Origin of the sequence: Candidatus Cybelea sp. (assembly GCA_036489315.1) — a bacterium.
Classification (GTDB): Bacteria; Vulcanimicrobiota; Vulcanimicrobiia; order Vulcanimicrobiales; family Vulcanimicrobiaceae; genus Cybelea.
This window is the reverse complement of sequence record DASXFZ010000063.1, coordinates 1-55,294: the sequence shown is the minus strand read 5'-3', so window position 1 is coordinate 55,294 and position 55,294 is coordinate 1. Positions and strand designations below refer to the sequence as shown.

The window sequence follows — 55,294 nt, the reverse complement described above, 5'->3', positions numbered from 1 at the left end:
GCTGGGCCGCCGGGCGGATACCCGTTCTGGCCGTTCCCGGCGACGTCGATCGCAAGCACGTCCAAGGCTGCCTAGGGTTGATTCGCGACGGCGCCACGCTCGCACGCGGGCCGGCCGACGTGCTCGAGGCTTTGGGGCGGCTGCACCTCACCCCGGCACCGCAAACCACGCTCCGAGCGCTCGATCCGGCAAGCACGGCCGTACTGCAGGCGCTCGAGGAGGGGCCGGCCGATCTCGACACGATCGTCGCCGCTGCGCACCTGCCCGCGCACGCCGCGCTCTCGGTCCTTAGCGTGCTCGAGCTCGACGGCTCGATCGAATCGCGAGGCGGCGGCACCTACGCGCGGGTTGGAGTTCTACCAAACGGCGAAGAGCATGCGCGATGAAGTCTTCGACGGACGCCGCGGCCGCCACCATGCTCGACGATGCGCTTCGCGCGTTCGGGCACGCCGTCGACGCGGCCGTCGAGCGACGCTACCCCGGCGCCGGCGTCAAGGTGGGGTTCGAGGCCCCACGCCGTCCCGAGTTTGGCGACTTTGCGACCAACGTCGCCTTTTCGCTGGCAAAGACGGCGCGCCGCTCTCCGCAGGACGTGGCGTCGCTGCTGGTCGCCGACGTCGCCGAAGACTCGCCCGCGCTTGGCGATCTCTTTACGCAAATCGAACCGGTCGCCGGGTTCGTCAACCTGCGGCTCGCTCCGCGCGTGTGGCACGGCGAGCTGGCTCGAATGCTGCGCGAAAAAGAGCGCTTCGGCGAATTGCCGAGCAACGGCGTGCGGGTCTCTATCGAATTCGGCAGCGCCAATCCGACCGGGCCGCTGGTAGTCGTTCAAGGCCGGTCGATGTCGATCGGCGCGACGCTGGTCAACGCGATGCGGTACTGCGGTTACGAGGTTTTCGTCGAATGGATCATCAACGATGCGGGAGGGCAGCTCGACGCGCTCGGCAGATCGATCTACGCCCGGTATCGTCAACGCTACGATCCGGAGTTTGCCTTTCCCGAGGACGGCTACCCCGGTTCCTATCTGATTCCGATCGCCGAGGCTATCGCACAACGCGACGGCGACCGTTGGATTGCTGCGCCCGAGCCGGAGTGGCTCCCGTACTTTGCTTCAACCGGCCGCGACCAGCTCGTGGCCGAACACAAGGAGACGGCGCGGCGCTTCGGCGTGGAGTACGACCGTTGGCAGAGCGAGCGCGAGCTGCACGAAGCGGGCAAAGTGCGCGAAGGCATCGATCGGCTGCGCGAGCTCGGACTGACGTACGAACGCGACGGTGCGCTTTTCTTTCGGGCAACGCAGTTCGCCGACGACAAAGATCGGGTGCTGCTGCGAAGCGATGGCCGGCCCACGTACTTCTCGATGGACGTCGCCTATCATTACCAAAAACTCAAAGCGAGCGACCGCGTCGTCGACATCCTCGGACCCGATCATCACGGGTACATCGAGCGCCTGCGCGGTCTGGCCGACGCGCTGGAGTTTCCGGGTCGTCTCGAGGTACTCATCGCGCAGCAGATCACGCTCATGCGCGGCAGCGAGCAGGTAGCCATGAGCAAACGCGCGGGAGAGATCGTGACGCTCGACGAGATCGTCGACGAAGTCGGCCTCGATGCGGCGCGCTTCTTCTTCATCATGCCCGCCGCGGAATCGCCGCTGACCTTCGACCTCAAGCTGGCCGTCGAGAAAGACAACGAAAACCCGGTCTATTACGTGCAGTACGGGCACGCGCGCATCGCCTCCGTACTCCGCCGCGCGGTGCCGCAGGAGGTTGAGGCCGCTCCGGCCGCAGCGCTCGAACTTCTCGTGCACCCGGCCGAACTCTCGCTGACTGCACGCCTAGCCGAGTTTCCCCGCGTTGTGGCCGGAGTCGTCGAACGCCTCGCGCCGCATAGACTCGCGCGCTACGCTCGCGACGTCGCCTCGGACTTCCACCACTTCTACACGGAGTGCAAGATCCTCACCGAGGATCGCGACCTGCGGCTCGCCCGGCTCGCGCTCTGCTTGGCAGCGAAGAACGTCCTCGCCCGCGCGCTGTCGCTAGCCGGCGTCAGCGCGCCGGACACAATGTAAGCCCCGTCGCCGTTCGTGTCGCAAGTTCTCGCCGCGCTTTGGCTGCTTGGGCTCTACGCGGCTGCCCCGGCGCTGCGGCAAAGCACGCAGTACGATTTCCCCGACCGGCTGCGCGATGCGTTGATCTTGGGCGTGGCGATCCCGCTTGCGCTGGGCGCAGTCGGCATGCTGTACCCCGCCGCGTGTTTCGGGGCACTGCTGCTCGCTATCGCGATCGCCGACATTCGCCGGCGCGAGCCGCGCTTCGCAAAACAAACGCTGCCGCCCGATCCGCCGTACATTCTGATTGCAGCTCTGCTGCTCGTTGGGTGGCCGCAGTTGATGCGGCCGCTGCTCGACGGCGACTCGCTCTCCTATCACCTGCCCAACGCCGCTTCATGGGTGCAAGCGCATTCGATCTGGACGTCGGCGACGCGCTACTGGTGGTATCCGCCGGCATCGGAACTCTTTGCCGCTGCGCTCTACGCGGCCGGCGGTCCGTTTGCATTGCCGTACAGTGGGCTCTGTGCCTTGGCCTTGCTCGGCTTTCGCTGCGCAACGTGGGCACGTGAGTTCGGCGCGTCGCCGCTGCTCGCCGACGCGCTCGCCGCCGCGATCGTCACCGCCTACCCGCTGGCGATTCAAGGGGGCACGCTGCAGAACGACGTCTGGCTCGCAGCGTTTTGGCTCGAGACGCTTTGGGCGTTGCGCCCCGGAGGCGGCGGCGCTGCGGCCGCGCGATCGGCCGCGCTTACCGCGTTGATCAAACCGCAGGGGTGGCTCTTTACGCTGATTGCACTGCTCGCCGGACGCGCACGCTTTCGGGTTTGGCGCGCCGCGGCGGCGGCGCTGTGTGCGTGGGTGCTGCGCGATGCGCTGCTCGCAAAAGGCGCGGCGATCTCGCCCCCGGCCGCGGCTTCGTTCGCGCACCCGTACGCGTCGACGATCCTCGCGCACGGCGCGGCCGCGCTCTGGCTGCTCGTGATCGTCGCCGCACGCCTCTCTCCTTTTGCGCTTCTGGCGATCTGCGCGGCGGCTGCGGGTCCGCTGATCGCCCGCGACCGGCGAAGTCTCGGCTGGGCGGCGCTCGCGGCGGTCGTCGTATTCTCGGCGCTGCCGTTCGGCTACGAGACGGCAGTTGCCCAGCTCGCGACCGGAGCCTCGTTGCGGTTTGCCGCGCCGGCGATCGTCCTCGGAGCCTTGCTGCTAACGCCCGGCTTGCGGCGAGCCGCGATCGCTTCGACGGTTGTGCTGCTCTGCTCGACGGTCTTCGGCGCCTGGTACGTCTTGGCAATCTTCTGGAACGACGGATCGACGCACGTTGCACTGCTCGCAGCCGCCCTAGGTGCGGCCGTTGCAGCCGCGACGCGCGCGCCTTCCTTGCGCGGTCTTCGACCGCTGGCGGTCGGTCTGGCGGTGATCTTCACGATCCATTATGCGGGCCGCCATCCAATCGACTATTACGACGACGCGCTGCGCGTTGGCGATACGAGGCCCGGAGTCTATCGTTGGATCGCGTCGACGCATCCCGCCCGCATCGGCGGTGACGGGTTGCGTCTCGGCGTCGTCAACGTACTCTCGCCGTCAACCCAAACGCGCGATCTGCCCGACGACCGGCCGTGCGCGTACGCCCGGCGTGCTCGCGTGCTGCTCGTCGCGGTCGCGCAGAACGACCTCACCCCGAGCGCGAATTCACAACGGCTCGGCGCGGCCCATGCCTGCGGACACGTCGTCTACGCCGATCCGATCGGCGTCGTCGCAACGCCGCCGAAGGAGCCGCTGCGCTTTTCTAGTTCTTTTCGAGCTGCGCGGTTATCCACGGCGCCATGAAATAGCGCCAGAGGATCTTGAGCAGCGCCGCTGCGGGAATCCCGAGAATGAGCCCGGGAATTCCAAAGAGCTCGCCGCCGGCAAAGACTGCGAACATCGCGCCGATCGGCGACACGCCGACCGATTGGCCCATAATTTTTGGAACGAGCACGTTGTCGCTGACTCGCGCCATGCCGAACATCACGATCTGCACCCAAACGACCATCCCGAGACCCTGCGGCAGTGAAAGCGGCACCGCGATCAGCTCGGCGATTAGCATGCCGATGATCGGAATAGCGTAGGCAACGGCCGAGATCAGGCCGATGATCAGCGAGAACTTAAAACCGAGGATCGCGGTCAGTATCGCGATGACCGCTCCGGTGATGGCGCTGACGATCACCTGGCCCGAGATGTAGTTGCCGAATACTTCGGTCACCTCGGCCGCGAGCTTGCGCGCGGTCTCTCGTCGGCGAGGCGGAAAGAGCGCGGCAAAGCCTTCCGCGATCTGCGTGTCGTTGAGCAGGAAGAATACGGAGAGAATGATCGACGAGAACGCGATGAAGAAGGCCGTCGCAGTATTGAGCGCAATCGCACCGAGCGAAGCGACCGCATCGCTTACAAAGCTCGAGATCTGTGCGGTGCCGATCCGCCCGATGTTGAAGCCGGGCGGAAGCTTCACCGCAGGAAGATAGCGATCGAGTGCATCCTGGGCCGAGAGCAGCCAGGTTTGGATGGTTGACGCATACGCTGGGATATTTGCGACCAGGACTTGCGTTTGGGCGATCGTCAGCGGCACCACGATCACCAAAAAGACGACCACCAGAACGAGCAGACCGAGAAAGACGATGCCGACGGCAACGGGCTTGGGCATCCGGCGCTCCAAGCGCACGGAGAGCGGCTGGACCCCGAACGCGATGAAGGCCGCGATCACGAAGATCGAGATCGTTCGCGGTATGCGGGCCGCGAGCCAAATCGCGCCGGCGACGACGGCGACGGCGCCGGTGATCCAGCCGATTCGCCGCCAAAGCTCGGCGCTCACAGCGGCTTAGACAAGAGCCGGCGTTCGGTGCGATACCCGGCGCGCTCGTAGAGAACGCGGGCGGCCTCGTTCTCTTCGGTGACCATCAAGGCGACGTGCGGCAAACCGCGCTTTCTTGCCTCTTCTTCGGCGGCCGCGAGAAGCGCGGTTCCGACTCCGTTCCGGCGAACGTCAGGCTCGACGGCCATGAAGGCAACGAACCCCTGGTCGAGCAGCGTAACCTCATCGGGAAGCTGGTCGAGCAAGAGCAGAAAACCGACGCGGCGCTCCCGATCCTGGGCGATCAGCGTAACGTGCGACTGAGCGCCGACGAGATCGACGAGGCGGTCGAAGGCAGTAATCGCAGCGCTCTCCGCCGCCGGCCGCAAGCCGCCGACGCTTGACATCACACAACGGCGCCCAAGGGCTTTGATGAAATCCTGGTCCTGCAGCGCCGCAAGACCGGCGCGCGCCCCCAGACGAACCTCGATCTTCACCGGCGGCGGGATCCCGGATCGGTGATCGCTTCGCCCGAGCGGCACTGCGGGCAGTCCGCGGCGTCGTACGAGACAATCGGCAGGTGCAGCAGCGCGCTCGCGGGTGCGTCGAAGTCCATTTCGGTCCGCGCGACGATCACCCCGATGCCGACGACGGCAGCGCCCGACGAACGAACGACGCCGACCACTTCGCGAACGGAGAGCCCGGTCGTCACGACGTCTTCGACCACCAGTACGCGGTCCGAGGCGTCCAGCGCGAAGCCGCGGCGGAGTACCGGGACGCCGTTCTCTTTCTCGACGAAGATCGCTTTGGTTCCGAGTTGCCGCGCAACTTCGTAGCCGAGCAGTATGCCGCCCACCGCTGCCCCGACGACAATCGTCGGCCGCGCCTCGCGGAAGCGCGCAGCGATCTGCACGGCGACCGCTTCGAGAAGTTGCGGATCCTCGAGGATGCGAAACTTTTGTACGAATCGGTCGCTGTGACGCCCCGAACTCAGCCGAAAGTGTCCTTCCAGTAATGCCCCGCGCCGCGCCAGCTGCGCGGGAAGGTCGAGCGGCGCGCTCACGCGCTGACGCTCATTTCCTCCAAGATCGCCTTTGCCGCCGCCAGCGGATCCGCTGCCTCGACGATCGGACGGCCAACGACGATGTAGTCGGTACCGCAAGCCGCCGCCTCGGCCGGAGTCGTGACGCGCTTTTGATCGCCGTGCGCGTTGCCTGCGGGGCGTATGCCGGGGGTCAGTGTGAGGAAGTCCTCACCGAAGAAGCGTTTGAGATCGCGCACCTCGTGCGCGCTGCAGACGACGCCGGCGCACCCGGCATCGCGCGCCAACGCTGCTAGGCGAATCGCGTTCTCGCCCGGACCGCCTTGCAGGCCCAGCTCGTTCAGATCCTCGGGCGCGATGCTGGTCAGCAGCGTGACGGCAAAGACCTGCGGCGCGCTGCGGCCGAGCTCTGCCGCTCGCTCGGCGGCGACGTCAACCGCGGTGCGCATCATCTCCAGGCCCCCGAGCGCGTGAACGTTGACGATTTGCACCGTCGGACGCACGAGCTGCGCCATCGCCGCGCCCACCGTTCGCGGGATGTCGTGCAGCTTGGCGTCGACGAACGTTCGCACGTCGCGTGCCTCGCAGTATGAAAAGATGCGCTCCGGATAACCGCAGAGCGCTTCGAGACCGATCTTGAGGATCACATCGAGCTCGTAGAGTCGATCGACGAGCTGCTCCGCGTCCTGTGCGCGGGGCACGTCGAGGGCGACGATCAGCTGCGGCGCCATGATTTCAACCTTCATCCCCTTCGTACTGATAAGCGGTGCTTATTCCGACGTTCGCCCGTCCGACAATCTCGGAAATCGAGCCGAGGTTGCGCCGCGCCAAGTAGGCCTGCAGTTCGCCGGCGATGCGCTGCGGAATGCGCGGGTCGGTGAAGTTCGCCGTACCGATCGAGATTGCCGTCGCGCCGGCCAGGAAGAACTCCAGTGCGTCGCTGAGGTTTTCGATGCCGCCTTGCCCGACGATCGGGATGTTGACGGCCTGCGCGACTTCGTAGACGGCGAGCACCGCGATCGGCCTGATCGCCGGACCGGAGAGACCGCCGGTGATGTTACCCAATCGTGGGCGCCAGCTCTCGACGTCGATGGCCATACCGCGCACGGTGTTGACGACGGCGAGCGCGTCGGCGCCGGCGCGCTCGGCTTGGCGGGCGACGGCCGTGATGTCGGTCACGTTCGGGGAGAGCTTGACGATCAGCGGCTTGTCCGTCGTCGCCCGCGCGGCAGCGACGACCCGTTCCGTGAGATCCGGATCGCAGCCGAACGTCTCGCCTTCGCGCGCGACGTTGGGGCACGAAACGTTCAGCTCCACGGCCTCGATCTCGTCGCGCGCCGCCAAACGCTCGCAGACGTACGCGTAGTCGTCGATCGAGAATCCCGCCACGCTGCCGACGATCTTGCACGGCCGGTCCTTGTACTTGTGGAGTTCGCGTTCCAAATACCACTCGATGCCCGGATTCTGCAGCCCGATCGCGTTGAGCATTCCCGCCGGCGTATGCACGAGCCGCGGTGTGGGATTACCCAGACGCGGCAGCCGCGTGACGCTCTTGAGCACGATGCCGCCGATCTTCGACAGGTCGGCAAACGGTGCGAACTCTTCGCCCGAACCGTAACACCCGCTTCCCATGAGCGTCGGATACGCGAGCTCCAACTTTCCGAGCCTCGTTGCTAGGCTCGGCGTCACGTTCACCACCGTAACTCATCCGCCAAAAAAACCGGACCATCTTTGCAGACCCGAGCGTATACGACGTCGCTGCCGCCGCGTTGCGCCGGCGGAAAGTTCGGAGCTCTATCGCTGCGCGCAGTCAGCGCAACGACGCAACCCCAGCAGCCGCCGACGCCGCAGCCGAAGGTCTCTTCCAACGAGAGCTGCGCGGGAATCTCGAGTTCGTTGGCAATCTGCCCGACACAGCGCAGCATCGGCGACGGGCCGCAGGCGAAGATCGCCTCAGGCGGTGCAGCGCGGCGCAGCGCGTCGGTCACGAATCCTCGCTCGCCGCGCGTTCCGTCGTCGGTCGTCAGAATCAACTCGCAGCCCACGTCAGCGAAGCGTTGCGCTTCGACGAGCAGTTCGGCCGTGCGAGCGCCGTAAAAGAGCCGTACGCGCGCTCCTCGCGCGAGCAATGCCTTCGCGCACAACCAGACCGATGCAATCCCGACACCGCCGGCTACGATCGCAACATCGCGTTGGTTCCCCGCGCAATCGAAGCCGTTACCCAATGCGCCGACGACGTCGAGGCGCGCACCGGGCGCTAAGCCGGCGAGCTCGCTCGTGCGCTTGCCTGTTACAAAAAAGAGTATGCTCGCGTGCTTGCCTGATATGTCGTAGACGGCGAGCGCGGTCGCCGCCGATTCACCGCTCGGCGGAATCGCCATGACGAATTGCCCGGGTCGAACGGCCGATGCGAGCTGGGGCGCATGGAGCGTGAGCAGCGTCACGCCCTGCGCGAGCTCGCATCGCTCGATCACTTTTGTCGCGTGAACGCGGGGATGCAGGTCAAGCAATGCCATACCCATCGTATTTTCTGCGAATTCTTAGAAAAATCTCCGAGAACGGGTGAACGCTCTTGCGACAAAAGCCGTTATACTGTATAGAGAGCGTAGCAAGTAGAAAGGAGGGTCCGCAGATGGCAGGTCTTATCGTCTTCAAATCGTTAGCCGACGCACTCAGAGCGGGCTATCAGGTGTACGATCGGACTGCAGATGGATATCTGGTCAGGACTCGTACGGCGGCCGGATGGGCTATGGCCTTGGTCTCCTGCAAGTAGCATCGTCTTCATCTTCAACACGAAAAATGCCGCCGGCAACCAACCGGCGGCATTTTCAATTCTTTGTCGGCTGCGCGGAGGCTCAGCTGCGATAGTCCGGAGGTGAAGCGGGCTTCTCGATCCCGGGGATCGGTCCGGGCCGCCAGCCGCCGTAAGCCGGTCCCGGGGGCACCGCCCCCTCGGTCGCGTTCTCGGGCGGTGGGCCCGACGAAGGGGTAAAGGTCGCGTGGTACTGCGGGCGTCCCGAAGGAACCGAGATGGTGGCTCCGCTGAGGACGGCGCTTACGATCTGCGCCACCCCCACGAAGAGCGGGATCAGGCCGCCGAGGAGCCAGGGCCCGGGCACGACGATTCCGTGGTGATACCCGATGAATCCGAGGCCGATCAGCAGGGCGAAGCCAATGAAAGCTACCTGGATTCCTTTGCGCATCTGCTGCTGGGCGGCGAGCTTGCTCTGGTATTCGTACTGGTCCAACGAAGGCCCGGACGCCGTGGGGGGGACCCATCCTCGCTTCATCGCCCGGCGCATTTCGCGTGAGTCCGGAGGCGGCATGAAGCCTCGGCGCATCATCTCCATTCGCTCCTGGTGGGCCAGGACGCGAGAGACGAGCCAAACCGCACACGGGAAGCCGAAGACGACCACGATAGCGATTGCCGGGACAAAGTTGTCATCCATCGCTAGAGCCCCCCATTCAGCCTGGGACCCCAGCCGTCGAAGGTGGGCCGCAGCGACTGAGCGGAGTTCCGCTCGGCGGTCTCTAGGGCTGACCCCCGGCGCTCGGCCGAGGCGCCGCCGGGAAGGGTCTTGTTCAAGATGGTGATCATTATCGGGTCGAACCTCCGTGACTGATGCTGTCCTAGTTACGTCCCAGCGCGCTCCATGTTTCGCACGGCCCCTAGCCTTAAAAGCGGCTTCATCTCGAAACAATCGCTCCGGCATAGGCGTACCAGTGGCGTGTCGGCACTTTTGGCTGAACCCCCGGCGGTGCGGCCGATCCGAATGAAGGCGATCCCCGAAGACGGCGAGCTCGTCGAACTGACGCTGCGGGGAAATCCCGAGGCGTTCGCGAGTCTCGTCGAACGGTACGACCGCGCGGTTTACCATCTTTCGTATCGCATGCTGCACCACGTCGAGGATGCGCGCGACGTCACGCAAGAGGCATTTTTCAAGGCTTTTCGCAGCCTGCGAACCTTCAAGCCCGGCGCGAAGTTTTCGACGTGGGTCTTTGCGATCGCGTACCACGCGTGCTGCGACCGCCTGAGCCGGCGAAAGCACGATTCGAGCGACGAACTGCCCGACCGCGCCGACCCCGCACAGGGTCCCGAGCAGCAGGCGATCGCCGCCGACGACGCGTCTCGGCTACGCGCTGCGATAGACGAGCTGCCGGAGAAGTATCGCACGGTCATCACCCTTTTCCATCTGCAGGGCCAGCAGTACGAAGAGATCGCCAATGTATTAGGACTGCCGATGGGTACGGTAAAAACGCACCTGTTCCGGGCCAAGGAACAGCTGCGCAGGCTTTTGGAAGGTACGGAGGTAACGGAATCATGAGTATGGACGAACGCTCGCTCGATGCGCTGGATCGGGCCCTTTTTGCGCTACCGCTGGAGGAGCCGCCGGCCGGCCTGCGCTCGTCGATCCTCCTTGCCACCGCGTACCGTCCCGTATCGCCGTTCTCGTTTTGGGAGATCGCCGTCGCAGGCGCGTTGGGTGCCGTCGCGGTTTGGCTGGTTGCATTGCTTGTCATGGGCGGCGGTTCGCTCTTCACGCACACAGTCAATGCCATCGTCGCGACCCTGGGCGGAGCGCTCTCGAACGCCGCAACGTGGGAATGGCTGGTCGCCGGCAGCGCGACCGCCGTATGGCTCTCACTTTTCACCTTTTCCCAACCCGTTGTCGCACGCTCTCACAGGTCCGCGCGAGAGAACGTCCGATAATGTATCTCCATGGAGAATCGCGTAGCGCCGGAACGGCGTCCGTATAGAATCCTCGTCGTCGAGGACGACGCGGCGATCAGCCGCGTCCTGCAGCTCGAGTTAGAGCACGAACGGTACGAGGTCGACGTCGCTCGCGACGGCCTCGCCGGCCTGGAGAAAGCCCTCAAAGAACCGGACTTAGTCATCCTCGACCTCATGCTTCCACGAATGGACGGCATCGAGGTCTGCAAGCGCATACGCGCCAAGAGCCGCGTCCCGATCATCATGCTGACCGCTCGCGACCGCGTTCCCGACCGCATCGCGGGGCTCGACGTCGGCGCGGACGATTACGTCACCAAGCCGTTTTCCACCGAAGAGCTGCTGGCGCGCGTACGCGCTCGGCTGCGCGAGCGGACGCCCCAAGGCAACGTCATCGAATACCGCGACGTCGTCATGGATCGCGACCGCCACGAAGTGCACCGCGACGGAAAACCGATCTCGCTGACCGCCAAGGAGTACGCGCTGCTCGAGTACCTCCTGCTTCACCGCAATAAGGTACATACGCGCGACGAGCTCTTCAACGGCGTCTGGGGGAGCGACTTTCTTGGCGACTCGAACCTCATCGACGTCTACATCCGCTACCTGCGCGGCAAGATCGACGACGGATTTGACGATAAACTGATCACGACGGTGCGGGGTGTGGGATATACCATTAAGGATTAGCGGCGCTTTGCTTTCCAGCCGCGGAGCCGGCTAAAAGAAACCAGCGATGTCGCTAAAGTGGCGGATTGCGCTGGGTTATTCGGTGCTGCTCATCGTTGCACTTAGCGTGATGAGCGCCATTACGATTCTGCGCTTTCAGCAGATCCTCTACGATCAGGCGGAGGCGACGGTGAACGCGACGATGCGCGCGATCGTCGCTTTCGCGCAGCAGTCGACGACGCCGTTTTCGATCGAGGATCCCTCCCACGGGACGCTGCAGTTCCTCTTCAACAGCAACAATCTCGCGACGTGGAACTCGGAGAACAGCTTCGTTCAGGTCGATTCCCTCAACGGGTATCCTCTGGCGAAAACGGGTAACCTCGGCGCGCTGACGATCCCCGCGAATCGCGCGCTCACCGCCGCGCACGACCGGGCGTTCCGCGAGATCACGCTCGGAAACCGCCCGTTCCTCGTCGAGGATCGCTACCTGCGCGAAGGGGCCGGCGCCGCGATCGTCCACGTTGGCGAGCCGCTCGATACGCTGGAACGCACCTTCAAAAGCACCCGCGAGGCGATCGCTATCGTCCTGGGGGCGACCGCGATTGCGGTCGTCATACTTTCGATCGTGCTCGCATCGCAGGCGACGACGCCGATCAACCAGTTGTCGCGGGAGATGCGCGAGATCAGCTCCGATCGCCTTGCCCTCGCGGCGGGTTCCGGCGCGTTCGAAGACAGCGGCCAGCTCTATCTACGGCGGCGTGACGAGATCGGAAGGCTTGCGCAAAGTTTCAACGACCTGCTTTCGCGTCTGGGCGAAGCCTTTGCCCGCGAGCGCCAGTTTATTGCCGATGCGTCGCACGAGCTGAAGACGCCGCTGACCTCGATCAACGCGAATGCCCAGATGCTCTTGCGCTGGGCCGATCGAGATCAAACGATCCGGCGCGAAAGCCTCGAGACGATCGTGCGCGAAAGCGCGGACCTCGCCGGCATGGTCAACGGCATGCTCACGCTGGCGAAGGCCGATCGCGGGGACGAGATTCCCAAAGAGCCGCTCTCGCTCGCGCAGATTGCCAGCGAAGTCACGCAGAACGCCGCGCAGCGAGCCGCCGAAAAAGAGATCAGCCTGCACTTCACGCACAGCGCCGCGCCCACCGTCTACGGCGATCCGAACCTCCTGCGCCAGATGATCGGCAACCTGGTCGATAACGCGTTGAAGTTCAGCGAACGCGGCCAGGTCGACGTTCGAGTCGGCAGCAACGGGGCTTCGGCCTGGGTCGAGGTTGCCGATACCGGACCCGGCATTCCGGAGGAAGACCTGGCGAACGTCTTTGCGCGTTTTTACCGCGCCGACAAGGCGCGTTCCCGAGCGGTCCCGGGTACCGGGCTTGGTCTGGCGATCGTCCGGTCGATCGCGCGGGTCCACGGCGGAGAGGCGACCGCGGGCAAAGCACCCGGTGGAGGAGCCCTTTTTCGCGTGGTTTTACCTCGCATTGGGCTCGCGTTCACCGGGCTTTCATGATGGACCGCAGCCGCTGCCGATACAATAGCACCGTGCGCGGAAGTTGGCAGCGAGGAGCGATCTTGACGCTTCTTGCGATGCTGTGTTGTCTGGGATTCGCCGCCCCGGTGCGGGCCGACGAAGAGTTTGACGTTGGGCCTTCCCCGGTGCTAAACGTCCACGTCAACCGAGGCAAGCTGACGATCCAGACGTGGGACCGCCAGTCGGTCCTGATCGCCGCCGACAGCTCGGTGGACGTACGTCATCTGGCCGCCTCTGAAGTCGACCCCGGCATCCCCAAACAGATGCAGATATCCTGGCAGCGAATTTCGACCGAGCACGGGCCGGTGACGCTCGACCCCGAGACCTTCGTCCTTCCAGAGCTTCCCGGAAGCCAGCACGATGCCGTCGTCGTCCACGGGAACGGTAGAGTCACCATAACGATACCCCGCAGCACCGTCATGGTAATCGCTCACATGCACACGGGGCATCTGACGATGGAGAACTACCACGGCGTCTTCGTCGCGCAGGTACGCTCGGCCGGCGTCTCGCTCGACCGCGTCGACGGTACCGGGTTCGTCGAATCGCTTCGCGGCCGGATCGACGCCTTCGGCTCGACGTTCGACCGGCTTCGCGTACGCTCGGCGGTTGGAGATATGCTCTTTACCGGCTGCACATCGCATCAGATTCAAGCCAGCAGCACCTACGGATCGATCGTCTACGACAACGGGCACTTCGAGCCGGGGCTCGCGCGCTTCGAGTCGGAGCACGGCAACGTTGCGCTCGGCGTGCAAGGCGGCGCGCAGATCGGCGCCTTCAGCGGCTCCGGCCATGTCGTTTCCAACTTCAACGACCAGGCCGACGTTCGCGGCGACCCCACGACCAAACAGGCGACGGTTCACGGCGGCGGCCCCGTCGTTACGGCAGCCTCCAAAAACGGTTCGGTCTATTTATACAGCGGTTCGATGGACGATCAGCCTCGCGTCAAGGCGGAGCTGAGCGGCAGCGTCCGCTTGCCGGTGCGGCCGCAGCAGCCGCCGCCGAGGCCGCCGCTCTAACCGGCGGCGGCGGCAACCGCCGTATCGAGATCCAGTTCCAGCCCGTCGTAGGCGGCGATTACTCGCAGGCCGAGTTCGTCTTCGAACTGCGATGCAAGCTTTGGCGGATTGGCCTCGAGCATTTTGGTTCCAAAGTGTCCGAGGACGGCAACCCGCGGCCGGATCTCGGCGACGAGTCGGCGTGCGTCGTCCCACGTCAGGTGATCGACGTTCAGCTGATCGACGAAACGCAGGACGTTGACGACGAGAACGTCGGGCCGGCGCGCCGCGTAGTCTGCCGCGAGGCTTTCGAAATAGCGCCCGCAGGGAAGATAGGCAACGCGCAGACCGCGATGAACGAAGTGCATTCCGAACGTATCGACCGCGTGCATGTGACGCAGTGAGGTAAAGACGTCGACCTCGCCGATGCGATACGGGCCGCTGCTCGGCTCCAGCCGCTCGATTCGCTCGACGTAACGCGCGGCATACGGCAGAACCACCGGCTCGCTGTCGATCGCGTCGGCCGGTGCGAGAAGCGCCCCACGCCGTCGAAATCCGCCCGAGGTCATCGCTTCGATGAGGGCGTTGACGTCACCGGAGTGGTCGAGGTGTTTGTGCGAGAGCGCGATGGCGTCGAGCTCTCGCGGATTGCACGGCGGCACGTGCGAAAGCGCGCGAACCAGCGCGCCGGGCCCGGGGTCGACGTGGATCTGTGTGGGGCCGAAACGCATCCACATTCCGCCTGAGGCGCGCAGCTGTCGGGCTACGACGAAGCGCGCACCACCGGTGCCCAGAAAAAGAATAGACGAAGCCAAGACCGGCGCTATTCGCTATGCGAGGACGGGAAGCTGCTGGAACGTCCCATTGAGCACGGGTGCCGCCGGGCGCCCCAGCCAGCGCTCGAGGACGGTGGCATAGACGCTGCGGAAATCGACCGAGTAACGCAGGTTGCCCATATTCGTGGCGCTCAAGTCGGGCAATGTTCCGTACAAGCCGCCGCGCACGCCGCCGCCGACGAGAAAGAGCGGCGAGGCTTCCCCGTGATCGGTACCGCGGCTGCCGTTTTCTTCGATCCGGCGGCCAAACTCGCTAAAGGTAAGGGTGAGCACGCGGCGGTCGTTGCCGTGTGCTGCCAAATCCTCGTAGAACGCCCCGATCGCGTTGGAAAACTGCAGGAGCAGCTGATTCTGCGTCATCTTCTGGCTGACGTGCGTATCGAACGAGCCGTGTTCGACGTAGATCGCTTTCGTGCCGAGATTGCTGCCGACGATCTGCGCGGCCAAAGCCAAGCTGCGGCCGAGCCCCGTGCTCGGATAGGCGGCGCGGCTTTTGTAACCGGCGATCAGCTTCGGCAATTCTTCCGAGCTGCTCTGGGCATCGGCTTCGATTTCCATAACGTGCGCCAGATACGGCGACGCGAACGGGAGGCGCCGATCGCGCGCCTGGCGCGAGAACGCATCGCGCGCCACGGCATTGCTGTCGGCGATCATCGAGTATTGATTGAGCGCGGGAACCGCGGGGATATCCGTGCGGTCGGAGACGAGTACTTCGGGCAGCACCTTCGAGACGGCAACGCCCTTGAACAGATTCTCCTGTCGGAGCCCCGCCTCGTCGAAGTAGCGGCCGAGCCAACCGGTGTGCTGGTAGCTTCCCGGCGAAGCCGTCTGCCAGATCTCGGTAGAGCGGAAGTGCGAGTGATCGGGATTCGGATAGCCAACCCCCTGCACGATCGCGACCATGCCTTTATCGTAGAGCGCCTTTAACGAACGCATCCCGGGGTTGAGCCCGACGCGCTTGTCGATCGCGAGCACACTGCTGCGGTCGATCGCCAATCCCGGGCGCATTTGGTAGTAGCGGTCGTCGCCGTAGGGCACCACGCAGTTGAGACCGTCGTTGCCGCCGTAAAGATTGATCAGCACCAGACAGCGCCCTTCGGAGCCAGGTAATCCGGGAAGCGGCGCCTGCGCCAGCGCACGGGAAAAGACGTGTTCGGGATTCGCGACGACCGCGAGGCCCGAAACGGCGGCAAGCAGAAAGTTACGGCGTCTCATTTCCAACCTGTCGTTCCATGGTCAATTCAACTGGAATCCCGGCGTCGCCATCGCGAGATAGGCGGCACCGCTCACGCGCTGGTCGTAGTTTTCAACCGAGAGCGAGGCGAGCGCCGCGCTTCCCTTTCCGCCCAAGTAGCTCTCGAGTTCGACGAAGGACGCGGGCGCGAGGTCGCTCTGCAGCAGGTTCTGCGCGAGCTGCTGCGCGGCCGATGCGGGCGCGACTGGCAACCCGCGAAGCCACGACGACGAGCCGAGCGTCTGCGAGCCCAGCAGCCGGGTCAGGAAGTTCTGGCGCGCGATCATCGTGCCGCTGGTCAGCCAGTTCTGACCGCCCGGCCAACCGGCGACCGTCGGCGGAAAGAAGAGGCGCTGGCCCATTTGTTGCAGCGCCGGGAGCGCACTGTAGTCGAGCTCGCTCAGTCCGAGCGTCTTGTACGCGCCGATCACAAACTCGACCGGGCTCTTCACCAGCGCGCGATAGGCTCGCGGACTGTAGAAAACGTCGCTGCGCAGGATCGTGCCGACGACCGGCGCCAGCTCGAAGTCGTGCTCGCGCAGCAGCGCCGCAACCGCATCGATCAGCTCGGGCTCCGGATCGTTGTAGACGAACCAGTTCAGGAGGCTCGCGGCAAAGAACTTCGCACACTGCGGCTGGGAGAAGATGATGTTGACGATATCGTCGCCGGTGAAGTCTCCGGTTTGTCCGAGAAACCGTTTGCGGCCGCCGTCGTGCAGCACCGGATTGAAGCTGACGAGGTCGGCGCGCCGGTTGACCTGCCATCCCGTCCAGGCTCGCGCGGATTCGCGGACGTCTTCCTCGGTGTAGTTGTCGACGCCCAGCGTGAAGAGCTCCATCAGTTCGCGCGCGTAGTTTTCGTTGGGATGCGCGACGACGTTGGCTGCCCCGTTGAGGTAAATCAGCATTGCCGCGTCTTTTGAGACCCGGCGCGTGAGCTCGCGGAGATTGCCAAGCGCGTACTGACGAAACAGCGCGTTTTGGTTGTACGTGATTAACGGAAAGCGCGGCGTCGCCCGCGAGGTGAAGTGACCGTGAAAGTAAAGCGTCATCTTCTCCTGCAGCGGAGATGGCGTCGTCAGCATCCGATTCAGCCACCACGACTGCAGCGTGAAGACGGCCGCGCGTCTTAGCGGGCGTTCCCCGTCGAGGAGTTCCGGCGGAGGCGCGACCGCGCTCGCCGGCGTCAGCACCAATAGCGACGCTACCGCTTGTGTTGCGGTCAGCTGCGCTACGCGCCCGACATCCCTGGGCGTGCCGCCAAATCCGGCCCGGCGAAGCAAATGCGCCGCCGCGCGGCCCCCAAGCCGCCCGCCGTGAGGCGAGAGCGCGTTGGAGGGATCGAGCCGGCCGGCCGGCCGCACGATACCGCCGACGTCCATCTTGGTCTGCGCCGCCATCACCGGGATAGTTCCGCGTGCCGCAGGTGCCCGCCCGCGCACGAACCAGACGTCTAACCGGGCTCTAAGCGGGGCGGCGCCGAATGGCGGCGCGATGACCGAGACTCAGGTAAACGCGCAGCGGATGGAGCGTCTCGTCGCCGAGCTGCGCGAGCGTTTGATCGCCGTACGCAGCGGCGGCGGAGCGGAGTCCGTCGAGAAGCACCGCCGCCGCAACAAGCTGACGGCGCGGGAGCGCGTCGAACGCCTCATCGATCCCGGCTCCGACTTTCTCGAGCTCTCGGCGCTCGCGGCGATCGACATGTACGACAACGGCTCGCCGTCGGCCGGCATTCTTACCGGAATCGGCGTCGTCGAAGGCCAGCACTGCATCGTCGTCGCCAACGACGCGACGGTCAAAGGCGGCACGTACTACCCGATGACCGTTAAGAAGCACTTGCGCGCGCAGGAGATCGCCGAACAGAATCACCTGCCGTGCATCTATCTGGTCGATTCGGGCGGCGCCTTTCTACCGCTGCAAGCCGACGTGTTTCCCGATCGCGACCACTTCGGGCGCATCTTTTACAATCAAGCGCGCATGTCGAGCAAGCACATCGCGCAGATCGCGGCGGTAATGGGCTCCTGCACGGCGGGCGGCGCATACGTCCCGGCGATGAGCGATGAAACGGTGATCGTCAAAGGTCAAGGCACGATCTTTCTAGGCGGACCGCCGCTGGTGAAGGCCGCGACCGGCGAGATCGTCACGGCCGAGGACCTCGGCGGCGCCGACGTCCACACGCGCGTTTCCGGCGTCGCCGATCACTTTGCCAACGACGACGCGCAGGCGCTGGGGCTCGTACGTCAGATCGTGCGCAATCTTCATCTGGAGCTGCCGCAGCAGTGGGACCGCACCGATCCCGCACCGCCCAAGCTCGAACCGCGCGAAATCTACGGCATCATTCCGGCCGACAGCCGCACCGGGTACAACGTTCGTGACGTCATTCTTCGGCTCATCGACGGCTCGGAGTTTCACGAGTTCAAATCGCGCTACGGCACGACGCTCGTCTGCGGGTTTGCGCGTATCGAAGGACACCCGATCGGCATCCTGGCCAACAACGGAATCCTCTTCAGCGAGAGCGCGCTCAAAGGGACGCACTTCATCGAGCTCTGTACGCAGCGCGGAACGCCGCTGCTCTTCTTGCAGAATATTACCGGTTTCATGGTCGGGCGCGAGTACGAAAATCGCGGCATCGCCAAAGACGGCGCGAAGCTCGTCATGGCCGTCGCCTGCGCCGAGGTCCCGAAGTTTACCGTCGTGATCGGCGGCAGCTTCGGCGCGGGCAATTACGGCATGTGCGGCCGCGCCTACGCGCCGCGTCAGCTCTGGATGTGGCCCAACGCGCGCATCAGCGTCATGGGCGGCCCGCAGGCCGCAAGCGTCTTATCGACGGTCAAGGGCGAGATGACGGCGGAAGAAAAGACGGCCTTCGAGGCGCCTATTCTCGAGAAGTACGAACGCGAAGGCAATCCCTACTATTCGACCGCGCGCTTGTGGGACGACGGCATCATCGACCCGCTCGATACGCGGCGGGTGATCGCGATCGGCCTCGATGCTGCCGCGCACGCGCCGCAGCCGCGCACGCAGTTCGGCGTCTTCCGAATGTAGCGCCTCGCCCTATGGCTTGAGGGCGCTCATTGGTATCGAGGTGGGCAGCTTCACCCTGCCGAGGTTCTCGGGCGGCGCGCGCACGATCTGGTGCAGCATGTCGTTCCACGCGAGCGTGAGGATCGGAAGCAGCGTAATGAGGCGGTGGATTCCGCCCGGCTGCGAGTAGAACGAGACATCGAGCCCGGCCGCGTGCAGATAGGCGGCCGTCGACGCCGGGTACTGCGTCGGTATGCTCTCGTCGGCCGTGCCGGTCAGCACGTAGAATGGGAGCGTTCGCAGCATCGCGAGAACCGGCTGCGCGTCCGAACCGAGCAGTGAGCCCGCGATGCACATCACCGCCGACCAGTCGTTGGGATGCACCGGAGCCACTTCAAAGACCGAGAAACCGCCCATCGAATAACCCGCCAGATACTTCTTGCGCGGGTCGATCGAGAATGCTTGCGTGGCGGCGTCGAGCGCATCGTAGACGTCGGAAACGGAGCCGCGGAAATCGTAATATCCGCGTCCCCACGGCGCGACGACGATCGTATTCGACTTCGCCGCAAGCAGCGCCATGTAGGCCGGTGCGAGCAGCTGCGTCTCGGATTGCGGATGGCCGTGAAGCAGGACGACCAGCGGTGCGGGATGGTTGGGCTGGTAGCCCGGCGGCACGTAGACGGCGACCGGCTGCATCGTTCCGTCCTTTGAAGAACGGACGAATGCCTCGCCGAGGCCGCGAATCGAAGCCATCGATTGGAACGGGGTGACGGACGAATCGAGCAGCTGCTTTACGAGGCTGAGATCGAGCTGCGCCGTGCGGCTTACCGTCTGCGACCATTCGGCTTGCGTGTAGCCCGCAGGCACGCTCGTGCCGGCAAGCAGGTCGGCATCGTCGAGCAGGCGCTGATAGTAGTCGAAGGTCGTTTCGCGTCCGGCGACCGGCGCGATCGAGTCGAGGTGCGCGAAGTAGACCGCAGCGGTAACTTGCAGCGACGTCTTCAAATCGCCGTCACCTGCATTGACGCCCAGCAGCAGTATCAGTGCAGCTAAGCTAAATCCCCGCGTACCACTCGTAGCCCCGATCCTCCCAATAACCGCCCTGGCCGCCCGCGATCGTCGCGAACGTTCCCATGACCTCGATTCGCGCAACCCACTTCGCGCTCTTGTAACCGAGCTGCGTCGGGACCCGAAGACGCACGGGCGCCCCGTGATCGGGATCGAGCGGAGCGTCGTTGAGCCGGAGCGCCAGCAGCGCCTGCGGGTGGCGCGCCTGATGGAGATCCAGGCTTTCGTAGTACAGGTTGCCTTGCCCGTCGTTGTCCATGCAGCGGAAGACGACGTAGCGGGCACCGGCACGCGGCGTTACCGTCTCGAGCAGCGCCCCCAACGGAACACCCGCCCACTTGCCGATCACGCTCCAGCCTTCCACGCAGTCGTGACGCGTGATCTGGGTCTGCTGCGGCATCCGCCGAAGCTGCGCGAGCGTAAAGGCTTGGGGACGTTCGACCGCTCCGTCGACGATCAAACGGTACGAGGCGAAGCCTTCTGCCGCCAAACGCCGGTACTGGGTATCCGACGGCGTCGCGAAACCGTTTACTCGAAAGACCCGGTCCACGTCGTTCTCGCCGTAGAGCCGCGCCATGCCGCGCGTACCGATGAGCGCGTGGTTGACGCCCTCGGCGGCGCTCAAAACGCGCCGCACCGCCTCGTCGTTGTTGAGCGCCGAACCGATCGGCCCGCAGCCGGCCAGCGTGGAGACGGCCGAGGCCAGAAAGATTCGGCGCTTCATTCGGGTTGATACCAGCCGGTGATCATCGAGCGCATCTGGTTGACGATGCCTTGCGTTGCCACTTGGAACGTGTGGATCGCAAAAAATCCCAGCAGTAGCGCCATTCCGGCGAAGTGCCAGAGCCGTGCGAACTGACGGCCGCCGAAAAGGACCGTCAACGGATTGGCGATGGCGTCGATGCCCGGCGAGAGCGCGAGCCCCGTGAGGACGACCAACGGCGTGACGACGAAGAGGATGAGGGTGTACGAAGCCTTTTGCAGCGGGTTGTAGATCCCGTGCGGCGGCGGCGTCTTACGGAGCTTGAGATAGTACGCCTGCATCGGCCACAGCTTCGGCAGATCGCTCGGGCGCAGCAATAGTTCTCGGAGATTGCCCTTAATCGCGCTCGAAATCAGCCATGCGAGCCAGCAGAGCGCCGCGATCCAGGCAAAAAAGAGATGCCAGCGGCGCCCCGACGCGAGATCCTGATACCCGGGGATGATCAGCGCCGCCGGAAAGGCATGCGGACCGCGTGAGCCGCTGCCGTCGTCGGTCCAGCCCAGCCAACCAGTGGTGACGAACGTGTGCCCGAAAAGCGTCGTCGTCCCGACGCCGTCGGCCGGGGAATCGATCGCAAGAACGCGGCGCGCCGGGTTGCTTTTGTCCGATGCGTCGAGGTTGGGCGATGCGTTGAAGATCTGTAGGCCGCTGCCGACGAGCACGAAGAAGGCCACCACCCACACCCAGTGGCTCGCGCGCGTGAGCAGCGTGTACCGGTAGATGGCCCCGCGGCCGGCACTCTTCATCCTCAGAGTATAACGCGCGCGAGGCCCGCCCGGATGAGGCCGCGAACCCGGGCGCCCATGGCCGAGAGCATCCGTTTGGTCGTTTCGCGGGGCATCGCGCGCGTGACGCTCGCCCGCCCTGAGGTGCGCAACGCCTTCAACGCCGAGGTCATCGAGCAGCTGCACGAGGTCTTTACCCGGATCACCGCGGCCGACGACGTTCGGGCCGTCGTGCTCGACGGTGAAGGCAAGGTCTTCTGCGGCGGCGCGGATATCAAGTGGATGCGCGCGTCACTCGATCTGAGCGTCGACGCCAACATCGCCGACGCGCAGCGCATGAGCGACATGTTCCGCGCGATCGACAACTGTCCCAAGCCGGTCATTGGACAGATCCACGGTGCAGCACTGGGCGGCGGCGCCGGCTTGGCGGCGGTCTGCGACATCGTCATCGCTTCCGACGACGCCGTTTTCGGCTTCACTGAAGTCAAACTGGGGGTCATCCCGGCGGTGATCTCGCCCTTCGTCATCAATAAGATTGGCGTGTCGCATGCGCGGGCGCTCTTCCTGACGGGACAAAAGTTCGACGCTGCGGCTGCGATGCGCGTCGGTCTCGTGCACAAGATCGTGCCGCCGGTGGAGCTCGGCGCGGCGGTCGAGTACTGCCTGGAAGAGATCTTTACCGCCGGGCCGGCGGCGGTCAGCGCCGCAAAGCTCCTGGTGCGGCGCGTCATCGACAGCTCGTACGACGACACGCGTGCGATCACGGCCACGGCGATCGCACGCCAGCGCGCCGGCGCCGAAGGCCAGGAGGGCCTGCGCGCATTTCTCGAGCGGCGTCTGCCCTCGTTTGCGAAGGATCTGGAATCCTGATCGAGCGGCTCCTCATTGCCAATCGCGGTGAGATCGCCGTGCGCGTTGCTCGCGCGGCGCGTGAGATGGGCATCGTTGCGCTCGGTATTTATTCGGAAGCGGATGCCGATGCCTACCACTTGCAGTTCGTCGACGACGCACGCTGCGTCGGTCCCGCGGAAGCGGCCCAGTCCTATCTCAACGGCGAGGCGATCCTTGCCGCGGCGGTATCGATGAACGCGGACGCCGTGCATCCGGGCTATGGTTTTCTCTCGGAGCGCGCGCCCTTCGCGGCGATGGTGCGCGATGCTGGACTCATTTTCGTGGGACCCTCGCCGGAGGCGATGGCCGCGATGGGCAGCAAGATCGAAGCGAAACGCCGCGTGCGCGCATTCGACGTGCCGACGGTGCCCGGTTACGACGGCGACGATCAGTCGCCGGCCACCCTGAAACGAGCGGCGGAACGCGCCGGCTTTCCGCTGCTCATCAAAGCCAGCGCTGGGGGCGGCGGACGCGGTATGCGCGTCGTCGAGTCGGCGGCACACTTCGACGATGCGCTCGAAGCGGCGAAGCGTGAGGCGCGAGCCGCGTTCGGCGACGACGCCGTTCTGCTCGAGCGCTACCTTCGCGATCCCCGGCACATCGAGTTTCAAATCTTAGCCGACGCACACGGAACGACGCTGCATCTCGGCGAGCGGGAATGCTCGATCCAGCGTCGCCATCAAAAGATCGTCGAAGAGGCGCCGTCGGTGGCGCTGAACGCAGAACTGCGCGCCGCGATGGGCGCCGCCGCCGTGCGCGCGGCCGAGTCGGTCGGCTACGTAAACGCTGGAACGTGCGAGTTCATGCTCGAGGACGGTAAGTTCTACTTCCTCGAGATGAATGCGCGGCTTCAAGTCGAGCACCCGGTGACCGAGCTCGTCTACGATATCGACCTCGTGCGCTGGCAGCTTCGCATCGCGTCGGGCGAGCGGCTGACGTTCGTGCAGAACGACGTGCGCCCGCGAGGCTGGGCGATCGAGGCGCGCCTCTATGCCGAAGATCCCGCCAACGGAATGCTTCCGTCGACCGGGACGCTCACGCGGTGGTCCCCGCCCGAAGGCCCCGGCACACGCGTCGACGCCGGGGTGACGACCCGCAGCGTCGTCAGCCACTACTACGACCCGATGCTCGCGAAACTCATCGTCTTCGGCAGCGATCGCGCCGCGGCGATCGCGCGGCTGGAACGCGCGCTCGTCGATTTTACGATCGAGGGCGTACGCACGAACCTGCCGCTGCTGCTGTGGATCGCGCGCGACGATGCCTTTCGAGCCGGCGATACGACGACGCGCTTTCTCGACACGCGCCTGAACGAGTCGCTCTTTGCGCGCCGCCCGCCGCCGCGTGAAGCGGTGCTGCTCTGCGCCGCGGGTCTGCTCTCCGAGGGACGGGCGCCTTGGCGAATCGGCGGGGTGGGCGTGCCGCTGCGCCTGCAATGCGGCGACGCGCGCACCGAACTTGTCGCCGATGCCCGAGGTGCGGGCACTTGGGAGCTTTCCGGAGATTTTTCCGGGGAACTCGCTGCTCATCGCCGAGGCGACACCGTGCAAGCCGTTTTCGACGGCGCCGCCGTGACGGGCAAGTTCACGTACGAACCGGAGCTTTTCACGGTTCACTACGACGGGCAGACGTGGAAGTTCACCGTTGCGGCCCCGCCCGGCGTCACGGCGGCGGCCTCGCCGCGCGCGGCGGCCGGCGGGGCGAGCGTGGTCGCGCCGATGCCGGGTAAGATCGTCAAGGTCGCGGTCGGCGATGGGGAGCGGGTCGAGGAGCACGCGCTTTTAGTGGTGCTCGAAGCGATGAAGATGGAACACCGCATCGCCGCCCCAGCCGACGCCACCGTACAGTCGGTGCACGTGAAAGAGGGCCAGATCGTCTCGGCCGGCGCCCCGCTGGTGGAACTCGGCTGACCCCAAGCGGGTCAATCTGAAGAGGGCGGAAGATGACACTACCCAAACGCGCGACGATCTTTGAGATGGGTCCTCGAGACGGCCTGCAGAACGAGCGCGCCATCATCTCCACCGGCGACAAGATTCGCTATATCGATCTGCTCTCCGAGACCGGTTTGAAGTGGATCGAAACGACGTCGTTCGTCAGCCCGAAAGCAATTCCGCAGATGGCTGACGCGGCGGAGGTCTTCACGCACATCCGCAAGGCATCCGGGGTCCGCTATCCGGTTCTGGTGCCGAACCTGCGGGGCTACGAACGCGCGTGGATGGCGGGCGCCGATGCGATCGCGGTGTTCACCGCGGCCTCCGAAGACTTCACGAAAAAGAACATCAACATGACGATCGACGAGTCGTTGGCGACCTTTTCGGAGGTCGTTCACGCGGCGAAGCGGGAGGATGTCTGGGTACGGGGTTACGTCTCGACCGCGTTCGGTTCGCCGTTCGGCGATCGCGTTATGCCGGAGATGGTGCTCGACGTCAGCCTGAGGCTCATGGAGATGGGCTGCGACGAACTCTCGATCGGCGACACGATCGGCGTCGGCGTGCCGAGCCAGGTAGAGGCGCTCGTGCCGCTGCTCGCCTCGAAGATTCCGCTCGATCGGATCGCGATGCACTTCCACGACACGCGCGGCACCGCGCTGGCAAACGTCTATGCCGCCCTGCAGCAAGGCATCAAGAAGTTCGACTCGTCTTCGGGCGGTTTAGGCGGATGCCCGTACGCGCCGGGCGCGACCGGTAACGTGGGAACCGAAGACGTCGTCTATCTGCTCGAACAGATGGGCATCGATACCGGCATCGATCTCGCACGGCTGCGCGCGGCCTCTCGCTTTATCTCCGGCGTCCTCGATCACGCCTTGACGAGCAAAGCCTATCAGGCGATGGAAGCGGCGGATGCGCGCGCCGTCGCCGGCTAACACCCGCGAGCGCTAACGCCGTTCGACCGGAATGACGAAGCGCGTTGCCGTGTGACTCTCGGTGTACGCGCTTATCTTGTTGTCGACCAGGCCCGCGGCGATCCCGGCGGCCCGGACCTCCGAATCGCTGGGTGCAGCACCGCGCCCCTTCGGGTGAAAGATCCAGAGCGCACCATTGGATTCGAGATGGGCCGCGGCCCGCGGAATGCGCGTTAGATCGGCCGGCGCATCGATTCGAACGAAGATGAGATCGTACGACATCCGCAACGACTGCGAAGCGGCTTTCGCCAGCCCCTCGTTCAAGCCGGTCACGAAGATCTCGTCGTGCGGACCGACGATCGCCACGTGAGCTTCGGCGAAGATCCCGAGCTTCTCGAAGAGCGAGCGCCCTGAGTAATCGCGTTCCGCTCGGCCTTTCATGAGAACTCTAGATTCTTTGGTTTGCCGCCGATCTCCGTGTACGCCATCGGGCGATCCCACCAGTCGCGGCGCCGCTGGGCGGCGACGCGTTCGCTCGGCGCCGGCGGCAGGCGCAGCTCAAGCGCGCGGGTGTAGGCGTCGAGGTAGCGGTCGACCATCCGCTCAATGCTGAATTTGTCCTCGACGTGCGCGCGGCACGCGTGGCGATCGAGCGCCGGCAGCCGCGGAACGTTGGAGACGGCCTCGCCGACGCTATCGCACAAGAACCCCGTTACGCCATCGACGACGATCTCCGGAATCGAGCCCATGCGCGCGCCCAGCACCGGCGTCCCGCAGGCCATCGCTTCGATCAGGGTCATTCCGAAACGCTCCGGGCGCGTCGTCATATGAACCAATGCGAGCGCGTTGCCGAGCAAGTCGTTGCGTACCTCGCGCTCGACGGCGCCGAGAAACTGTACGCGGTCACCGTCGATCTGGGGCTCGATCAGCTCGCGGAAATACGCGTCGTCCTGAGGGATCGCCGCGATCTTCAGGCGCACGCCGGCCTTCTTCGCGATCTCGATCGCCAGATGCGTTCCCTTCTCGGGGTGAAAGCGCCCAAGAAAGCAGAGATACTCTCCGGGCTTGTCGCTAAACGTAAACTGCGCCGGATCGATCCCATTATAGGTCGTCGCCAGATACTCGAGGCCCGGATCGCGGTCGGCATCGGAGATCGAGCAGTAAAAGCTGCGTCGCGCGCCGGCGTAGTACGCGGCGAGAATTTGCGGGGAAGAGAAGCCGTGAATCGTCGTCAGCAGCGGCGGCGCGTTCGAGGCTAGCGCGTACGTGAGCGGCTTCCAGTCGAGGTGGTTGTGCAGCAAGTCGAACTCGCCCGCGCGCTCGAAGAGCGCGGCGATATGCAGCGCGGTAAAGACCTCGCCATCGAGCGCGGGATCCTCGTTGAGCCCCACCGGGACGACCGAGACGAGCTTTCCCTCGAAATGCGAGTTGCCCGTAGCGAAGAGCGTGACGTCGAGCCCTCGCCGGCGCATGCCGTCGGCCACGTTGAACGCGACCTGTTCCCACGGGCCGTAGCCCGGCGGCGGCGACGGCCGGGAGATCGCACCCAGCACCGCGAGGCGCAGGCCGCGCAGCTTCACGTCACTGGTCGTCGTCGACGACGCGCCGATCGTGCTCTGCGAGCGCCAAATCGAAGTGAGTTCGCTCGATCATCTGCACCATCGCAAGACCCGAGAGTGCGGGCACCGGCGCGGAACGCGTGTAGTCGAACATATCGCTGAGGTCGTCGTCGGTCACGTCACGTTCGCCCATGCTCCCCAAACCCCAGTTCACCTCGATGAACTTAGTGATCGCGGTCGACTCGCGGCGGCGATGCGAAACGTACGGCGTTGCCTTGGGATGGGAACGCTCGAAGCTCGAGCGAGCCCAGGCCGACATCACGATGATCGGGATGCGAAAGCCCCACGTCGTGCCCTTCGGCCCCGAAGGCGGGGGTACGTGATCGTACCACCCGCCGGAATCGTCCCACGTCACGATCATCGCGCTATCTTTATAGTAGTTGCAAGGAGCGGATGCCTGGCGGCTCTGCACGAGCGCGAGGTAGATCGAACCGATCCATCCCGGGCCGGCCGCGCTCAACGTCCCCGCGTGGTCGGAATCCATGGCGTTGGGCATCACGAACGACACGCTCGGCAGATGGCAGCTCGCGATGTCGCCCAGGATCTTCCCCGAGGGCATCGTAACGTTCCGCCGCCAGTCTCGGCCGTAGCGAATCTTTCGAAAGGCGTCGTAAATATTGACCGTCGGATTGTAGCGGTCGTTCGACGGGCCGGTATAGTACTTCCACGTTACGTGGGCAGCGTCGAGCAGATCGCCAATCGTCGGCTGGTCGAAGCACGGAAAGACGCCGGGCGTAAGGATCGACTCTCCGGCACCGAAGACCGGCACCGTCGTGCCGGGCGGTGAATCGCACCCCCAGATACGATTGTTCGGATTGCCAGCGATCCGGCTCTGCGCCGTAGCCAGCGTGTAGTGGCTGGCGAACGTCGGGACGAGCCGCGGTGCGAAGTTCTCGTCGGCCAGCGCGTAATGCGCGGCGAGCAGATGGTAAATCGTCGTCTGCGAATCGGGGACGTAGGCGTAGGTAAAGCCCGGGGGCACTTTTATCCAGCCGAAGAGCGAGTGGATGTGGTCGTTGGCAAAGCCGTCCATCCTCCCGCGATTCCATTCGTCGAGCAGCGCAAGGTGCGTGTGGCTCGGATCGCCGGGATTCTCGAGCGGCACCGGCTTCAGCGCGATCTTCGCACCGTCGACGATCGCCGTTTGCGACGTGTCGGCGCCGGGGTACGGACCGCCGTGCGCCAGGATCGAGGATGCGAAGAGATTGTCGAACGTGCGGTTCTCCTGCACGACGACGATGACGTGGCGAATCGGGCTCCCCGCGACCGGCTGGCCGAGCAGCGTGGGATTCGGACCAGAGGGGCTCGTCACGCCGCACAGACACAAGAGCGCGGCCGCCGCGGCGGCCGCGAGGCGTTTCATTGAATCAATCCGTTTTTGAGGACCAGCTGCGGCTCGCGGAGGAGGCGCACGTCGGCGCCGGCGTCACCGCGCAGGAGCAGGAGATCGGCCGGTTCGCCAACCGCGAGAATTCCCGTGTGCAGACCGACGAGCTCGGCGGCGACGCTAGTGGCCGCGTGCAGCGCCTGCTGCGCGGTCATGCCGAGCAGCGACCACATCAGTTCGACCTCGAGCGCGTAGTTCTCGTGGTAGTTATAGGGCGTGCCGGCATCAGAACCGCCGGCGATGCGCACGCCGCCCTCGTAGGCGCGGCGAATGTTCGCCAGCATCGCTTCGTTGACCGAGCGCGCCTTGTCGACGACGAACTTCGGCTGCTCGCCGCGTTCGATGTTCGCCAGAATGCAGGTGGGCGCGCTGAGCGTCGGCACGAGAAAGACGGCACGTTGCTTGAACAGCTCGATCGCCTCGTCGTCGAGCAGGGAGCCGTGTTCGATCGAATCGATGCCCGCGCGCAGGGCATTCTTGATGCCCTCGGTGCCGATCGCGTGCGCGGCAACGCGCAGACCGTGGCGATGCGCCTCGTCAATCGCCGCTGCAAGCTCGTCGGGGGTCAGCTGGGCGTTGCCCGGCACCGCCCCCTTGGTGAGGACCCCGCCGGTCGCGATGAGCTTGATGCAGTCGGCCCCCTCCCACATCTGCTCGCGCACCGCCTTGCGCGCGTCCCAGGGAGAATCGACAGCGCGTCCGATCGGCCAGCCGTGGCCGCCGGTCATGCAGAGCACCGCGCCGGAGGCGCGCATCCGCGGCCCCGGCACGCGACCCTCTTCGATGGCGTCGCGGACGTCGGCCGCAATACGATTCGAGCTGCCGACATCGCGAATGGTGGTGACGCCCGCTTTGATCGATTTGCGTGCGTTTTCGACGGCGCGCAAGAGACGTTGACTCGGGGTCGTCGCTTTGATCATGCCCATCAAATCGGGCTCGCCGCTTCCTTCGAGGTGTGCGTGCGCGTTGACCAAGCCCGGCGTGACGCTGGCGGCCTCGAGGTCGCGCTCCCCGCCGGCCGCACGCAGCTCGGCCACGCGTCCGTTCTCTATGACCAGATCGACGTTCTGTTTCGGCGGCTCAAGCGTACCGTCGTAGAGCAAACCTGCGCGTACGATCATCGCGCTCCTATTCCAAGCGGCTGCGACGTGAGTCCTTTACCGGCCGCCGCTCTAGCGGATCGTGAGGTTCGTGAGGCTCGCGATCCCGGTGATGACCAGCTGGACGGCAATCGCCGCGACGATGATCCCGACGATCCGGCCGATCGCGTCGACACCCGTCTCCCCGAAGAGCTTGGTAAGACGCTGAGCACCGCGCATGGACGCGTAGGTGATGAGAAAGACGATGATTGCGACCGCGACAAAAATACCCGCGTTGAGTACCCGGTGGTGCGGGCTCGGAAAGACGAGCGCGACGCTCGCAGTCAGCGCCCCGGGGCCGGTGATGATCGGAATCGCCAGCGGAAAGACCGCCGGGTCGGCCGGCGGTATCGGCAAACGCTTCGTCTGGTCGGCCGTCTGGCGATCGGTCTTCTCGTCGAAGACCATGTTGAAGCCGACCTTGAGCAGCAACAGTCCGCCGGCGATCCGGAACGCACCCATCTCGACGCCAAGCGCCTTCAGCAGCGCTTCACCGACAAAACCGAAGACCAGCAGCGCTACCGCCGCGATGGTCGTCGCGCGGCGGGCGATTTTGGCTTGATCCTCCGGCGTCCGCCCTTCGGTCAGCGTCGCAAACGCCGCGGCCGCTTCGATCGGATTGAGCATCGCGAGCAGCGTGATAAAGACGTAGAACGCGTCGCCGAACCAGCCCGTCAGCATGGCGACCAGCTCAGCTTCGCATGCGCGGCCTGGGCGGCGGCGATGGCCGCGTCGTCCACGGGCCGATCGACGAGCATCGTGAAGTGGCCCATTTTGCGCCGCGCGACCGCGTGGCGCTTACCGTAAACGTGCAGCACGATCGCCGGATCGCTCAGCAGATCGGCGACGCCGTCGAGGTGATCGCCGGTACCTGCGCCCAGAACGTTCATCATGATCGCATTGGTAAAGAGGCGCGGCGGGGAGAGCGGCAGATCGCAGATCGCGCGCACGTGCTGCTCGTACTGCGAGCATGGGGTGACGTCGATGGTGTAGTGGCCGCTGTTGTGCGGCCGCGGGGCGATCTCGTTGACCAGCAGCCGCCCTTGCGTCGAGAGAAAGAGCTCGAGGCAATAGGTTCCGACGATTCGCAGGCCGCGCCCGACGACCGCGGCCATCTCTGCCGCCTTAGCGGCAATCGCCGGTTCGACGCGCGCGGGCGCGACCGTCATCGCAAGGATCCCACGATCGTGCGTGTTCTCGGCGACCGGATAGGTGACGATTTCGTCGTTGGCGGCGCGAGTCGCGATCACGCTCAGCTCGCACGCCAGCGGAACGAGCCTTTCGAAGATCAGCTGGGCTGCGCCCGCGGCGGCGAGCGCGGCTCGGGCTTCTTCCAGCGAATCGGCCCGCCATTGCCCTTTGCCGTCGTAGCCGCCGCGGACCGTTTTCAGGACGGCCGGGAAACCGATCTCGGCGGCCGCTCGTCGTAAATCGTCGAGGTGTGAAACGGCGGCAAACTCCGTCGTCTCGAGCCCCTGCGCGCGAACGAACTCCTTTTCGAGCAGCCGGTCCTGGGTGACGCGCAAGACGCTGCTGCTCGGCGTCACACGGTACCCGAGCGACTCCAAATGGCGAACCGACTCGATTGCGATGTTCTCGAACTCAAAGGTGATCACGTCGCTGCTGCGTCCGAGCTCTTCGATCGCCGCTAGGTCGTCGTAGGCGGCGACGATCTGTTCGTCGGCGACTTGGCCGCACGGTGAGTGCTCCTGGGGATCGAGGGTCGTCACGTGGTAGCCCATCCGCTTCGCATCGAGTGCGAACATGCGTCCGAGCTGACCGCCGCCGATGACGCCGATTCTCTCGACGCTCTTCAATCGAGAGTGCTTGCAGCGGCGACGGCGTGCATTCGCGTAACGTACGCGACGAGGCGCTCGGCGACGGCGGGATCGTGCAGCGCGACGATCCTCGCGGCAAAAAGCGCCGCATTGATCGCACCGCCGATCGCCATCGCGGCCACCGGCACGCCCGGAGGCATTTGAACGATCGAGAGCAGCGAGTCCAGACCACCGGCGCGCGAGGTTACCGGTACGCCGATCACCGGAACGAGCGTCTTTGCGGCCGTCATCCCCGGCAGGTGCGCCGCACCGCCGGCGCCGGCGATGATTGCTAGGAGACCTCGTTGCGCGGCCGTCTCGGCGTACTCGAACATCTCGTCGGGCATGCGGTGGGCCGAGACGACGCGCACCTCGCAGGGAATCTCGAGCTCATCGAGCGTGTCGCGTGCCGGCGACATCGTTTCCCAATCCGAGCGGCTGCCCATGATAATGCCAACGATGGGTGCTCTTCCTGCTTGGGCCATCGCTGCGCGCTTCGCGGCTTCTACCAGGTTGTCATCCTGCGCCGAGTCGAAGGGCGTGTCATGTCGCGATTTCTCCTCGGCGTCAACTATTGGCCGCGCCACAGTGCGATGTATATGTGGCAGCGCTTCGATCGAAGTGAGATCGTCGAAGACATGACGCGAATCAAAGCCTTGGGCCTCGACGTCGTTCGCTTTTTCTTGATGTGGGAGGCCTTCCAGCCCGAGCCCGGTTCGATGGACTCCGAGGCGCTGCGGAAGTTCGACTCCGTCATGGACGCGATTGCGGCTGCCGGTCTGCGCGCGATGCCCACGCTGTTTTGCGGACACATGAGCGGGGTGAACTGGCTGCCCGCGTGGACGCTCGAGCGCGAGCCGACGAAGGGGCGCTTTCGGACGATCACCCGCGACGGCCCCGTCGACCGCGCGATCGGCGATTTTTACGCCGATCCATATCTGCTGCGCGCCCAAATCTTTTTTGCCCAGCGCGTCGGCGAGCGCGTACGCGAGCACCCGGCGATGCTGGCGTGGGATCTCGGCAACGAGTTTTCCAACTTGCGGCAGCCGGAAGGGCCGGAGGACGCCGCGGAGTGGAGCCTTCGCCTCACGCAGACGCTGCTCGAAGCCTCGGGCGCCGGTTCGACCGGCGGAATGCACGGCGAGGATCTCGACCACGATCGCAATCTGCGCCCGTCGAGCATCGCGCAACCGTGGATCTTCCCGACCATGCACGGATACCCGGTCTACAGCAGCTGTGCGCGCAACCGTCTCGATACGAACGTCGTCCCTTTTCTCTGCCAGCTGCAGCAGTCGTTCAGCGGCAAAGCGGTGCTCTTCAGCGAGCTCGGAAACCCCGAATGCCCGCCGGGCGTCAACCGCGTCAGCGGCTTCGCCTGTCTGGACGAGAACGAAATGGCGCTCTACGGGCGCGGCGCGATCGACCGGCTTCACGCGCGCGGCGCCCTCGGGGCGTTCTGGTGGTGCTGGGCCGACTACGATCTCACGCTTGCGCCTTTACCGCCCTTCGATCGTGCACCGCACGAGCTGCGTTTCGGCGTCGTTCGAAGTGACGGCAGCGAAAAACCGATCGCGCAGATGCTCTCGCAGTTCGCCGCCGAGCAGCGTGAAGTGATGCCTGCGCCGGCGCCGATCGCCGACGAGGCCGAGCACTACGATGGACTGCCGCAGAGCATCGAACGTGAGTACCGGGCCTACTGCCAGACGCATGCCTGACGCGCAACGCACGCTGATCGTGACCGGCGCGAGCTCCGGTATCGGCGCGGCCTTGGCGCGGCTGGCGGCCGGCAACGGCTACCGGCTGGTCGTCGTCGCGCGCCGAGCCTCCCGCCTCGACGAGCTCGTGCAAGCGATTCGCGAACGGGGCGGGACTGCCGTCGCGGTGGCCGGCGACATAACCGCTCCCGCGATGCCGGAGCGAATCGTACGCACCGCGGCCGATGCCTTCGGACGCATCGACGTCGTCGTCAACAACGCAGGTGCGGGAACGTTCGGTTCGCTACTCGAGCAAAGCGACGCCGAGATCGAAGCGCAGTGGCAGCTCAACGCGGCGGCGCCGCTACGAATTGCACGGGCTGCCGTCGGCCACCTAGAGGCGGTGCACGGCCAGCTCGTCTTCCTCGGTTCCGGCGCCGCGCGGGTTCCGCTTCCGCAGTACGGCGCGTACGCGGCGGCAAAAGCGGCGATTCGGGCCGCGGCAATTCAGCTGCGGCGCGAACTGCGCCGGCGGGGCATCTCCGTTACCTACGTCGATCCCGGGCTCGTCGACACCGAGTTCCATACCTCGATCGGAATCGTGCGTTCCGATGAGGTGCGCGCCGCCGATCCGCAACGCGTCGCGCGGCGGATTTTGCGCGGCATCGCGCGCCGCGCGGCGGTCGTCAACGCCGTGCCGTGGCAGACCGCGGGGACCGCGCTCGGCGAATGGTTCGGCACGCTGGCCGATCCAATCGTCGTTTCGCGTTTTTCGGCGCGGCGGAGCACGTCGTGAGCGACGCATTCGAACGCGCGCTGGAACCGCTCGGGCGCCGGATGGAACGCGTCAAGCTCCCGATGCAGTTTCTGCGCGAGGCGCTCGTGCCGGGCACAACGCTCTCGCTCAATAATCTCGCGATGCGCTGGGCCGGGATGCCGAACAAGAACGAGCGCGCCGCCATGCGCGAAGCGCTCGACGCCCTCGAAACGGCGGGCTTCCTCGAAGCGGCCGGCGACGAAACCTGGAAAGTGTTGCGCCCCGCGGACTAGGCCGCGAACGTAAGGCGCCCAAAGCGGCGCGTGTGTGACAGGCGTTAGATGCGCACGAGGCGCTTGACACCGATGGCGGCAAAGAAGAGCAGCGTCGCCAGCAGCACGATCGTGGCGCCGCTCGAAGCGCGCACGTAGTAGGAGAGGTAGAGCCCGCCAACGGTGCTCGCGGCGCCGAAGAGCGCGGCTAAGGCCATCATCGGCGAGAAGCGCGACGTCAGCTGATACGCGGCGGCTGCGGGGGTGACCAGCAGCGCCGCCACCAGCACGATGCCCACGGCCTGCAGCGATACGACGATCGTCAGCGCGAGCATCACGAGCAGCGTGTACTCGTAGGCGGGCGCGGCAATGCCGCTCGCCTGGGCGACCACCGGGTCGAACGTCGTGTAGAGCAAACCGCGAAAGAGTACGGCGACCGCGACCGCGACGACGGCGCTCAATGCGACGATCAGCCAGAGATCCTGCGCCTGCACGGCGAGAATATCGCCGAAGAGAAAGCTCTGCAGATCTACCGCGTAGCTGCGCTGCTGGCTCATCAGATAGACGCCGAGCGCAAACATCCCCGTGAAGAGCACGCCGATCGTCGTGTCGAGCGAGATTCTGCCGCGGCGATGCACGAATCCGATGCCGACCGCTGTGAGCACGGCGACGATGCCGGCACCGATGTAGAAGTTGGCGCCGCGCAGATAGGCGATCACGATGCCGGCGAACGAGGCGTGCGCGATGCCGTCGCCGATGAACGAAAGCTTGCGGAGAACGACGTAGGTGCCCATCGTCGAACACAAGAGCCCGACGGCCAGCGCCGCCACAAAGGCCCGCTGCATGAACGCGTAGTGAAACGGAACGGTCAACGAGTCGAGGCTCACGAGCGGATCTCGGGGTGCGCGGCATGCGCCGCGTGCGGCTCGTGATCGTGCCGCAGATGGCCGTGGGTATGCGTGTGTTCGCGGATCGCGCTATACGCACCCGACTCGACGACCTCGCGCGGCGTTCCGAGCGCGAGGACGCGGCGATCGAGCACGAGCAGGCGGTCGAACCAGTCGTCGACGCGATCGAGATCGTGGGTCGACATCAGGACGGGCAAGCCGCCCCCGACGAGTTCGCGCACGATCTTGCGCAGCGCTTCTTCCGTCGCGGCGTCGACGCCGGTCGTGGGTTCGTCGAGCAGCAGCAGCTCGGGCTCCTGCGCAATCGCGCGGGCGACGAACGCGCGTTGCTGCTGACCACCCGAAAGGTTCGCGATGTGCCGCCCGGCGAGGTTCTCCATGCCGACGACATGCAGCGCCTGATGTACTGCCTCGCGGTCGTGCGCGCCGAACCGCTGCCAAAAATGCAAACGCGCAAAGCGGCCCATGGCGACCACGTCCCAGACCGTCGCCGGAAAGGACCAGTCCACCGCTTCGACCTGCGGCACGTAGGCAATCGAACCGGCCCCGAGCTTCTTGGGGATCGACCCCAGCACGCACAGTTCGCCGCTCGAAGCCGTCAGCAGGCCGGCGATCGTCTTGAGGAGCGTCGACTTGCCGGAACCGTTCGGGCCGATAATCCCCAGCGCTTCGCCGTAATGCGCGGTAAACGTCGCGCCGACGAGCGCGGTAAAGTCTTCGTAGCGCACGACGAGATCGCGCGCTACGACGGCTTCACCCTTCATCTGAGCGATTGGACGATGACGCTCGTATCGTAGGTCAGCATCGCGATATAGTTGGCGACGCGCGGATCGGTGCCGATGGAGTCGTCGTACAAGTTCTCGACGATTTTGATGTTCGCGCCTTGCGCCATCGTTTCGAGGATTTTCGGGCTGTACTCCGGCTCGCTGAACAGGGCGCGCACGTGGTGCCGCTTAGCGAGATCGATCAGCTCGGCAATCTGCTGCGGATTGGGCTCCTGGCCGGGATTGCGCTCGACAAAGCCGAGCGTCACGATCCCGAAGCGGTCGTTGTAGTATTGCCAGGCGTTGTGATAGACGATCATATAGCGCTGTGCGGGCGGGATCATGTTGATTTGCCGCCGGATCTGCGCGATGAGCTCGTCGAGCCGGTGGTTGTAGCGAAACGCATTGAGCCGATAGGCGTCTGCGTGCGCCGGGTCGACCGTGATGAGCGCGTCGCGAATCTTGTCGACGTAAGCTTTGGCGAGCACCGGATCCATCCACAGATGCGGATTGAGATTCTTCACCGGCAGCCCTTGCGCGCAGACCACGATGTGAAGCTTCGAGGCTCCGGCATCGTGCAGGAGCCGGTCGAGCCAGGTTTCGAGACCGGCTCCGTTCTCGACGAGCAGCTGCGCGTCGGCGATGCTCGCGACGTCTTGCGGCGCCGGAGCAAACGTCTCGGGTGAGGCGCCGATCGGCACGATGTTACGGACGCTGACGTACTCGCCTCCCACTCCTTGCACGAAGGAGTTGAGCGTTGAGATCGTTGTCGCGACGTTGATCTTTCCGACGGCGGCTTCGCCGGCGTTCTGCTGCGACGCGCCGTGCGCGCAGGCAGCGAGAGCCAGTGCGAGCGCGACGAGGACTAACTGCAGTCTCGGCATGTTCCAGAAAACTCCATCGCGTGGCCGTCGATCCGAAAGCCGTGCAGCGCCCGCAGTGATTCCGCAAACTGCTCGGTTGCCGCGCAGTCGACGTCCTCGACGCGGCCGCACGAGCGGCAGATCGCGTGGTGGTGATGCGGCGCGGGGCCGCAAAGCATGTAGCTCGTCTCGCCGTCGGCCTCCGCGCGTTCCGTTACGTCGCCCTTGGTGCGCAGGTGATCGAGCGTTCGATAGACCGTCGATAGCGAAACGGGTGCTCCCATGCGTCTGAGGCGCTGATGAATCTGCGCTGCGGAGAGAAAGCGCGGCTCACGCGCGAGGATGGAAGCAATCCACTCGCGCGGGCGCGTGACGTACTCTGCCCGGCTGGCCACGGCCTATCTCATTTGCGAATAGTTCGCAAAATCCCCTAATGCGGTGAAGGGGTGGTCAGCGGTGTCGGGCTCGGGCAGGTGGCGGCGAGCGCTTTGGCTTTGTCGCGTATACCATCCCGCCAATAGGCAGAGGTGTCGGCCCAGCTCGGCAAGGTGAGATCGACGGCGGCGGCCCGCGTCTGCACCTTAGGAACGATGTCTTTGAAGATGGCGGGCACCGCACCCCCGCCTTCGTTGATGAAGTTGGCCATATCGAGCCACGCATCGGCGAGCATGATCGTGGGAAGGGCCTGAGCGGCGGCCGGACACGAAGCGTTCAGCTTCGCGGCGACATCGGCTTGGAGCGTCAGCGCCCAGGCGGCGGTTGCCGCGACCTCGGCAAAAAGCGAGGCACGGACTGAATCGCCGGAGCAGATGCTGTCGAGGATCTCGCGCTCCTCCTGCATCGTCGTAAGCACTTCGGCTACGGCGCTGTAGCGTTCGAGCAACTGCGATGGACTGTTCCCGGCCGGGTGGCGATCGTAGTCGCGGATGCGGGCGTAGCCCTCATCTACCGTCTGACTGTTGCAGCGACCGGCGGCCGCAGCTGGAAGGGGCAGTGGAGCCTGCATGCTGCCAAGGGCAACCGTGGCGCATAGGAGGACCAGCAGGCCGAATGCACGCGAGCGCTTCCTCATTGGTTTTGACAGGTGCCCAGCCCGGCGCGTACAATCCTCCAGGTCGCTTCGGCGGACCCTTGGGGATGTAGCTCAGCTGGTAGAGCACTTGCTTCGCATGTAAGGGGTCGGGGGTTCGAGTCCCCCCATCTCCACCAAGAAACGCGCCGATTTCATAAGGCTTTTTGGAATCGGCGTTTGATTTTTCGGAACGGCATCCGATTTTTTGACGACCATTTGACGACCAATCTCGACGGTCGCGAAAACGCGATCCATCGTTTCGGCTGCCTGTCGGCGTGCGCCCTCGAACATGTGACCGTAACGGTCGAGCACCATGCGTGTATCGACGTGGCCGTTGCGTCGCGCGACCAAAATGGGGTCAGCACCCTCCTCAATGAGGAATGAGTTGGAGGAATGGCGCAGCGAGTGAAAGTCCACGTCAGGTAATTCGGCGCGGCGCAGTAACGGCTTGAAGGTACGGCGGATGAAGTTACTCTTGCGCAGCGGGTTGCCTTGGCTGTCGGTGAAGACGAGCCAGCCATTGTAGCCGTCGGCACGGCGGGCGCTGTGCCAAGCTCTGAGCGCGCGCAGAGTCAGGTCGGGGAGTTCCAACGTGCGCCGGGAGGCTTTAGTTTTGAGCGGTCCGAGCGTAAGCCTACCGGCGACATCCTCCGTTAGTTGTCGCACAATGGCGATGGTGCGCTTTTCGAGATCGACGCAGTCCCAAAGCAATCCAAAGAGTTCGCCCTCGCGCATCCCGAGCGTCGCAGCCATGATAACGAGCACCTGGGTTTGCCCCTCGGCCATTTCCATTAGCCGCTTTGCCCCGTAGCGATCGAGAACGAGCTTCTCCTTCGGCTCGTAGCGTGGTGCGGACACAAGAGAACAAGGATTGAAGATGATCTTGCGTTCCCGGAACAGCGCGTTGAGCGCGGCATTAAGGGTCGCGTGTACTTGCTTGCGGGTGGCGGTGCCTACCTCGAGCTCCTTCAGCTTCCGGAGCAGCACCTTGACATCATCGACATCCAGGTCGGCAACGCGACGCGCGCCGATGTGCGGGACGATGTGGCGGTCGACGGCGTGCCTTCGCAAGCGATAGGTGTTGGCTCGCCACTCTCCGTCTGCTAGCCATTGTTCGAGGTATTCTTTTAGCGTGAGGTCGAGATCCATGGGGAGTGCATGGCGAGCCGCATAGCGGCGCATCTGCTCGGCGACGTCCTGGCGCGTCTCACCGTAAAAGCTCTTGCGCGCGAGTTTGCCGGCACGTGCCCCGGTGCGCAGCTTCCCTTCCCATCGGCCATCCTTCCGCCTATGGAGTGTCCCTTCGCCACGTGCTCGACGAGCCATGACCTAGCGACGATTTCTGTGACGCATATCAACGTGACGCTGAATGCAGTCACGGACAGCGGCCGGCCGAAAGCGGCGCGAGCCACCGAGCTTCACCGATTCTAAGAGGCCCCTGCCGATCAGCTCGTACAGTTTCGATTTTTTGCAGCATAGGGCGGCACATACTTCTTGGGTGTCCATCAGCGGTTCGACTTCATGATGACGTTTGGACTCCATGCTTAAGAAACCCTATGGGCAGTATCATTGAATTAATGCTCGTCAGAGGCGCAAAGCGCGAATCGCTCTGACTGCCGATTTTCACCCGCATTAATATGCGGGTGAAAGTGCTGCTTATCTCTGCACCACAATTATCGCTTGCCGCTAAGAAACAGTCAAGGCTTGCAGCACCCGTGTAGGAGCGCCTGCAATCCGAACTCGAGTTGTGTGGAGGTCGTCGAGTCGGGTATGGCTCACTGTGCCACTTCGACGAGACCGCTCGACCCAAGAGTAATCGTGCTGCCGTCCTGAAGCCACAGACGGACCGCATCGTCCTCAGTAGAACCCTACGTCTACGATTAGTTCGAAACCCGCGAGCCGCCGGACCAGCATGCCGCTTTCAATCTCCGTCGCGCGCGCGAAGGTTGTGCCGTAGATTTCGATCATCGCTTTCCTTCCGCGGCCTCGACACTGGCGCTGCCGCAAGGAGGAGTAACAGCGCGCGTAGGGACCCACGCGCAAGGCCGAAGCGGAGCGCAGCCGCGTCAGCGGTTGCCTTGCGCGCGGGAGCGCCAGCGCGGTAGCTTGGCCGGTGGCGGCGCCGATATCGAGGCCGCGGTTGGAGTACGAGCGCTTTTTCGCAGTCTGTTAGACAGCCGTTTAGGTTCCGAGCATCAAGCCCGAGAAAAGTCCACCAGAATAATGAAATTCTGCAAGCGCCAACGGGAATCGAAAGCGATACCACAGCGCAACCCGAGACGACTGACGACGACGGAAATGGGCACTTCTAAGGAAGATGCCGCGTTTCATGTTGTCTCCGGTTGCCGCGGGTTGTCGGAAGTATGTGGGCCAAATGTGGGCCACACAAACCTCTCGCGGCCGTTGACTCAAGGACTAGCTGTCGGCGCAGGCTCTGGTGGATAGTAGGATCCCGGCACGACCGCGCTTCGATCGCCCTTCTTCCAGACTCGACCGGCGACGAACCGCAGTTCTTGGGCGCTGCAGATCACGTTAGCGGGGCGGATCGGGAGTCCCACGATAAAGTGATACAAGAGGGATCGCTGCGATCGGTGACCCCTCTTGGCTTCGCCAACTGTCAGTGTTTGTTGGCTTTCCAGATCTTCATTATCGGCTTCGTACTTGGTCGATTTTTATAGTCAGTCTCGTAAGGCATCCCCTTATTGGCAACATTTGTGATCGCGGCGGACTAGAGAACGCCGTGCGCAGCGCCCATCGGGCTTGCGCACCGGTGGTGCGGAACACTTGTCCGCTGGTGCGCCGGCAAGGCGAGGTTTCGTCGACGGGCCGCCTTCCAGCGGCGAAAGAGCGAACACTTGTCACGTGGCACACTGCTTCAACGCGCTCGTCCGATTCCGCGTAACTAGGCGAAAGCGCCGGGTCCCGCTCTCCCGCTCTGAGGTACACGTGCGCGTGCGCGCGCACACAAGCTGCAGACAAATGACGGCTCAACGTGCCTCCAACGACATCGCGGATCACGAGCGTCGATGCTTTTTTCCCATGCTTACTACCGCCCCCTGGGGAGCGTAGAGGCTTTGCGTCACCTCCTTCGTGGGAGTCGAGCCGCCTGCCGGATAGGGCCAGACTTCGGCCGCGCCAGTGTTGCTGTTCGCGTTTGCATCTGCTCCGACCAAGGTGGCGCCCTCAGGATGCGCGCGATTCTGGCCGGTCACCCAAAACTGATAGACATCCGTCGCACCACCGAGACTTGTCGACCCTACGACGGTCGCTTGGTCAAGCTGTGATAACCACGATGGGTCTGCAAGAGGACCGGCGGCCGATCGCCTTTGGTTCTCCCGTGTTCGATGTCTCGCAACTCTGCAAGGAAGAGGACCTCTTACTCATTTCACGGACGATGCGAGAGCGTTGGCCGAAAGGATCGGGCGGAAAACGCCGGTTCGGGCGCTACATGGCGCGGCATAGGGTGCTCGGCTATCAGACTTGGAAGGAGGATTAGGTCCGTCACTCCGATATTCGCAGACGATCCAGGGACTCGGGCGACTCGATTACCTTGCGGATGTTTCCACGCCACCAAGGTTTGCCTATGGATCAAACTCGCTCTTAACGCCTTCAAGAGCGGAGTTAGCGCCCTTTGGGGGTCGAGCAATCTCGACTTCCTCGCCTTCACCATACCGTGCTCGGTAATAGAAGTGCCCGCCCTCGTACCGCATAACTTCTGGTAGTAGCGCCTCTTCCATTGGTTTATTATTTATCATGCTCTCATTTCGGTCAAAGCGAGGGGATAGATCGACGTAGAGAAGTCGCCTAACCCGTTCTTTTTGTTCCTCAGTCCATTCGTTTTGGGCGCCACCCGCGCAGATTAGTAAGAACCCCATGTATTCGAGATAGCTCCGCGACGTTGCTGGGTAGAAGCGGTGCACGACATTTTCATGGATGCGCTCCCAGGTCTTGTGCGTAAATGGCCTGCGAAAATTCAAGCAAAGGGACGAGGTGTCACGGCCCACGAGGCCTCCCAACAGTTCCACGACTGTTATCTAGGACCGTTGAATGTCTACGGCCTTGTCAATCGTGGCAAGCTGCGTCAACGCATCGCAGGCCGCCTGAGCAAATCCTGCGGCAATGGATAAGCGCGAATGGAAACCTTCGATATCTGCCGCCGCTTCACTCTCCACGATTGTAGGATGCCACTCGCTCGGATTAGCAATAAAAATGCAATCGCGCCCAAGCAGCGACACAATCTTGTCAACCGCATCCCATGCGCTCATGCGAGCCTCGCTGTCCCCTTTTTGCGCCTCCTTCGCTATCCGATAGCAGAGATCGCCGAGCACTTCACTTAGGTACCTCAATCCCCGATTGATTCGTCCGGCAGACACTTCGCCACTTGTGAGGTAGGTCCGGATCGCCCGCGTTAATGCTTCAATGAATATGTCGATGCCTTGTGAGGCCATCGTGACTCGCATCGTATAATCGAGGGCCGGATAATCAAAGAGCCCGAAACTCTCTAAGAGCCGAGGGGAGCCGAAGATCGTTTCGTATATATTGAACGCGTGGGCGAGCCCATCAGCTCGATACTGCTTGTATAAGAACGAATTCGGATCGGCATAGAGGCTTCTCATCAAGGCTGGGATACTAGCGGGGGTGTATCCGGCCGAAAACCCGACCTTCTCGGTAACCAAGAAGATGTGTTGGAGTCCGGCGAGCCGTTTGGTGGTTAACTCTCTCACTACGCCGTCATCCGTAAGGATCACATCCAGAACTGCACGAGCGTAACGGCGCCCTTCGGTGGCGTTCAGACTTCCTGCTCCATCGGCCAGCGTCGTAAAATTGTAAAGCAGTACGTCGAGCGCGGCTGCTCGATCGTCCGTCGCGGCCAAGTGCCATCCAAGCGTGTGATAAAACCGAGCCGCATTTCGTACGTTAAATAGGCCCCTTCGAATGCTAGCCAGGAGCAGCAAGGATACCGGTGCGGCAACGAACGAGAGATATGCCAGCACCTGATACGGGAACGATTCGAATAACCACGCCGGGTGCCAACATGGCTGAAATCGGTCTAGGCCGACCGCGATTATCGTTAGCACCGCGCCGACCAGAGCAAGAATAAGAAAGAGATAGCGTTGCCAAAAAGGCCTGATCTGTAGCACGACGGTCCACGTAGGCCTTCGCAGTTGGTAGACCGCAAGGACGAGGCCGATTGCGGCTAGAGCGCCGCCAAAATCCAGGTACATCGCGGTAACAAGCCCTCCAGATAGCGCACCGCGGAACCAGGTCGTAGTTCAGCAGACCGTGGGGAGAAGCACTCGAAGTCCCGCTAGGCAGGCGCAGGCTGTCGTTTCAGCCCTGCCGTGCCCCTTTCCTCGACCTGGCTGAGAGCTGCCTCAAGCCTTGCAATCGTCTCAGGTTGCGGCGTACTTCCCGCATTGACGAACTCCTGAACATGACGACGGCTCAGCCCGCTCTCCCGCGAAACCGCCTTAATACCGGCCTCGCGTACTCGCGCGCGCAAGACGTCGAGCGCCTCTGCGGGGTTGACGTACTTGATCATGCTCGTCTCGCTAAGCATCTCCGCTGTCAGCGCCTCATCGCTATCGGTCGGGTCTACGATAACTTCCTTACCGATAAGGGTCACCGACTCAACGCGAACAGGCCGTGCGATCGTCAAACCGCGCATCGTGTTAGGACCCGGCTCCGCTCCATCGGCGCAGAGGCGCTTGACCTCGAAGCTGTCGAGTGTCCCATGTAAAACGCTCTCATACGAACGAAAACGGCGCATTGGCGTCAGCTTCCCGCAACGCAGGCAACACCATTCCTGCGAAAGCCAATCAGCCGGATTATCAAACAGGAAACATGATGGCCGCTGGTCGCCGCAACAAGCAGTGAAGCCTTGTGCAAAGTCGCTAAAGGAACGTGTTGGCGTTGCAACGATGAGAAAGTCGAATGGCCTGATACTCGGATTCCGCAGGTAGGGCTTCATAACTGACCACGTTGAGAGGGTCAACTGTGCTAAAGCGGGCTGCTGCTCCCAGACAAACGATTCGATCGGCCGTCCGAACGCGCGTACCTTCCGTTGCTACGCGAGCCGAATCCATTCGCGGTCACGGTCTCCAGCGATCGGCGATTGATATTGCCCGAGCGCGTGCGCGGAGTATTTACGGATTACCGGAGCGTCGTTCGAGTCGAGATTAAAGAGGGCATACACTTTCTCCGAAACGCCGTAGAACCAGAGCTGCGTTGGCGTCTTCTTATCGCCCGCAAAGTTCTCGGCCTCGGGTTTCAAAAGTGGACCCGTTCCGCTGCGATACGGGTTAAGCGCTTCGAAGCGCTCGCGTATTTCCTTGATGCTCTTCCAAGAAAGTGCGCGCACGCTGTGCCGACCATCGGCGAGGCGATACGGACCCCCATCGCATGGTACGAGCTTGCTTTGCTCCGATGCCACGACGATAAGACTGTCGGTGTCGCAATATGCGACTTCGCCCCCTGCCTTTGCAACGTCATGGAATCCGAGCGCCAGCAACAGGCGCGCTCCAGCCGTGACAAGCGATGCGGTCGGGAAGAAGCAGAACCGTCCGGGGCTCTCGGGCCGATTGACGTAGGTCGTGAAGTCGCTCTCAGCATAGACCTCGACGGCTCGCGGCGTCGGCTCAATGTCTGGATCAATGTCAGCGGGATTCGTTTCGGCAAAGTCGCCATACGATCCGGAGTTCGCAACGACTTTGAACCCGGTATTGCGTAACTCGTCATCAAGCGGATTGTCGCTCACGCGTTTCCGTTCCTCGATGAGAACACGGAAGAAGTCATCCGTGCGAGGATCAATCGTCACCTCGCCCCGAAAGGCGACCGACCGAAGCGAGTCCTGAACGCCGACCGGACGCAGCCTCCAAGCCTTCACGATGCGAGGGAGCGGTTCACCCGCGATCGCCGCCGCTGCGAGGTCAGGTCCCGCGTACCATAGTGGATGCTCGGACTCAACCGGTCCGAGGACGATGTTTCTCAGCGACTTGGCGTATTTCGTTGGAACCTCTACGCGCGCTGGAAGAAACGCCCCGTTGGGTTCGACCTGGGCGAAGAATGCGAGCTTCGGCCATTCCGATTTGTCGAAGAGAATCTCTGGCTTCTCGGAGACCGCAGCGAGAAGTGCCTGAGCCTCCTCCGGGTCTACGGCGATCGGCTCAAGTCTCTGGGGAATCAGGTGTTCAAACCAGACACTCAGGAGCGAGAAAACGGTCGGGTACATGGACGCGAAGTCGAGATAGACACATGGAACGGCGATTACGGGATCAGCCTGCGGGTATTGTACGGCAAGCTCCGTATTGAGGACGGGATTGGCCCGCATCGTCGCTCGATCGCCCTCGACCGCGCGGGCTCAGGACTCGAACGGCTTGTCCTGCTAGGCAAAAGCGGAACGGTCACGCTTGAGGCCCTCGCATGGCTGCGCGCGATTGGCGCGACACTTATCCAGCTTAATCCCAATGGCGAGGTTCTCGCACATTCGGTTCCATTTGGATACGACGGCTTGCCGATCCGCCGCCCGCAAGCGCTCGCCGTCGCGACCGGACTCGACGTGGAAGTCGCGCGAGGTCTCATCGCACAGAAGCTCAACGGCCAGCGCGCTAATCCCTCACGCCTTCGTGTAAACCTTCAAGGCTTCGATGCGCTGTGTGAGACGCTGGATCGCGTGAACTCCATCGAACAGGTGCGCATTTGCGAGGCACAGGCAGCGGCGATCTATTGGAATGCGTGGTCATCCGTGCCGATACGGTTGCGAGGTCGGGACCTTGCTCGCGTCCCGGCGCGATGGGCGCGGTACGATTCCCGCTCTTCGATCCTGACCGGCGCACCTCGCGCCGCGACTAATCCGGTTAATGCATTGCTCAACTATACGTACGCGCTTCTTGAATCGGAAGCGCGCCTCGCACTCCTCGGCGCTGGTCTCGATCCGACCTTAGGCGTGCTGCACGCCGACCAGAGGAATCGCGATTCGTTTTGCGCTCGATGCCATGGAACCCGCTCGGCCCGATGTAGACGCGTTTCTGCTCGATCTGCTGGAAGGTCGGACTTTCATCTCGCGCGACTTCGTTGAACTTTCAAATGGAGTCTGTCGAGTTGCCGCACCGTTGACCCATGAACTCGCACTGACGCTGCCGCATTGGCGCGAATGTCTGCGGCCGATCGTGGCAAACCTCGCACAAACGTTCCGCGACGCGCTCAGTAATCGAAGCATTGAACCTCGCATGCGTTCCGTTAGCGCGGCCGTGCGTCGAACGAAGGCCGGAGCCCAGCCTTCCCCGCTCTCGCATACGCCTCGCAAAACCTCGCAGCCCCGGCCGTATGCCGCCAAGCTGTGGGGCGCCCCTCATGCGGAGGGCCTCGCAGCGAACTCGATCCCTTGTGCGTTGTGCGGTAAGCCGGTACTCAAGCGTCGGCGCCGTCATTGCGACGAATGCATGCCCAAAGCTCGTCGCGAGCATGGCCTGCGCGCAATCGAAGCCGCTCGCAAAGCCCTCGCGGCGCAGACCGCAAGCGGTAACGATCCGCGCCGCGATCCTGGGATGAACCAGAAGCGAGGCGAGGCAATCGGCGAAGGGCACCGCCAAAACCGACTGTGGACGCAGGGGCATCGTGGGAGTGCTCGCGATGATGCATGGTTCATGCGCGAGGTCGTGGCCAAGCTCAACCACCTTACCCTGAATGCGATTGCGAAAGCGACGGGCTTGTCCCTCGCAGCCTGCTCGCGCATTCGCGCTGGGAAGCGGGCACCGCACCCACGGCACTGGGACGCTGTGGTCGCACTAACCGACGGCTTGAAATAGGGGGATATCTATTACCGTTAGCCCCTACATCTGCATGTCGCAGTGATTTATCTTACCTGAGTTGTGGTCACTCTGCTGCGCTGCGAGCCATTGGTGAATGGCTGAGATCAGAGTTTGATCGGTACTGCCGAGAGTAATCGCTGCTCCACTCGGCGTTTCGAAGTAGTGTACTGACATACGAGAAGAGCCCGCTTTTAACTGAACTAGGCCGGGCATACTCTTTCCGTGGATATACGCCGGGGCGGAGTAGTCACCCCGCGCAAACTTCGCTGCCTCCTGAAGCAAATGCGACCGAACGAGCGCGATCTGCGTAGGATTCATGTCGTGAACTACGATTTCAACGACACCTCCAGTTGCGCTTGGCAAGAACATGTGCATCGCTTGGGCCTGGTCGAACGGCATCACCTGCTCGCCGTGTTCCATGACCATATTCTGGTGCGCATCATCCGCTCGAACTACAAATGGGAATGCAGCGAGCACCAAAGCCATGATGGCCGTATAAGCATTACGCTTCATTAAGTACCTCGGATAGAAGAGAGAGTGAATCCAAGAGGGCCTCGCGCTTCTGCGCGGGTATTGCATCAAAGACCTTAGCGAATCGCGCCCGCCGCGAAGCGGAGAGACGATGCACCGCCTTTGATCCAGCCGCGGTCAGCCGGAGCCTCAACAATCGAGAATCGTCCTTGTCCCTCAAGCGGTCGAGCCAGCCGCGTTGTTCGAGCATCTTAGATAGTCGGCTGACGGTGCTCTTCTCTAAATGCAGTCGCGCGGCGAGCTCATTTTGAGAGATGCCAGGGTCGTGGGCGAGCTCGAAAAGCGCCTGAGCTTCCCCCACGGAAATCGGCGCTCCGCAAGGGGTTTGGTCCGGCCGATGCAATCCGAGCGCGCGGATCAATCCGACGATCTGCTGCTCGAAGGTAACGGGCGAGACCCCGGTAGTTCGACGGCTCAACAGTTGCATAATACAACTATTCCGACGCCTCGTCAATCAAAAAGTTTCTATACTGCTCTCGCGAACGATCTTAGCTGATGCAAGGCAGTCTGGCGCTCGATCTACTATTAGGCCTCGCACTTGGCTACGTCGCGGGTACGTTCGGGATTACCGGAGGCGTTATCGCGGCGCCGATCCTCGGCTTTCTCGGCTTCAGTCAACAACTGGCTCAGAGGACCAGTCTTGTGATGCAACTTCCGGTCGGCGTCATCGCACTTTGGCATACGCCCGCCGAAGCCGCCTAGACAGGCGTTTGATTGCAGCAACCGCAGGCGGTTCCGCGATCGCAACCTTCATCGGCGCGCACATTGCAGTTCACCTGGCAGAACAGTCCATGCGGAAAGGCTTGGCGGTTTTCCTCGCAGCTTTGGCAACGTTCACGATCTTCAGCGCATTTTGGCGACAAGCTATGACCAGGAGGCTTCAATGGCCCTCTGCATCGGCGATCGGAGCGAGCGGAGGATTCTGCTCTGGGCTGTTCGGAGTTGGGGGGGCGACGTTTACGATCCCGTTGTTCGCGTTACTTTTCGGGCTCTCTCAAACGGAGGCCCAAGGTATGGGGATCGCTGTTGTGCTGCCCGCAATAGTGATCGCGATTTCGACTTACACACTTGCAGGCTTTGCAGATTGGCGCGTCGGTCTGATACTAGGTACCGGAGCCGTTCTTAGCGTCGGTTTCGGAGTTGCTCTCGCGCACAAACTGCCGCAACGTGCGCTGCGTGTGGCGCTCTGCATGATTCTATACGTTGGTGCGTTGGGGTTATGGTTTCGTGGTTGAGACCTTCCGATTCGCCGCGAGTTTCGCATCCGCCGAAAGTAGTTTGCTGGGCCACGAGGAAAACAGGATAAGCAATTGGAGCACCTAGTCAATAGGCCGCGAGCCACCCTTATACGGCACGCCTTTGTTCTCGAATGGTTAACCGTTGCGTGGATGATCATAGAAGCTGCCGTCGCCATTACTACGTCTATCATGGCCCGCAGCCTTGTCCTAATGGCATTCGGTCTGGACAGCATCATCGAGCTTTCATCCGCCGGTGTGCTAATGTGGCGATTAGCGGTCGAACTAAAAGCGGGTCTCGCATTTCCCGAGGCGATTGAAATACGCGCGAGCAAGGTAGCTAGTGCGTTGCTATTCGCTCTAGCAGCGTATGTAATCCTGACGGCCGGGTCGAGTCTTTGGTACCGGGTCGGCGCGGACTTCTCGCTCGCCGGACTGCTACTAGCTGTCATTTCCATCCCGGCAATGTACGCGCTCGCTCGGGCTAAGCTCAAGACTGCGGAAAACCTTGGGAGTCGAGCATTGCGTGCGGATGCTATCGAGGCGATTACCTGCGGCTATCTCGGTGTGGTCGTAGTTATCAGCCTCGTCGCGCAACTGATTTTTCGTGTTTGGTGGGTCGATGGCGTTGCCTCACTAGCGGTTGTGTTCTTTCTTGTAAGAGAGGGCAGGGAAGCCTGGCGCGGATACGACTGCTGTAAGTGATGTTGGCGCCCCGATCCATCATGCTCGGGCACCCATCGCGAGCCGATGCAAAAGCCGTACACTATAGGTTGTTTTGACACGCTGCAAGTTTTTGCAAAAGTAGCTCGCAAACCCCACGAGCTTCGTGCGACGGTCGAGACGTGGCGCGCGATTGCGAAACGCCCCATTTTACGGGATTGTTTGCGATCACACGGATCGCCGAGCGAGGGTAGGGGGCGCCGTTTCGAGCCCCTTCCTCTATGCCCGCAGAGCCGCGTTGCGGGATAGGAGTTAGAGCCTCCCAAAACGAGCCCCCCGGCCAGGCTGAGCTGCCATGCCGCTGCGAATCGGGTCGACCGTTGACCCCAAGAATGGAGACATGGGACCGCGCGCCATCACTGTCGTCCCCACGAACGTTGGGAAGCTGAAGAAAGATCAGATTCTTGTTTTCTTCACGCGGGAGACACCGTTCAGTGGGATGGTCAATATCTTGCAGTCGGCGATCAGGCGATGAAGGGCAAGCTCTTTACCGGCTTCTATCGGGTGCAAGTCTCGGGCTCAGCAGCAACAATCGTCGGTTCAACCAAGCTGGTCGGTGGCTGCGCCTCTACTGGCCACACGTCGATTATTCAGCCTTGGATTCATGGCTCATTCGTGGTGGGTGGAAACACCTTTTGCTCCCAAGATTTCGGCTACTGGGCTTATCCGCAAGGGCGCCGGGAGCGGAAGACTATTAAACAAGCTGTCGCACCTTACGCAGGGGACGGCGCAGCGGTCAGCGTCCCAGCGGACGGGAACGAGTAGAAGCCGAAGTTCATATTTACTTTGTTAGATGGCCAAAAGAAGGCTCAGTCATCTAGCAATTGCACTAGCATGATGCGGTCCAATCTTGTTTCGCCTAATCTAATCACGGATAGGTTAGGCGCCGGCGGGAAACGATGGTGGCTTTCATCCACCCCCACGGCTTTGCCCTTCCCCACGGCTTCGCGATCGCGAGGCCGTGTTGGCTTTGCCGAGCCGAGGCGGCTTTGGTGGTGGCGCCGAACCTTTGAAGGCTGCCGATCCGTTGAGACTGCGAGGGGAATAGAAATGAGGATACTCGGTTTTGGCCGAAACGCGCTCTTGAGCTGCGCGGCTGTGGCAATGCTCGCAGGGTGCGGCGGATCGCAGCCGCCGATCGGCGCGCCGGGCGCGATGGCGCAAGCACCGGATAACAAGGCACAGTCAAAAACTTTCAAATTCACCGGCGCAGCGCAGACTTTCGTTGTGCCAAATAACGTGACGGCAATAACCGTCACCGCTTACGGCGCGAGCGGCGGCAAAGACGGCACGAATTACGTTATGGGTGGTGACGGCGGCGTGGTTAAAGCCGTGCTACCTGTTACGTCGGGAGAAACGCTCTATGTCCTCGTCGGCGCCGAGGGCGTCAACGGTTACAATGGGTTAGCTGGTAGCGGCGGATTCAACGGGGGAGGCGCCGGAGGTGCTGGCGGTTATACCAATAGCAGTGAGAATGGAGGTAACGGTGGCGGCGGCGCTTCTGATGTGCGGCAGGGCGGTAGCGCTCTAGCAGACCGCGTTCTTGTCGCGGGCGGCGGCGGCGGTGCCGGCGGAGCCTTTTTTCAAGGAAGCAACGGCTCCGGTGGAGCTGGCGGCGGAAAGATCGGCGGCAAAGGGAAAGGCGGCAATAGCCCCACCGACGGCGCAGGCGGTTTTGGTGGAACGCAAATGCGCGGCGGTAAAGGCGGCGCAGGCGGCGCGTACACGCAAGGCCGTGGCCACGCCGCGCATGGCAAGCGAGGACAACTCGGGAGCGGCGGTACCGGCGGCTGCTGCAAAGCGAGGCAACTCACCAGTCCAGGGGGCGGCGGTGGTGGTGGTGGGTTCTATGGCGGTGGCGGCGGAGGCGAGGCAGCATTCGGAGACACCGGTGGCGGTGGCGGCGGCGGCGGATCATCATACGTCGAGTCGAGCGCGAAGGTTTTGAAAAACCGTCAAGGTGCGGCGCGTTCTGGAAACGGTAAAATCATTATTTCATGGCAGTTGCAGTAGGTTGATAAAATGAAGATAGCTCTACGCAATAACTTCACTTTGATAAGTTGCGTTCTTGTCGCGCCGCTAGTTTCTGGATGCGGCGCATCGCAGCCGCCGGTCGGCGTGCCGGGCGCGATTCCGCAAAGCGGCGCAATGGCTCAGCGCTTTCAACATCCTACCTTATCGCTAGCGCGAGCAACCAGCACCGATGGCACCTTTCCCACGACGCGATTAGTCCCCATAAACGGCAGACTGTATGGCACGACCTCATACGGCGGCGCCTATTGTCCGTCACGCAGCTTTGGCGGCTGCGGGACCGTGTTCAGCATCACGACACGCGGTACAGAGACGGTATTGCACAGCTTCGGCAAAGGCTCTGACGGTGTCGGGCCGTCAAGTATGATTTTCGTCGGTGACGGGCTTTATGGTACCACCTCGAGCGGCGGCGCTCACGGCAATGGCGTCGTATTTAGCATTACAACGAGCGGCGACGAGCACGTGTTGCATAGTTTCGGTAAACTACCCGACGGGAATGAGCCCACCGGACTTACCAACGTTCACGGAACGCTGTACGGTACGACATACTCCGGCGGCACTTACAACTTTGGCACCGTTTTCAGCGTCACGAAGAGCGGCGTGGAGCAGGTGGTGCACAGCTTTGGCGAAGGGTGCAGCAGCAGGTATTGCGAGGCCGGCTATAAACCGTACGGACGCCTGCTTGAAGTCGGCAACCGGCTGTACGGCACGACGTATGGCGGCGGAGCGGATAATGACGGCGTTGTGTTCAGCATGAGCGCGACTGGGCAAACAAAAGACCTTTACAGCTTCATCACCGACCCTCCCAGCGGTAATTCTGCACAGGCAAATGGCGGCCTGATCGACCTCGGTGGCGTGCTCTATGGTACGACGTACGCGGGCGGAGTGTCTTACGACCAGGGAACGGTGTTCAGCGTCACCACAAACGGCACTGGGAAAGTATTGCACAACTTCGACGCAGGTTGCGGACGCGTCGATGGCGCTCGCCCAGCAGCGCCCCTGATCGATGTCAACGGCACGCTCTACGGCACGACAACCGCCGGAGGCAAATACGGAAGCTCCGTCTATTGTGACGGTTCCGGAACCGTGTACAGTGTTACCCCGAGCGGCAGAGTGAAGGTGTTGTACTCCTTCGGTTCAACGAGCGCCGACGGCACATATCCGCTCACGGAGCTGACCAGGCTGAACGGCAAACTCTACGGCACGACGTATTATGGAGGCGCCTGCAACGCTGGCACCGTCTTCAGCATCACCCTAAGCGGCACTGAAAAAGTGCTGCACAGTTTCTGCTGAGACGCTACGCCCAGCTACTGAGCGGCGCGCGATCGAGACATGCTTCTCTTCACGAACGTATGTCTATTCGCGTCCAGGTGCACGGTTTAGGCGTTGCGCTGACGACGCTGGCCTGCGGATCGCATCTTGGTCGGCGAGCCATAACCCTCGCGGAAGCAAGCGTCACCGGACGTTCGAAGGCCCTTATGTAATACGCCTCAGTGAACGCCATAGTGGTTATCAAACATTGAAAGCCAGAGCTGATGCACAACGCATGGAGCATGCATCATGGGACCGCGTGAAAAAGCGTTATCCCATATAGCTTTTTCGACGTTGCCGAGTTTTTGCAAACGTGAATGCAAAACGTGCGCGATGAGCAGCCGCGAGGGGTGCTGCGAAAAGTCCTTATTCTATAGGCTTTTTTGACGATGGCCGGCGATCAGCGAGCTGGGCCAGGGGTGCGGCGTTTCGGCTCGTTCCTCTATGCCCGTGACGCTGCGGCGTCGTGGCATTTCTTGTATTTTATCTCCTTGGTGCTCCGCGATCGAAAGACCGCGACAGGGGCAGCGGGCGCGACGCCAGTCAGTCGCGTGTGCTCTCTCACTCGCTTGTCGCTCTGCGGGCTGGCGTAATCCCAAGAATACGGTATAGACTGGGCTATGCGCTGGATAACAACCCTTTGGGTCGCTCTTGTTCTTGCGTTGACCTGCGACGTTACCTCCGCGTTCCCCGCTACATCGTCACCCGCTGATTCCACAGTCCTACTAGCCTCGGCCGACGTTGCCACAGCTGCCCTTGGCCGCGAGAATATACCAGGCGTACAGATCGCGGTTGTTCAGGGCGGCCAAATCATTCTCGATCAGGGGTATGGCGTTCGTGACATTGGCACGCGCCGGACGGTAGGTTCGGACACACTGTTCGAGATCGGATCGATAACCAAGTCGTTCACCTCCGCTGCGATCCTGCAACTCAAAGAACGCGGGCAACTGAAGCTGAGCGATCGGCTGGGACGGTACGTGCCGGAGTATCCTCGCGGCAAGGATATCACCGTTGAGCAGTTATTGCAAATGACGAGCGGCATCCCGGACCACATTAACGACGTCCCAAACTCCGTAGAAATTATATCCGCGAGCCCGGGGAGCCTCGATGCAGCCCTCGCACTGATCAAGAACATGCCGCTCAACTTCGAGCCGGGCACGCAGTCGGTCTACAGCAACACGAACTACCTGCTGCTCGGAACGATCATCGCGCGCGTTTCGCACATGCCATATGACGAATACATTTCCAAGAACATCTTCGCGGCCGCCCACATGACTCACAGCACGTTCCTCAAAGACGAGCCGTCCTTGCCAAATATGGCAGTCGGGTACACCTCAGTTGCGGCAAAGAAGCTGAAGGTTGCCGGACACATCGGTTACGGCTGGTCGGGGGGAGCGGGGTCTATCATTTCGACGGCGGGAGACCTTGCCGGATGGGACAGTGCCTTTTTCAGCGGTCGCATCATATCGGTGGCTGATGCGAAACTGGCGACGACGCCCCTTTATATCAATGGCAAATCCACGACATACGGGCTAGGGTGGAGCATCGACGCGATTGACGGCATCCCGGTAATCTCCCACGATGGCGGGATGTTAGGCTTTACATCGATCAACGATGTCTTCCCCACGCTCGGTCTGAGCATCGTCGTGCTAACAAATAGTGGCGATACGCCGCCCGACAACATCGCCAAAAATATCCTCGCGAAGCTAGACCCGGAGTTTGCAAAGAAGCGCGATATTGCGGCTGCCGGCGAAGATGTTCAAATAACCGCTAAGACTGAAATGGTTTGGGCGGAGCTTCACTCGGGAACCATCGACCGATCGGAACTGACGCCCAATTTGAACAAAGATTTAACGCCAGATCGGGTCGTTTTCATGCATGCACATTACGCTGGGGCCGGAGCAGCACTGCGGTGGATTTACAAAGGCAAGCAAGGATGGCCCGACGGTAGCACCACCTACTCGTATCGCGTTCTCTTCAAAAATGGCTTGGCGCTACTTGTTGCAGCAACAATCGCCAAGGATGGCAAGTTCGCCAACGTAGATACGCAATACGACTGAAGAGCCGACCACGAACGGAAGATCGGGCCGCACGCGGCACGCTCAAATCAACAAATAACGAGAGCATACAAAAACGATGACGTGGGCCTTGCGCGCGGCCCGATTAGCGAATAGCTAATTGCGCCGCGGTTCACGCAAAGCGGCGTGGCTGTCCATGGTTGGGAGGATGGCTGTAGCGTTGTCCGTTGCGCTAATATTATCAAAGCTGATGGTTGCGGTTAAAAACGTTCTGTCGTGACGGAATACGAGCGGCTCTAGCGCGGTCTCGTCCTTGATGTAGCTGGTGCCATCGACGCTTTGGAAGGTCACGAGCCAGGCTACATTTGACATGGGCGCGTCCGTAAAGTTGCCTTTGGTTTCGAGCTGAACAATCTGGTAGGTGTACACATCAACCCAGAGCTCTCTGATCCTGTACCGATCCAGGCGGATTGTCGGCTGAAGATGCAAATGATAAGTGTATAACCCTCCTATTGTTTCCGTTCCAACTAAAGAGACGTCATATACATGATCAATCGACGTAACGGTAGCGATCGTATGTAAAGTCGATGTGTTGGGCGGATTTGGCTCCCGGTTCTCGGAGTGGCCGGGCCAGCCGTGCCTCGGACGGGCATTCGCGATCGTGACTCGTTGAGCGCCGCGATCGCGCAGCTGCAAGTCAACGAAATGCTGAGCGTGATTGCGAACGATCGGATTCTTTTCCTGACGATCTCGCGCTACGATCACGCGACGAATCCGCTGTTCGAGCGTCTGGGCAACGGTCAGCTCTTCTCGCTTCTCGAAGGTGACGGCCAGTATGACCCTGGAGCCGTCGGTAACGCCATTCTGACCAACCCCGATGCCATAGAGCAGCATCTCGAGGCTCCGCTGCAGGCCACCGCTGCAGGTCATCCCCTGCCGACGATCTCTGATGGATCATGATCTGCTAATGACCAGGGTTTGAAGCTGCCCGGGTTCCGTGGACACTTTCCACTTTGTGGAGAAGGGTCCACCAATGGTCAAAAAACATCCGCGAGCCTACCCCTTGGAGTTCCGGGTTAAGATCGTCGAGCTGGCTCGCGCGGGCCGGCGCCCAGAAGAT

58 protein-coding genes and 1 tRNA gene are annotated in these 55,294 nt (G+C 62.9%); 28 read left to right on the top strand and 31 right to left on the bottom strand.

Translation table 11 applies throughout. The features are described 5' to 3' along the window. The 3 genes from VGG51_14740 to VGG51_14730 form a co-directional block, all read left to right on the top strand. Positions 1–386: hypothetical protein (locus VGG51_14740; GenBank protein HEY1884283.1), on the top strand; the 386-nt coding region annotated here is incomplete at its 5' end. Beyond that, the gene (gene argS / locus VGG51_14735; GenBank protein ID HEY1884282.1) at positions 383–2,068 is read left to right on the top strand and encodes an arginine--tRNA ligase; all 1,686 of its coding nucleotides are present in this window, start codon (positions 383–385) and stop codon (positions 2,066–2,068) included. The genes VGG51_14740 and argS, both read left to right, overlap by 4 nt. A 15-nt stretch (positions 2,069–2,083) precedes the next feature. After that, positions 2,084–3,877 (top strand): hypothetical protein, encoded by a 1,794-nt coding sequence (locus VGG51_14730; GenBank protein HEY1884281.1) that lies wholly within the window; start codon positions 2,084–2,086, stop codon positions 3,875–3,877. On the opposite strand, the gene VGG51_14725 is transcribed toward VGG51_14730, so the two are convergent. From VGG51_14725 to VGG51_14695, 7 genes are all read right to left on the bottom strand, one after another. Then, positions 3,837–4,895 carry an AI-2E family transporter gene (locus VGG51_14725; protein HEY1884280.1) on the bottom strand — a complete coding sequence of 353 codons (1,059 nt, stop codon included), beginning with the start codon at positions 4,893–4,895 and terminating at the stop codon, positions 3,837–3,839. The genes VGG51_14730 and VGG51_14725 overlap by 41 nt on opposite strands. Then, positions 4,892–5,371, bottom strand: coding sequence for a GNAT family N-acetyltransferase (locus VGG51_14720; GenBank protein HEY1884279.1), 480 nt, complete (start codon positions 5,369–5,371; stop codon positions 4,892–4,894). The genes VGG51_14725 and VGG51_14720 overlap by 4 nt, the downstream gene beginning before the upstream one ends. Continuing rightward, positions 5,368–5,937, bottom strand: a complete 570-nt coding sequence (gene pyrE, locus VGG51_14715; GenBank protein HEY1884278.1) for an orotate phosphoribosyltransferase — start codon at positions 5,935–5,937, stop codon at positions 5,368–5,370. Before pyrE ends, VGG51_14720 begins: the two co-directional genes overlap by 4 nt. Next, the gene (gene pyrF / locus VGG51_14710; protein ID HEY1884277.1) at positions 5,934–6,662 is read right to left on the bottom strand and encodes an orotidine-5'-phosphate decarboxylase; all 729 of its coding nucleotides are present in this window, start codon (positions 6,660–6,662) and stop codon (positions 5,934–5,936) included. Before pyrF ends, pyrE begins: the two co-directional genes overlap by 4 nt. Continuing rightward, on the bottom strand, positions 6,652–7,605 hold the full coding sequence (locus VGG51_14705) for a dihydroorotate dehydrogenase (GenBank protein ID HEY1884276.1): 954 nt from the start codon (positions 7,603–7,605) through the stop codon (positions 6,652–6,654). The genes pyrF and VGG51_14705 overlap by 11 nt, the downstream gene beginning before the upstream one ends. A gap of 2 nt (positions 7,606–7,607) precedes the next feature. Then, on the bottom strand, positions 7,608–8,432 hold the full coding sequence (locus VGG51_14700) for a hypothetical protein (protein HEY1884275.1): 825 nt from the start codon (positions 8,430–8,432) through the stop codon (positions 7,608–7,610). A 339-nt stretch (positions 8,433–8,771) separates the two neighbouring features. After that, the gene (locus VGG51_14695; protein ID HEY1884274.1) at positions 8,772–9,365 is read right to left on the bottom strand and encodes a DUF6249 domain-containing protein; all 594 of its coding nucleotides are present in this window, start codon (positions 9,363–9,365) and stop codon (positions 8,772–8,774) included. 309 nt (positions 9,366–9,674) lie between these two features. Between VGG51_14695 and VGG51_14690 the strand changes: the two genes are divergently transcribed. The 5 genes from VGG51_14690 to VGG51_14670 all read left to right on the top strand — a co-directional run bounded on the left by VGG51_14690 (position 9,675) and on the right by VGG51_14670 (position 13,864). Then, positions 9,675–10,241, top strand: a complete 567-nt coding sequence (locus VGG51_14690; GenBank protein HEY1884273.1) for a sigma-70 family RNA polymerase sigma factor — start codon at positions 9,675–9,677, stop codon at positions 10,239–10,241. Then, positions 10,238–10,627 carry a hypothetical protein gene (locus tag VGG51_14685; protein ID HEY1884272.1) on the top strand — a complete coding sequence of 130 codons (390 nt, stop codon included), beginning with the start codon at positions 10,238–10,240 and terminating at the stop codon, positions 10,625–10,627. Before VGG51_14690 ends, VGG51_14685 begins: the two co-directional genes overlap by 4 nt. A 9-nt stretch (positions 10,628–10,636) precedes the next feature. Next, a complete protein-coding gene (locus tag VGG51_14680; protein HEY1884271.1) occupies positions 10,637–11,329 on the top strand; it encodes a response regulator transcription factor in 693 nt (230 codons plus the stop codon). A gap of 46 nt (positions 11,330–11,375) precedes the next feature. Next, positions 11,376–12,827, top strand: coding sequence for a HAMP domain-containing sensor histidine kinase (locus VGG51_14675; GenBank protein HEY1884270.1), 1,452 nt, complete (start codon positions 11,376–11,378; stop codon positions 12,825–12,827). A 62-nt stretch (positions 12,828–12,889) separates the two neighbouring features. Then, positions 12,890–13,864 (top strand): hypothetical protein, encoded by a 975-nt coding sequence (locus VGG51_14670; GenBank protein ID HEY1884269.1) that lies wholly within the window; start codon positions 12,890–12,892, stop codon positions 13,862–13,864. Here the strand turns inward: VGG51_14670 and VGG51_14665 are convergent. Genes VGG51_14665 through VGG51_14655 form a run of 3 tightly spaced genes read right to left on the bottom strand, consistent with a single transcriptional unit; the run spans position 13,861 to position 17,313 of the window. Continuing rightward, the gene (locus VGG51_14665; GenBank protein ID HEY1884268.1) at positions 13,861–14,658 is read right to left on the bottom strand and encodes an MBL fold metallo-hydrolase; all 798 of its coding nucleotides are present in this window, start codon (positions 14,656–14,658) and stop codon (positions 13,861–13,863) included. The two genes, VGG51_14670 and VGG51_14665, sit on opposite strands and share 4 nt — an antisense overlap. A gap of 15 nt (positions 14,659–14,673) precedes the next feature. Then, complete coding sequence (locus VGG51_14660) at positions 14,674–15,894, bottom strand: DUF1501 domain-containing protein (protein HEY1884267.1); 1,221 nt, start codon at positions 15,892–15,894, stop codon at positions 14,674–14,676. 21 nt (positions 15,895–15,915) lie between these two features. Beyond that, positions 15,916–17,313: a DUF1800 domain-containing protein gene (locus VGG51_14655; GenBank protein ID HEY1884266.1), complete on the bottom strand. Its 1,398-nt coding sequence runs from the start codon at positions 17,311–17,313 to the stop codon at positions 15,916–15,918. A 94-nt stretch (positions 17,314–17,407) separates the two neighbouring features. Between VGG51_14655 and VGG51_14650 the strand changes: the two genes are divergently transcribed. After that, on the top strand, positions 17,408–18,958 hold the full coding sequence (locus tag VGG51_14650; protein ID HEY1884265.1) for a carboxyl transferase domain-containing protein: 1,551 nt from the start codon (positions 17,408–17,410) through the stop codon (positions 18,956–18,958). Between the two features lie 9 nt (positions 18,959–18,967). On the opposite strand, the gene VGG51_14645 is transcribed toward VGG51_14650, so the two are convergent. From VGG51_14645 to VGG51_14635, 3 genes are read right to left on the bottom strand one after another with little or no spacing between them, the layout of a single operon-like run. Continuing rightward, entirely contained in the window at positions 18,968–19,942 is a 975-nt protein-coding gene (locus VGG51_14645) for a hypothetical protein (GenBank protein ID HEY1884264.1), read from the bottom strand. Between the two features lie 49 nt (positions 19,943–19,991). Then, the gene (locus VGG51_14640) at positions 19,992–20,729 is read right to left on the bottom strand and encodes a molybdopterin-dependent oxidoreductase (protein HEY1884263.1); all 738 of its coding nucleotides are present in this window, start codon (positions 20,727–20,729) and stop codon (positions 19,992–19,994) included. Then, positions 20,726–21,514 (bottom strand): cytochrome b/b6 domain-containing protein, encoded by a 789-nt coding sequence (locus VGG51_14635; GenBank protein ID HEY1884262.1) that lies wholly within the window; start codon positions 21,512–21,514, stop codon positions 20,726–20,728. Before VGG51_14635 ends, VGG51_14640 begins: the two co-directional genes overlap by 4 nt. A gap of 57 nt (positions 21,515–21,571) precedes the next feature. Between VGG51_14635 and VGG51_14630 the strand changes: the two genes are divergently transcribed. Genes VGG51_14630 through VGG51_14620 form a run of 3 tightly spaced genes read left to right on the top strand, consistent with a single transcriptional unit; the run spans position 21,572 to position 25,244 of the window. Next, entirely contained in the window at positions 21,572–22,363 is a 792-nt protein-coding gene (locus VGG51_14630; protein HEY1884261.1) for an enoyl-CoA hydratase-related protein, read from the top strand. Further along, entirely contained in the window at positions 22,315–24,291 is a 1,977-nt protein-coding gene (locus VGG51_14625) for an acetyl-CoA carboxylase biotin carboxylase subunit (GenBank protein ID HEY1884260.1), read from the top strand. Before VGG51_14630 ends, VGG51_14625 begins: the two co-directional genes overlap by 49 nt. Positions 24,292–24,323: 32 nt before the next feature. Beyond that, positions 24,324–25,244 (top strand): hydroxymethylglutaryl-CoA lyase, encoded by a 921-nt coding sequence (locus VGG51_14620; protein HEY1884259.1) that lies wholly within the window; start codon positions 24,324–24,326, stop codon positions 25,242–25,244. A 12-nt stretch (positions 25,245–25,256) separates the two neighbouring features. On the opposite strand, the gene VGG51_14615 is transcribed toward VGG51_14620, so the two are convergent. From VGG51_14615 to purE, 7 genes are read right to left on the bottom strand one after another with little or no spacing between them, the layout of a single operon-like run. Then, positions 25,257–25,664 carry a hypothetical protein gene (locus VGG51_14615; protein HEY1884258.1) on the bottom strand — a complete coding sequence of 136 codons (408 nt, stop codon included), beginning with the start codon at positions 25,662–25,664 and terminating at the stop codon, positions 25,257–25,259. Further along, the gene (locus VGG51_14610; GenBank protein ID HEY1884257.1) at positions 25,661–26,803 is read right to left on the bottom strand and encodes a glycosyltransferase family 4 protein; all 1,143 of its coding nucleotides are present in this window, start codon (positions 26,801–26,803) and stop codon (positions 25,661–25,663) included. The genes VGG51_14615 and VGG51_14610 overlap by 4 nt, the downstream gene beginning before the upstream one ends. A 1-nt stretch (position 26,804) precedes the next feature. Next, entirely contained in the window at positions 26,805–28,205 is a 1,401-nt protein-coding gene (locus VGG51_14605; protein HEY1884256.1) for an alkaline phosphatase family protein, read from the bottom strand. Next, the gene (locus VGG51_14600; GenBank protein HEY1884255.1) at positions 28,202–29,350 is read right to left on the bottom strand and encodes an amidohydrolase family protein; all 1,149 of its coding nucleotides are present in this window, start codon (positions 29,348–29,350) and stop codon (positions 28,202–28,204) included. The genes VGG51_14605 and VGG51_14600 overlap by 4 nt, the downstream gene beginning before the upstream one ends. Positions 29,351–29,401: 51 nt before the next feature. Beyond that, on the bottom strand, positions 29,402–30,049 hold the full coding sequence (locus VGG51_14595) for a MarC family protein (protein HEY1884254.1): 648 nt from the start codon (positions 30,047–30,049) through the stop codon (positions 29,402–29,404). Then, positions 30,043–31,185: a 5-(carboxyamino)imidazole ribonucleotide synthase gene (purK, locus tag VGG51_14590; protein HEY1884253.1), complete on the bottom strand. Its 1,143-nt coding sequence runs from the start codon at positions 31,183–31,185 to the stop codon at positions 30,043–30,045. The genes VGG51_14595 and purK overlap by 7 nt, the downstream gene beginning before the upstream one ends. Continuing rightward, positions 31,182–31,631 carry a 5-(carboxyamino)imidazole ribonucleotide mutase gene (gene purE, locus VGG51_14585; GenBank protein ID HEY1884252.1) on the bottom strand — a complete coding sequence of 150 codons (450 nt, stop codon included), beginning with the start codon at positions 31,629–31,631 and terminating at the stop codon, positions 31,182–31,184. Before purE ends, purK begins: the two co-directional genes overlap by 4 nt. A 99-nt stretch (positions 31,632–31,730) precedes the next feature. Between purE and VGG51_14580 the strand changes: the two genes are divergently transcribed. Genes VGG51_14580 through VGG51_14570 form a run of 3 tightly spaced genes read left to right on the top strand, consistent with a single transcriptional unit; the run spans position 31,731 to position 33,929 of the window. Next, positions 31,731–32,900 carry a beta-galactosidase gene (locus VGG51_14580; GenBank protein HEY1884251.1) on the top strand — a complete coding sequence of 390 codons (1,170 nt, stop codon included), beginning with the start codon at positions 31,731–31,733 and terminating at the stop codon, positions 32,898–32,900. Beyond that, positions 32,893–33,675 carry an SDR family NAD(P)-dependent oxidoreductase gene (locus VGG51_14575; protein ID HEY1884250.1) on the top strand — a complete coding sequence of 261 codons (783 nt, stop codon included), beginning with the start codon at positions 32,893–32,895 and terminating at the stop codon, positions 33,673–33,675. Before VGG51_14580 ends, VGG51_14575 begins: the two co-directional genes overlap by 8 nt. Further along, positions 33,672–33,929 (top strand): hypothetical protein, encoded by a 258-nt coding sequence (locus VGG51_14570; GenBank protein HEY1884249.1) that lies wholly within the window; start codon positions 33,672–33,674, stop codon positions 33,927–33,929. Before VGG51_14575 ends, VGG51_14570 begins: the two co-directional genes overlap by 4 nt. Before the next feature lie 44 nt (positions 33,930–33,973). Here VGG51_14570 and VGG51_14565 read toward each other — a convergent pair whose 3' ends face one another. Genes VGG51_14565 through VGG51_14545 form a run of 5 tightly spaced genes read right to left on the bottom strand, consistent with a single transcriptional unit; the run spans position 33,974 to position 37,449 of the window. Further along, positions 33,974–34,795 (bottom strand): metal ABC transporter permease, encoded by an 822-nt coding sequence (locus VGG51_14565; GenBank protein ID HEY1884248.1) that lies wholly within the window; start codon positions 34,793–34,795, stop codon positions 33,974–33,976. Then, a complete protein-coding gene (locus VGG51_14560) occupies positions 34,792–35,580 on the bottom strand; it encodes a metal ABC transporter ATP-binding protein (GenBank protein HEY1884247.1) in 789 nt (262 codons plus the stop codon). Before VGG51_14560 ends, VGG51_14565 begins: the two co-directional genes overlap by 4 nt. Further along, a complete protein-coding gene (locus tag VGG51_14555) occupies positions 35,577–36,464 on the bottom strand; it encodes a metal ABC transporter substrate-binding protein (GenBank protein HEY1884246.1) in 888 nt (295 codons plus the stop codon). Before VGG51_14555 ends, VGG51_14560 begins: the two co-directional genes overlap by 4 nt. After that, positions 36,446–36,838: a transcriptional repressor gene (locus tag VGG51_14550; GenBank protein ID HEY1884245.1), complete on the bottom strand. Its 393-nt coding sequence runs from the start codon at positions 36,836–36,838 to the stop codon at positions 36,446–36,448. The genes VGG51_14555 and VGG51_14550 overlap by 19 nt, the downstream gene beginning before the upstream one ends. A gap of 35 nt (positions 36,839–36,873) precedes the next feature. Further along, positions 36,874–37,449, bottom strand: coding sequence for a hypothetical protein (locus tag VGG51_14545; protein ID HEY1884244.1), 576 nt, complete (start codon positions 37,447–37,449; stop codon positions 36,874–36,876). Between the two features lie 127 nt (positions 37,450–37,576). Here VGG51_14545 and VGG51_14540 point away from each other — a divergent pair. From VGG51_14540 to VGG51_14530, 3 genes are all read left to right on the top strand, one after another. Beyond that, positions 37,577–37,652: transfer RNA gene (locus VGG51_14540), tRNA-Ala, on the top strand. 79 nt (positions 37,653–37,731) lie between these two features. Beyond that, entirely contained in the window at positions 37,732–37,899 is a 168-nt protein-coding gene (locus tag VGG51_14535; protein HEY1884243.1) for a hypothetical protein, read from the top strand. A gap of 543 nt (positions 37,900–38,442) precedes the next feature. After that, positions 38,443–38,622, top strand: coding sequence for a hypothetical protein (locus tag VGG51_14530; protein ID HEY1884242.1), 180 nt, complete (start codon positions 38,443–38,445; stop codon positions 38,620–38,622). Positions 38,623–41,549: 2,927 nt separating this feature from the next. On the opposite strand, the gene VGG51_14525 is transcribed toward VGG51_14530, so the two are convergent. From VGG51_14525 to VGG51_14515, 3 genes are all read right to left on the bottom strand, one after another. Continuing rightward, complete coding sequence (locus VGG51_14525) at positions 41,550–42,656, bottom strand: hypothetical protein (protein ID HEY1884241.1); 1,107 nt, start codon at positions 42,654–42,656, stop codon at positions 41,550–41,552. A 167-nt stretch (positions 42,657–42,823) separates the two neighbouring features. Next, entirely contained in the window at positions 42,824–43,486 is a 663-nt protein-coding gene (locus VGG51_14520; GenBank protein HEY1884240.1) for a hypothetical protein, read from the bottom strand. A gap of 96 nt (positions 43,487–43,582) precedes the next feature. Then, positions 43,583–44,272, bottom strand: a complete 690-nt coding sequence (locus VGG51_14515; GenBank protein HEY1884239.1) for a hypothetical protein — start codon at positions 44,270–44,272, stop codon at positions 43,583–43,585. Between the two features lie 195 nt (positions 44,273–44,467). Between VGG51_14515 and cas1 the strand changes: the two genes are divergently transcribed. Together cas1 and VGG51_14505 are read left to right on the top strand one after the other, a co-directional pair. After that, positions 44,468–45,592 carry a CRISPR-associated endonuclease Cas1 gene (gene cas1 / locus VGG51_14510; GenBank protein HEY1884238.1) on the top strand — a complete coding sequence of 375 codons (1,125 nt, stop codon included), beginning with the start codon at positions 44,468–44,470 and terminating at the stop codon, positions 45,590–45,592. Positions 45,593–45,956: 364 nt separating this feature from the next. Continuing rightward, entirely contained in the window at positions 45,957–46,322 is a 366-nt protein-coding gene (locus VGG51_14505) for a hypothetical protein (protein ID HEY1884237.1), read from the top strand. A gap of 24 nt (positions 46,323–46,346) precedes the next feature. Here the strand turns inward: VGG51_14505 and VGG51_14500 are convergent, their stop codons facing one another. Both VGG51_14500 and VGG51_14495 read right to left on the bottom strand, forming a co-directional pair. Next, the gene (locus VGG51_14500) at positions 46,347–46,838 is read right to left on the bottom strand and encodes a hypothetical protein (protein HEY1884236.1); all 492 of its coding nucleotides are present in this window, start codon (positions 46,836–46,838) and stop codon (positions 46,347–46,349) included. Next, a complete protein-coding gene (locus VGG51_14495) occupies positions 46,828–47,283 on the bottom strand; it encodes a MarR family winged helix-turn-helix transcriptional regulator (protein HEY1884235.1) in 456 nt (151 codons plus the stop codon). Before VGG51_14495 ends, VGG51_14500 begins: the two co-directional genes overlap by 11 nt. 68 nt (positions 47,284–47,351) lie before the next feature. On the opposite strand from VGG51_14495, the gene VGG51_14490 reads away from it, so the two are divergent. The 7 genes from VGG51_14490 (at position 47,352) to VGG51_14460 (ending at position 54,216) form a co-directional block, all read left to right on the top strand. Then, positions 47,352–47,558 carry a hypothetical protein gene (locus VGG51_14490; GenBank protein HEY1884234.1) on the top strand — a complete coding sequence of 69 codons (207 nt, stop codon included), beginning with the start codon at positions 47,352–47,354 and terminating at the stop codon, positions 47,556–47,558. Positions 47,559–47,566: 8 nt separating this feature from the next. Next, positions 47,567–48,091, top strand: a complete 525-nt coding sequence (locus VGG51_14485) for a sulfite exporter TauE/SafE family protein (GenBank protein ID HEY1884233.1) — start codon at positions 47,567–47,569, stop codon at positions 48,089–48,091. Positions 48,092–48,244: 153 nt separating this feature from the next. Continuing rightward, positions 48,245–48,796, top strand: coding sequence for a cation transporter (locus VGG51_14480; protein HEY1884232.1), 552 nt, complete (start codon positions 48,245–48,247; stop codon positions 48,794–48,796). Between the two features lie 489 nt (positions 48,797–49,285). Continuing rightward, positions 49,286–49,579: a hypothetical protein gene (locus tag VGG51_14475; GenBank protein ID HEY1884231.1), complete on the top strand. Its 294-nt coding sequence runs from the start codon at positions 49,286–49,288 to the stop codon at positions 49,577–49,579. A gap of 318 nt (positions 49,580–49,897) precedes the next feature. Then, positions 49,898–50,827 carry a glycine-rich protein gene (locus VGG51_14470; GenBank protein HEY1884230.1) on the top strand — a complete coding sequence of 310 codons (930 nt, stop codon included), beginning with the start codon at positions 49,898–49,900 and terminating at the stop codon, positions 50,825–50,827. A 9-nt stretch (positions 50,828–50,836) separates the two neighbouring features. Further along, the gene (locus VGG51_14465; GenBank protein HEY1884229.1) at positions 50,837–52,138 is read left to right on the top strand and encodes a choice-of-anchor tandem repeat GloVer-containing protein; all 1,302 of its coding nucleotides are present in this window, start codon (positions 50,837–50,839) and stop codon (positions 52,136–52,138) included. 638 nt (positions 52,139–52,776) lie between these two features. Further along, positions 52,777–54,216 carry a serine hydrolase domain-containing protein gene (locus tag VGG51_14460; protein HEY1884228.1) on the top strand — a complete coding sequence of 480 codons (1,440 nt, stop codon included), beginning with the start codon at positions 52,777–52,779 and terminating at the stop codon, positions 54,214–54,216. A gap of 114 nt (positions 54,217–54,330) precedes the next feature. Here the strand turns inward: VGG51_14460 and VGG51_14455 are convergent, their stop codons facing one another. Further along, positions 54,331–54,603, bottom strand: a complete 273-nt coding sequence (locus VGG51_14455) for a hypothetical protein (GenBank protein ID HEY1884227.1) — start codon at positions 54,601–54,603, stop codon at positions 54,331–54,333. 240 nt (positions 54,604–54,843) lie between these two features. On the opposite strand from VGG51_14455, the gene VGG51_14450 reads away from it, so the two are divergent. Then, on the top strand, positions 54,844–55,134 hold the full coding sequence (locus tag VGG51_14450) for a hypothetical protein (GenBank protein HEY1884226.1): 291 nt from the start codon (positions 54,844–54,846) through the stop codon (positions 55,132–55,134). Positions 55,135–55,294 lie beyond the last annotated feature (160 nt).

Coding starts and splice junctions, on each gene's coding strand:
- argS (HEY1884282.1), top strand. CDS start 383: ATGAAGTCTTCGACGGACGCCGCGGCCGCCACCATGCTCGACGATGCG.
- pyrF (HEY1884277.1), bottom strand. CDS start 6,662: ATGAAGGTTGAAATCATGGCGCCGCAGCTGATCGTCGCCCTCGACGTG.
- VGG51_14700 (HEY1884275.1), bottom strand. CDS start 8,432: ATGGCATTGCTTGACCTGCATCCCCGCGTTCACGCGACAAAAGTGATC.
- VGG51_14695 (HEY1884274.1), bottom strand. CDS start 9,365: ATGGATGACAACTTTGTCCCGGCAATCGCTATCGTGGTCGTCTTCGGC.
- VGG51_14685 (HEY1884272.1), top strand. CDS start 10,238: ATGAGTATGGACGAACGCTCGCTCGATGCGCTGGATCGGGCCCTTTTT.
- VGG51_14680 (HEY1884271.1), top strand. CDS start 10,637: ATGGAGAATCGCGTAGCGCCGGAACGGCGTCCGTATAGAATCCTCGTC.
- VGG51_14675 (HEY1884270.1), top strand. CDS start 11,376: ATGTCGCTAAAGTGGCGGATTGCGCTGGGTTATTCGGTGCTGCTCATC.
- VGG51_14660 (HEY1884267.1), bottom strand. CDS start 15,894: ATGAGACGCCGTAACTTTCTGCTTGCCGCCGTTTCGGGCCTCGCGGTC.
- VGG51_14655 (HEY1884266.1), bottom strand. CDS start 17,313: ATGGCGGCGCAGACCAAGATGGACGTCGGCGGTATCGTGCGGCCGGCC.
- VGG51_14650 (HEY1884265.1), top strand. CDS start 17,408: ATGACCGAGACTCAGGTAAACGCGCAGCGGATGGAGCGTCTCGTCGCC.
- VGG51_14640 (HEY1884263.1), bottom strand. CDS start 20,729: ATGAAGCGCCGAATCTTTCTGGCCTCGGCCGTCTCCACGCTGGCCGGC.
- VGG51_14635 (HEY1884262.1), bottom strand. CDS start 21,514: ATGAAGAGTGCCGGCCGCGGGGCCATCTACCGGTACACGCTGCTCACG.
- VGG51_14630 (HEY1884261.1), top strand. CDS start 21,572: ATGGCCGAGAGCATCCGTTTGGTCGTTTCGCGGGGCATCGCGCGCGTG.
- VGG51_14620 (HEY1884259.1), top strand. CDS start 24,324: ATGACACTACCCAAACGCGCGACGATCTTTGAGATGGGTCCTCGAGAC.
- VGG51_14615 (HEY1884258.1), bottom strand. CDS start 25,664: ATGAAAGGCCGAGCGGAACGCGATTACTCAGGGCGCTCGCTCTTCGAG.
- VGG51_14605 (HEY1884256.1), bottom strand. CDS start 28,205: ATGAAACGCCTCGCGGCCGCCGCGGCGGCCGCGCTCTTGTGTCTGTGC.
- VGG51_14600 (HEY1884255.1), bottom strand. CDS start 29,350: ATGATCGTACGCGCAGGTTTGCTCTACGACGGTACGCTTGAGCCGCCG.
- VGG51_14595 (HEY1884254.1), bottom strand. CDS start 30,049: ATGCTGACGGGCTGGTTCGGCGACGCGTTCTACGTCTTTATCACGCTG.
- purE (HEY1884252.1), bottom strand. CDS start 31,631: ATGGGCAGCCGCTCGGATTGGGAAACGATGTCGCCGGCACGCGACACG.
- VGG51_14580 (HEY1884251.1), top strand. CDS start 31,731: ATGTCGCGATTTCTCCTCGGCGTCAACTATTGGCCGCGCCACAGTGCG.
- VGG51_14575 (HEY1884250.1), top strand. CDS start 32,893: ATGCCTGACGCGCAACGCACGCTGATCGTGACCGGCGCGAGCTCCGGT.
- VGG51_14560 (HEY1884247.1), bottom strand. CDS start 35,580: ATGAAGGGTGAAGCCGTCGTAGCGCGCGATCTCGTCGTGCGCTACGAA.
- VGG51_14555 (HEY1884246.1), bottom strand. CDS start 36,464: ATGCCGAGACTGCAGTTAGTCCTCGTCGCGCTCGCACTGGCTCTCGCT.
- VGG51_14545 (HEY1884244.1), bottom strand. CDS start 37,449: ATGCAGGCTCCACTGCCCCTTCCAGCTGCGGCCGCCGGTCGCTGCAAC.
- VGG51_14520 (HEY1884240.1), bottom strand. CDS start 43,486: ATGAAGCCCTACCTGCGGAATCCGAGTATCAGGCCATTCGACTTTCTC.
- cas1 (HEY1884238.1), top strand. CDS start 44,468: ATGCTCGGACTCAACCGGTCCGAGGACGATGTTTCTCAGCGACTTGGC.
- VGG51_14505 (HEY1884237.1), top strand. CDS start 45,957: ATGCCCAAAGCTCGTCGCGAGCATGGCCTGCGCGCAATCGAAGCCGCT.
- VGG51_14500 (HEY1884236.1), bottom strand. CDS start 46,838: ATGAAGCGTAATGCTTATACGGCCATCATGGCTTTGGTGCTCGCTGCA.
- VGG51_14495 (HEY1884235.1), bottom strand. CDS start 47,283: ATGCAACTGTTGAGCCGTCGAACTACCGGGGTCTCGCCCGTTACCTTC.
- VGG51_14490 (HEY1884234.1), top strand. CDS start 47,352: ATGCAAGGCAGTCTGGCGCTCGATCTACTATTAGGCCTCGCACTTGGC.
- VGG51_14480 (HEY1884232.1), top strand. CDS start 48,245: ATGATCATAGAAGCTGCCGTCGCCATTACTACGTCTATCATGGCCCGC.
- VGG51_14475 (HEY1884231.1), top strand. CDS start 49,286: ATGAAGGGCAAGCTCTTTACCGGCTTCTATCGGGTGCAAGTCTCGGGC.
- VGG51_14465 (HEY1884229.1), top strand. CDS start 50,837: ATGAAGATAGCTCTACGCAATAACTTCACTTTGATAAGTTGCGTTCTT.
- VGG51_14460 (HEY1884228.1), top strand. CDS start 52,777: ATGCGCTGGATAACAACCCTTTGGGTCGCTCTTGTTCTTGCGTTGACC.